Annotated in this window: 44 protein-coding genes and 2 tRNA genes (2 of these 46 running past the window's edge); 10 read left to right on the forward strand and 36 right to left on the reverse strand. The window is 72.4% G+C overall.

Annotated features, from left to right (window positions below; genetic code table 11):
- Positions 1-123: the 5' end (the start) of a phosphatase PAP2 family protein gene (locus ACTFAP_RS07890; protein WP_495684003.1), read on the reverse strand. Its footprint begins 1,386 nt before the window's first position; 123 of the gene's 1,509 nt are visible here — the first part of the coding sequence; its start codon is at positions 121-123; its stop codon lies beyond the left edge, outside the window.
- Between the two features lie 10 nt (positions 124-133).
- Positions 134-490, reverse strand: a complete 357-nt coding sequence (locus tag ACTFAP_RS07895) for a hypothetical protein (protein WP_500468594.1) — start codon at positions 488-490, stop codon at positions 134-136.
- A gap of 237 nt (positions 491-727) precedes the next feature.
- Between ACTFAP_RS07895 and ACTFAP_RS07900 the strand changes: the two genes are divergently transcribed.
- On the forward strand, positions 728-2,239 hold the full coding sequence (locus ACTFAP_RS07900; RefSeq protein WP_500468595.1) for a cryptochrome/photolyase family protein: 1,512 nt from the start codon (positions 728-730) through the stop codon (positions 2,237-2,239).
- 4 nt (positions 2,240-2,243) lie between these two features.
- On the opposite strand, the gene ACTFAP_RS07905 is transcribed toward ACTFAP_RS07900, so the two are convergent.
- From ACTFAP_RS07905 to ACTFAP_RS08010, 22 genes are all read right to left on the reverse strand, one after another.
- Complete coding sequence (locus tag ACTFAP_RS07905) at positions 2,244-2,873, reverse strand: alpha/beta family hydrolase (RefSeq protein ID WP_495684005.1); 630 nt, start codon at positions 2,871-2,873, stop codon at positions 2,244-2,246.
- A 137-nt stretch (positions 2,874-3,010) separates the two neighbouring features.
- The gene (locus ACTFAP_RS07910; RefSeq protein WP_495684006.1) at positions 3,011-5,092 is read right to left on the reverse strand and encodes a hypothetical protein; all 2,082 of its coding nucleotides are present in this window, start codon (positions 5,090-5,092) and stop codon (positions 3,011-3,013) included.
- A 49-nt stretch (positions 5,093-5,141) separates the two neighbouring features.
- Positions 5,142-6,647 (reverse strand): SDR family NAD(P)-dependent oxidoreductase, encoded by a 1,506-nt coding sequence (locus ACTFAP_RS07915; protein ID WP_400009715.1) that lies wholly within the window; start codon positions 6,645-6,647, stop codon positions 5,142-5,144.
- A gap of 211 nt (positions 6,648-6,858) precedes the next feature.
- On the reverse strand, positions 6,859-8,316 hold the full coding sequence (gene obgE, locus ACTFAP_RS07920; protein WP_500468596.1) for a GTPase ObgE: 1,458 nt from the start codon (positions 8,314-8,316) through the stop codon (positions 6,859-6,861).
- Between the two features lie 163 nt (positions 8,317-8,479).
- Positions 8,480-8,743, reverse strand: coding sequence for a 50S ribosomal protein L27 (rpmA, locus tag ACTFAP_RS07925; RefSeq protein ID WP_030725681.1), 264 nt, complete (start codon positions 8,741-8,743; stop codon positions 8,480-8,482).
- A gap of 14 nt (positions 8,744-8,757) precedes the next feature.
- Positions 8,758-9,081: a 50S ribosomal protein L21 gene (gene rplU, locus ACTFAP_RS07930; protein ID WP_030725678.1), complete on the reverse strand. Its 324-nt coding sequence runs from the start codon at positions 9,079-9,081 to the stop codon at positions 8,758-8,760.
- A gap of 285 nt (positions 9,082-9,366) precedes the next feature.
- The gene (locus ACTFAP_RS07935) at positions 9,367-14,223 is read right to left on the reverse strand and encodes an Rne/Rng family ribonuclease (protein ID WP_500468597.1); all 4,857 of its coding nucleotides are present in this window, start codon (positions 14,221-14,223) and stop codon (positions 9,367-9,369) included.
- A 207-nt stretch (positions 14,224-14,430) separates the two neighbouring features.
- Positions 14,431-15,234, reverse strand: a complete 804-nt coding sequence (locus ACTFAP_RS07940) for a TIGR03936 family radical SAM-associated protein (RefSeq protein ID WP_030725672.1) — start codon at positions 15,232-15,234, stop codon at positions 14,431-14,433.
- Between the two features lie 139 nt (positions 15,235-15,373).
- Positions 15,374-15,928: a GNAT family N-acetyltransferase gene (locus ACTFAP_RS07945; protein ID WP_500468598.1), complete on the reverse strand. Its 555-nt coding sequence runs from the start codon at positions 15,926-15,928 to the stop codon at positions 15,374-15,376.
- A gap of 3 nt (positions 15,929-15,931) precedes the next feature.
- Positions 15,932-17,860 (reverse strand): TIGR03960 family B12-binding radical SAM protein, encoded by a 1,929-nt coding sequence (locus ACTFAP_RS07950; protein ID WP_500468599.1) that lies wholly within the window; start codon positions 17,858-17,860, stop codon positions 15,932-15,934.
- A gap of 43 nt (positions 17,861-17,903) precedes the next feature.
- A complete protein-coding gene (locus ACTFAP_RS07955; RefSeq protein ID WP_500468600.1) occupies positions 17,904-19,340 on the reverse strand; it encodes a CYTH and CHAD domain-containing protein in 1,437 nt (478 codons plus the stop codon).
- Positions 19,341-19,374: 34 nt separating this feature from the next.
- Positions 19,375-20,505 (reverse strand): rod shape-determining protein RodA, encoded by a 1,131-nt coding sequence (rodA, locus tag ACTFAP_RS07960; protein ID WP_500469433.1) that lies wholly within the window; start codon positions 20,503-20,505, stop codon positions 19,375-19,377.
- Positions 20,506-20,566: 61 nt separating this feature from the next.
- A complete protein-coding gene (gene mrdA / locus ACTFAP_RS07965; protein ID WP_495684010.1) occupies positions 20,567-22,876 on the reverse strand; it encodes a penicillin-binding protein 2 in 2,310 nt (769 codons plus the stop codon).
- Positions 22,873-23,586 (reverse strand): rod shape-determining protein MreD, encoded by a 714-nt coding sequence (gene mreD / locus ACTFAP_RS07970; RefSeq protein ID WP_451752029.1) that lies wholly within the window; start codon positions 23,584-23,586, stop codon positions 22,873-22,875. Before mreD ends, mrdA begins: the two co-directional genes overlap by 4 nt.
- A 7-nt stretch (positions 23,587-23,593) precedes the next feature.
- Entirely contained in the window at positions 23,594-24,676 is a 1,083-nt protein-coding gene (gene mreC / locus ACTFAP_RS07975) for a rod shape-determining protein MreC (RefSeq protein ID WP_390116301.1), read from the reverse strand.
- 169 nt (positions 24,677-24,845) lie between these two features.
- On the reverse strand, positions 24,846-25,865 hold the full coding sequence (locus ACTFAP_RS07980; protein ID WP_030725649.1) for a rod shape-determining protein: 1,020 nt from the start codon (positions 25,863-25,865) through the stop codon (positions 24,846-24,848).
- A 350-nt stretch (positions 25,866-26,215) separates the two neighbouring features.
- Positions 26,216-26,629, reverse strand: coding sequence for a nucleoside-diphosphate kinase (gene ndk, locus ACTFAP_RS07985; RefSeq protein ID WP_390116299.1), 414 nt, complete (start codon positions 26,627-26,629; stop codon positions 26,216-26,218).
- Positions 26,630-26,712: 83 nt separating this feature from the next.
- A complete protein-coding gene (locus ACTFAP_RS07990) occupies positions 26,713-27,060 on the reverse strand; it encodes a DUF4233 domain-containing protein (protein ID WP_390116297.1) in 348 nt (115 codons plus the stop codon).
- Positions 27,060-28,586 carry a bifunctional tetrahydrofolate synthase/dihydrofolate synthase gene (gene folC / locus ACTFAP_RS07995; protein WP_495684915.1) on the reverse strand — a complete coding sequence of 509 codons (1,527 nt, stop codon included), beginning with the start codon at positions 28,584-28,586 and terminating at the stop codon, positions 27,060-27,062. Before folC ends, ACTFAP_RS07990 begins: the two co-directional genes overlap by 1 nt.
- Before the next feature lie 98 nt (positions 28,587-28,684).
- Positions 28,685-29,449, reverse strand: coding sequence for an ABC transporter ATP-binding protein (locus ACTFAP_RS08000; protein WP_500468601.1), 765 nt, complete (start codon positions 29,447-29,449; stop codon positions 28,685-28,687).
- Between the two features lie 60 nt (positions 29,450-29,509).
- Positions 29,510-32,317 carry an FtsX-like permease family protein gene (locus ACTFAP_RS08005; RefSeq protein ID WP_500468602.1) on the reverse strand — a complete coding sequence of 936 codons (2,808 nt, stop codon included), beginning with the start codon at positions 32,315-32,317 and terminating at the stop codon, positions 29,510-29,512.
- A gap of 30 nt (positions 32,318-32,347) precedes the next feature.
- Positions 32,348-32,548 (reverse strand): hypothetical protein, encoded by a 201-nt coding sequence (locus ACTFAP_RS08010; protein WP_500468603.1) that lies wholly within the window; start codon positions 32,546-32,548, stop codon positions 32,348-32,350.
- Between the two features lie 384 nt (positions 32,549-32,932).
- Here ACTFAP_RS08010 and ACTFAP_RS08015 point away from each other — a divergent pair, with 384 nt between their 5' ends.
- Genes ACTFAP_RS08015 through ACTFAP_RS08035 form a run of 5 tightly spaced genes read left to right on the forward strand, consistent with a single transcriptional unit; the run spans position 32,933 to position 36,945 of the window.
- Entirely contained in the window at positions 32,933-33,601 is a 669-nt protein-coding gene (locus ACTFAP_RS08015) for an AfsR/SARP family transcriptional regulator (protein WP_500469435.1), read from the forward strand.
- 38 nt (positions 33,602-33,639) lie between these two features.
- On the forward strand, positions 33,640-34,185 hold the full coding sequence (locus ACTFAP_RS08020) for a MauE/DoxX family redox-associated membrane protein (RefSeq protein WP_500468604.1): 546 nt from the start codon (positions 33,640-33,642) through the stop codon (positions 34,183-34,185).
- Positions 34,182-34,658: a thioredoxin domain-containing protein gene (locus ACTFAP_RS08025; protein WP_500468605.1), complete on the forward strand. Its 477-nt coding sequence runs from the start codon at positions 34,182-34,184 to the stop codon at positions 34,656-34,658. Before ACTFAP_RS08020 ends, ACTFAP_RS08025 begins: the two co-directional genes overlap by 4 nt.
- On the forward strand, positions 34,655-36,442 hold the full coding sequence (locus tag ACTFAP_RS08030) for an ABC transporter ATP-binding protein (protein ID WP_500468606.1): 1,788 nt from the start codon (positions 34,655-34,657) through the stop codon (positions 36,440-36,442). Before ACTFAP_RS08025 ends, ACTFAP_RS08030 begins: the two co-directional genes overlap by 4 nt.
- Before the next feature lie 38 nt (positions 36,443-36,480).
- The gene (locus tag ACTFAP_RS08035; RefSeq protein ID WP_500468607.1) at positions 36,481-36,945 is read left to right on the forward strand and encodes a S26 family signal peptidase; all 465 of its coding nucleotides are present in this window, start codon (positions 36,481-36,483) and stop codon (positions 36,943-36,945) included.
- Here ACTFAP_RS08035 and ACTFAP_RS08040 read toward each other — a convergent pair.
- Positions 36,905-39,538 carry a valine--tRNA ligase gene (locus ACTFAP_RS08040; RefSeq protein ID WP_400009726.1) on the reverse strand — a complete coding sequence of 878 codons (2,634 nt, stop codon included), beginning with the start codon at positions 39,536-39,538 and terminating at the stop codon, positions 36,905-36,907. The genes ACTFAP_RS08035 and ACTFAP_RS08040 overlap by 41 nt on opposite strands.
- 159 nt (positions 39,539-39,697) lie before the next feature.
- Between ACTFAP_RS08040 and ACTFAP_RS08045 the strand changes: the two genes are divergently transcribed.
- Positions 39,698-40,558, forward strand: a complete 861-nt coding sequence (locus ACTFAP_RS08045; protein ID WP_500468608.1) for a hypothetical protein — start codon at positions 39,698-39,700, stop codon at positions 40,556-40,558.
- A 98-nt stretch (positions 40,559-40,656) separates the two neighbouring features.
- Positions 40,657-41,724, forward strand: coding sequence for a hypothetical protein (locus ACTFAP_RS08050; protein WP_495684015.1), 1,068 nt, complete (start codon positions 40,657-40,659; stop codon positions 41,722-41,724).
- Between the two features lie 114 nt (positions 41,725-41,838).
- On the opposite strand, the gene clpX is transcribed toward ACTFAP_RS08050, so the two are convergent.
- The 5 genes from clpX to ACTFAP_RS08075 all read right to left on the reverse strand — a co-directional run bounded on the left by clpX (position 41,839) and on the right by ACTFAP_RS08075 (position 46,596).
- Complete coding sequence (gene clpX / locus ACTFAP_RS08055) at positions 41,839-43,143, reverse strand: ATP-dependent Clp protease ATP-binding subunit ClpX (protein ID WP_390116287.1); 1,305 nt, start codon at positions 43,141-43,143, stop codon at positions 41,839-41,841.
- A 224-nt stretch (positions 43,144-43,367) separates the two neighbouring features.
- Positions 43,368-44,027 carry an ATP-dependent Clp protease proteolytic subunit gene (locus ACTFAP_RS08060; RefSeq protein ID WP_453857602.1) on the reverse strand — a complete coding sequence of 220 codons (660 nt, stop codon included), beginning with the start codon at positions 44,025-44,027 and terminating at the stop codon, positions 43,368-43,370.
- 76 nt (positions 44,028-44,103) lie between these two features.
- Positions 44,104-44,706 carry an ATP-dependent Clp protease proteolytic subunit gene (locus tag ACTFAP_RS08065; protein ID WP_030725585.1) on the reverse strand — a complete coding sequence of 201 codons (603 nt, stop codon included), beginning with the start codon at positions 44,704-44,706 and terminating at the stop codon, positions 44,104-44,106.
- A gap of 252 nt (positions 44,707-44,958) precedes the next feature.
- Complete coding sequence (gene tig, locus ACTFAP_RS08070; RefSeq protein WP_500468609.1) at positions 44,959-46,374, reverse strand: trigger factor; 1,416 nt, start codon at positions 46,372-46,374, stop codon at positions 44,959-44,961.
- Between the two features lie 145 nt (positions 46,375-46,519).
- A tRNA-Pro gene (locus ACTFAP_RS08075) sits at positions 46,520-46,596 on the reverse strand.
- 146 nt (positions 46,597-46,742) lie between these two features.
- Here ACTFAP_RS08075 and ACTFAP_RS08080 point away from each other — a divergent pair.
- Positions 46,743-46,813, forward strand: a tRNA-Gly gene (locus ACTFAP_RS08080).
- A gap of 47 nt (positions 46,814-46,860) precedes the next feature.
- On the opposite strand, the gene ACTFAP_RS08085 is transcribed toward ACTFAP_RS08080, so the two are convergent.
- Positions 46,861-47,076: a hypothetical protein gene (locus tag ACTFAP_RS08085; protein ID WP_030725579.1), complete on the reverse strand. Its 216-nt coding sequence runs from the start codon at positions 47,074-47,076 to the stop codon at positions 46,861-46,863.
- A gap of 296 nt (positions 47,077-47,372) precedes the next feature.
- Between ACTFAP_RS08085 and ACTFAP_RS08090 the strand changes: the two genes are divergently transcribed.
- Positions 47,373-48,461 (forward strand): acyltransferase family protein, encoded by a 1,089-nt coding sequence (locus tag ACTFAP_RS08090; protein ID WP_495684018.1) that lies wholly within the window; start codon positions 47,373-47,375, stop codon positions 48,459-48,461.
- A gap of 113 nt (positions 48,462-48,574) precedes the next feature.
- Here ACTFAP_RS08090 and ACTFAP_RS08095 read toward each other — a convergent pair whose 3' ends face one another.
- The 5 genes in view from ACTFAP_RS08095 to ACTFAP_RS08115 are tightly spaced (at most 53 nt apart) and all read right to left on the reverse strand, a layout consistent with a single transcriptional unit that may run on beyond the window.
- Entirely contained in the window at positions 48,575-50,035 is a 1,461-nt protein-coding gene (locus ACTFAP_RS08095; protein WP_495684019.1) for a DUF6177 family protein, read from the reverse strand.
- Positions 50,032-55,302 carry a type VII secretion protein EccCa gene (eccCa, locus tag ACTFAP_RS08100; RefSeq protein WP_500468610.1) on the reverse strand — a complete coding sequence of 1,757 codons (5,271 nt, stop codon included), beginning with the start codon at positions 55,300-55,302 and terminating at the stop codon, positions 50,032-50,034. Before eccCa ends, ACTFAP_RS08095 begins: the two co-directional genes overlap by 4 nt.
- A 53-nt stretch (positions 55,303-55,355) precedes the next feature.
- Positions 55,356-56,711, reverse strand: coding sequence for a type VII secretion integral membrane protein EccD (gene eccD, locus ACTFAP_RS08105; RefSeq protein WP_500468611.1), 1,356 nt, complete (start codon positions 56,709-56,711; stop codon positions 55,356-55,358).
- Positions 56,708-56,965, reverse strand: coding sequence for a hypothetical protein (locus ACTFAP_RS08110; protein WP_199811748.1), 258 nt, complete (start codon positions 56,963-56,965; stop codon positions 56,708-56,710). The genes eccD and ACTFAP_RS08110 overlap by 4 nt, the downstream gene beginning before the upstream one ends.
- A 2-nt stretch (positions 56,966-56,967) precedes the next feature.
- Positions 56,968-57,671, reverse strand: the 3' portion of a protein-coding gene (locus ACTFAP_RS08115) for a hypothetical protein (RefSeq protein ID WP_500468612.1). It continues 340 nt past the right edge of the window; the window shows 704 of its 1,044 coding nt (coding positions 341-1,044); the start codon falls outside the window, past its right edge; the stop codon is at positions 56,968-56,970.

Genomic DNA, 57,671 nt, shown 5'->3' on the forward strand with positions numbered 1-57,671 from the left:
ATCCGCCGCCCGGCTGAGCCGCGGCAGCACGCTCTGCACACCCCGTGGCCGGGCTGCCGCCAGCCGGGCGAACAGCGCGCGGTCGAGATTTCGCGGAACGAAGGTACTGCCGAATGCGGTCATGCCGTCCCGCCTACCCGCGTCGCGGCGCCAGCAACGCACCGATCGACAACGCTCCCCAGGCCAGCGACACCGCCACCGCCCCACGCCGCCGCCACGCACCGTCCAGCGTCCGCCCCAGCACCACGGCGTCCCCGAGGTCCGCACCGATCCGTACCAGGGCCGCCGTCCTCAGCGCCGGCCCCTCGGGCGCGACGACCAGCGCCGCACCCGAGACGGCGTCCCGCAGCCCCACGGGCCGCAGGGCGGCGTCCACCCGCGCGTCCTGCCCCAGCCCGGACGGCCGCGCCAGCAGCCGCGGCCGCACCGCGACCGCCACTCCGTACACCGCGGTCACCGCCCCGATCACCCGCAACGCCGTGCTGTCCATACGCGCCCGCCCCTCCTGATCCGTCGGTCCCTGTCATCAGCGCACTGTCGTCAGCCCACTGTGCACCCGCCTACCCCACACAGGTACGCCGGACACGGCAACCGGAGCACACCGGCGGCGCAGCACGGGCAGCGGCGCACCACGGGCGGCACCGCCCCGGCCGCCCTACGCTGAGCGTGCTCCCGCACCCCCATCCCGCACCCACCCACCGGCCCCGCCCGAAAGCCGAGGACGGACATGGCGGCACGGACACACTGGCTCTTCGGGGATCAACTGGGCCCCCGCTTCATCGACCCGCGCCACGGCGGCCCGGACCGCGGCGCGCCGCTGCTGATGATCGAGGCCCGCTCGGTCCTGGGCCGGCGCCGCTTCCACCGCGCCAAGGCCCACCTCGTGCTCTCGGCGATGCGGCACCGCGCCGCCGAACTGGGTGACCGCGTGCGCTACGTACGGGCCGAAACCTACCGCGAGGGGCTGCGCGAAGCCCTCCGGAAGGGAGAGCGACTGACCGTCCACGCCCCCACCTCCCGGGCCGCCGCCGCGTTCGTCGCCGCGCTGGACGGGGTGGAGGTGCTGCCGGCGCGCGGCTTCCTGACGTCCCGGGAGGATTTCCGGTCCTGGGCGCAGGGACGCGAGGAGCACGGCCTGCGGCTGGAGGACTTCTACCGGCGGGTCCGCAGGTCCCACACCCTGCTGATGGACGGCGCCGACCCGGCCGGCGGACACTGGAACCTGGACCACGAGAACCGCGAGCCCCCGCCCCGCGACCGCTCCCGGCTGCCGGTGCCCCCGCCCTGGCGGGCCAGGGAGGACGCGATCGACGAGGAGGTACGGCGCGACCTGGACCGGTGGGAACGCGAGGGCTCGGTGTCCTTCGTGGGACGGGACGGTCCGCGCCGCTTCCCCGCCACCCGGCGGCAGGCCCTGGCGGCGCTGCGGCACTTCACCGAGCACCGGCTGCCCACCTTCGGCGCCCACGAGGACGCCATGCTGGCCGACGACGGGGTGCTCAGCCACAGCCTGCTGTCCAGTTCGCTCAACCTCGGTCTGCTGGACCCGGCCGAGTGCGTGGGCCGCGCGGAGCTCGCCTGGCGGTCCGGGAGCGCCCCGCTGAACAGCGTGGAGGGCTTCGTCCGGCAGATCGCGGGCTGGCGCGAGTTCGTGTGGCAGCTGTACTGGCACTTCGGCCCCGACTACCGGCACCGCAACGCGCTCGGCCACCGGGCCCCGCTGCCCGACTGGTTCCTCGAACTGGACGCGGACGCCCCCGACGCCCGCTGCCTGTCCACCGTGCTGGCCCAGGTACGCGACACCGGCTGGACGCACCACATCCCCCGGCTCATGGTGCTGGGCAGCCGCGCCCTCCAGGACGGCTGGGACCCGGCGGCGGTCACCGACTGGTTCCACCGCTGCTTCGTGGACGGCTACGACTGGGTGATGCTGCCGAACGTCGTGGGCATGTCGCAGTACGCGGACGGCGGCGCGATGACCAGCAAGCCGTACACCTCGGGCGGCGCCTACATCCACCGGATGAGCGATCTGTGCGACGGCTGCGCGTACCGGCCCTCCGACCGTACGGGGGAGCGCGCCTGCCCCTACACCACCGGCTACTGGGTCTTTCTCCACCGGCACCGCGAACGCTTCGCCCACCATCCGCGCATGGCCCGCGCGATCCACACCCTGGACCGGCTGACGGACCTGCCCGAGGTTCTCGACCTGGTGGCGCGGCGCGGTACGGAGCCGCCCTGAGGTGTCAGCCCAGCTTCAGCCCGTCCAGCCAGCGCAGCGTGCCCGAGGTAACGAGCCGCAGCGTCTCCTGCTGGCTCACCGGCGCCGACTTCGGGGTGCCGAAGGTGTGGTTGGCGTGCGGTACGGGGACCGTCCGCACCTTCGACGGAAACTCCCCGGGCGTGCCGAAGGGGTCCTTCTCGCCCTGCACGACCAGCAGGGGTGCCGTCACCGCCGCGAGTTCGTCCGCCCGCGAGCGTTCGGGCCGCCCGGGCGGGTGCAGGGGGAAGGCCAGCGCCAGCACCGCGTGCGCGCCCAGTTCGGCGGCGGTACGGCAAGCCACCCGGGCCCCCGCGCTGCGTCCGCCGGCGATGATCGGCAGTTCCATGCCCTCAAGCGCTGGCCACAGCGCCCGCCAGGCCGCGTCCAGCGTCTTGGGCGCCGGGGCGACCCGCTTGCCCGCCACCCGCCAGGGCTGCTCCACCAGCGCGACGGTCACGCCCCGGGCGGGCAGCTCCGCGGCCAGCGCCACCAGGTCCTGGGCCTCGATCCCGCCGCCCGCGCCGTGCCCGAGGGCCAGCACCGTACGGGCCTTCGCCGCCCGGTGCCAGGTGATACGGGCCTCCCCCGCCGGGGTGTGCACTGTCTCGATCATGCCGTTCAGTGTGCGGCAGAGCGGCGCGCGACCCCGACCGGCACGCGCCGCCGGAGGAGTCCCGGGACGCCGGAAGGGCCCGGATCGTCCCCCGATCCGGGCCCTTCCGCGCACGCCGTTCGCTCGTCCTACCGCTCCTACCGCGTCGTCCCCACCCGGGCACCGGGCAGCACGTCCGTGTAGTCCGGGGAGGCCGGCACCGGCTCCGCCGTCGTGCCCAGCGGGAACGCCCGCAGGCCCTTCCGGTACAGCGCCTCGACCGCTCCGTTGAACCGCTCCGTGGAGGACGGCTCGTCCGCGCCCAGCAGGTACTCCTTGAGCTGGGTGCGCCGCCGCGCCATCGGGTCGGCGCCGACCGGTCCGCGGACCCGGCCCAGGATCTCCGAGAGCTCGTCGCACTCGCTGCCCAGCAGGTACGCGGCGCCGGCCGTCGGGTTCTGGAGCCGGTACTCCTGCGGGTCCATGTCCTCGGCGTTGGTCACCACGTACGGCTTGCGGCTGGCCACGAAGTCCGAGATGACGCTGGACATGTCGCTGATCAGCAGATCCGCGTGGTTGAAGCAGTCGTACAGCGAGGGCAGCCGGTTCTTGACGATCAGGTGCTGTCCGCCCTGGTAGTCATCGCTCCAGAACAGCTCGCTCCACGCCTGCCGGATCACCTCGATCTCGGCCCGCAGGTCCCGCTCGGGGACCCGCGCGTCACGGGTGCGCTGCAGGCGGTCGCCCTCGGCCACCGCCCCGGACAGCTCCGCCATCCGCGCCTCGAGCCGTGCCAGCTCCCGCTCGGTCTCGGCGACCCGCGCCGGATCGCGCCGCGCGGCCCGCCGGACGTTGTCCTCGGTCAGCAGCCGCTCGATGAGCGCGTCGGCCGCCGCGGCCTCGCCGGAGCGCTTGCCGGTCAGCGGGTGCGGCTTGTAGATGACCCGCACATCGCCCTGTTCCAGCAGGCCGCCGATGATGGCCTCGCCCATCGGGATCACCGACGTGTGGCAGGCGTCGTCCGTCCAGCCCTCCCAGGTCGGGCCGTACAGCACGGTCAGGCCCTCGCCCGTCCCGCGCTCGCCGACCAGCCGCTCCCCCGCGGGCCGGACCTCCGACAGCTGCGGGCGTCCCACCTCCACGATCGAGGAGTCGCTGATCGCGTGGCGCACCCGCTGGTAGCGGTCGCGCCCGGCCTTGCCGGCCACCCATATCTCGTCGAACACCCGGCTGACCCGGTTGCTGCTGGCGAGCTTGTCGCTGTCGCCGTGCCCGATGAAGACGTGCTGGATCTCGGCCCGCTGGAGCATGTGCACGTTCTTGCCGGCGTTGCCCGGGTAGAACGCCACCCGTACGTCGGAGAGGTCGAGCTGCGCCAGGTCATCGGCCTTGCGCACGCACACCACCGGCAGCCGGGTCTGCTCCAGACCCCGCATGGCCGCCGTCTCGCGCAGGATGATCACGCCGCGACGGTCCATCTTCTCCATCGCGTCGACCCACATGTTGACCTGGTACATGAAGTCCTGGCCGCCGGCCGCGAAGGTGAAGTACAGCGCCACCTCGGGCCGGTACTCGGCCAGATTGCGGTTGACGACGTCCAGCACCTCGGCCGGGTCGGGCAGCCGCAGGTTGCGGAAGGCGTGCCACGCGGCGTGCACCAGCGATATCAGCACCGGCAGCGGCGCGAGCACGGCCAGCAGCATCCAGGCCTCGTCGGCGCCGGCCACGACGGCCGCCGCGCCGGCCGCGAGCAGCAGCTCGGGGCCGGGGATGCGGCTGAGGCCGCGCGGGCTCAGCAGCGAGCTGCTCGGCAGGTCCGGGATCCGCCGCGCCAGCGCGCCCATGTTCATGTTGAGCGCGGCCACCGGCAGGTTCCGCCGCCGTACCCGGAAGCTGACCAGCGGCTGCTGGCAGCTGTTCGCCAGGAACAGCACGGCGGCGCACACCGCCAGGATCCGCACGCCGGCGAGGTCCTGGGAGAGCGCCAGGGCGACCAGCAGCAGCAGCCGGTACAGCTCCCGTATCCGCTCGCCGAACCCGAACCGCCGCATCAGACGGTTGAAGTAGCGTCCGCGCTTGCGCAGGGCCCAGTCGGCCGCGTAGTTGAGCACCAGCGCGGTGAAGAAGACCGCCTCGTTGCCGTCGACAACGGTCGCGGAGAGCGCGGCGGCGCTCACCACGTAGACCACGAGCAGGATGCTTGGCCAACGGCCACCGCGCCCGATCAGTCCGGCCAGCATTCGGGTTATCACCTCGGAGTAGATGGTGTGATCAGGTGATTGCGTCCGCTCACGCGGTGCCGCCACCCTGCAAGGCGGCCGCCAGCGCCCGGTCGAAGGAGCCCGCCGCGGTCGCGTCGGCTGTCGGGTCCTGCTGCCGCACATCGATGACGTGCCCGGTCAGCCCCGACAGCAGCACGTCCAGCGAGGTACGGGCCACCGCCTCCGAGGACAGCAGCGTACCGGCGGGCTCCTGCCCGAACGCCTTGGTACGCATCGGGGTGGCCGTACGCTCCGGGTTCACGCAGTTCACCCGCACCCCGTCGCCCGCCCACTCGTCGGCCAGCGCCTGAGTGAGGTTCACCATGGCGGCCTTCGTCGACGAGTACAGGCTGTACTCGGCGCGACCGCGCGTGTAGCTGCTGGAGGTGTACAGCAGCAGCTGTCCGCCGGTCTGCGCGAGGTACTGGTGCGCGGCCCTGGCGATCCGTACCGGCGCCAGATAGTTGACGGTGAGCGCTTCCTCGATGACCGAGTCCTCGGTCTCGGCGAGCTTCCCGATCCGCAGCACGCCGGCCGTGTTCACGACGTAGTCGATGCGCCCGGTCTCGGCGTGCGCCTTCGCCAGCGCCGCCTCGATGTCCGCCGGGTTCTCCACGTGGGTGCCGGTCGTCGAGCGCCCCAGCGGGTAGGTCACGGCGCCGTAGCCGGCCGCCAGATCGGCGATGTCCTTGCCGATGCCGTACGAGCCGCCGAAGATCACCACGGTCTTGCCGGCCAGCCGCTCGCGGTACGCGGCCTCGTCCGCGACCTGCGGGACGGCGGTGGTGGCCAGCTGGAACAGCTTGTCGGCGATGAAGACGTCGACCGGCTGGGTGACCTTCATGTTGTATTCGTCACCGGGCACCACGTGGATCGGCACGTCCGGCAGGTACTTCAGCACCACCGAGCAGTCGTCGGTGGCCTGGAAATTCGGGTCGCCGGCGGCTATCTCGTAGGCGCGGCGGATGGTGGAGAGCTTGAACGCCTGCGGGGTCTGCCCGCGGCGCAGCCGGGAGCGGTCGGGGACCTCGGTGATGAACTCACCGTCCTCCCCGTGCGTCCGCGTCACGATGATGGTGTCGGCGGACGGAATGGCCACGTCCACCGCCCGGTAGCGCTCCAGGGCGGCCACGCAGTCGCTGATGACGCGCTGCGACAGCAGCGGGCGCACCGCGTCGTGGAAGAGGAGGTTGCGGTCGTCCGCGCTCTCGCCCTCGGCCAGCGAGGCGCCCACGGCGGCGATGGCGCGCTCGGTGGTCTCGTTGCGGGTGGAGCCGCCCTCGATGACCTGCGTCACCTTGGTCAGGCCCGCCTTGGCGACGATCTTCTCGATGTCCGCCACATACCCCGGGGTCATCAGCACGATGATGTCGTCGATGTCCGACGACTCCTCGAAGATGGCCAGGGTGTGCTCGATGACGGCCTTACCGGCGATCTTGATGAGCTGCTTGGGTATGGAAAGACCCACTCGCTGACCGGTGCCACCCGCAAGAACGACCGCGGTGGTACGAGGGCGAGCCCCGTTGGCATGCATAGACAAAACCGCTCCCGCCGGTTTGAAGAAGTGTCGCGTACGCGAGTAGAAGGTTAACCCCTGCGGAAGACTGACTTGTCATACGGATGAAGCGTTGTCGCCCGTTACCGGCTTGTGACGACAATCATGTACTCTGGCCGGCTTCGCTCGCTTCGCTGTTCCTCACGAAGCCGGCCGTCATCACGCCGCTCGTCCCGCAGTTTCGGCAATATCAGCCGAAGGGGCGGAATTCATCATATTCACGCTGAATGTCCCCGGCGTCCTTGTCCTCGCGTTCCGCCTCCCGGTCACGGCGCCGCTGCACCGCCGGCCGCTGCGGATCCTCCATGCGCCGGTCCTCACCGCGCCGCCCCAGCAGCTCGGCACCGCCTGCCATGGTGGGCTCCCAGTCGAACACCACCGCGTTCTCCTCGGGCCCGATCGCGACCCCGTCGCCCTGCCGCGCACCGGCCTTGAGCAGCGCCTGCTCCACCCCGAGCCGCTCCAGCCGGTCCGCGAGGTAGCCGACCGCCTCGTCGTTGCTGAAGTCCGTCTGGCGCACCCAGCGCTCGGGCTTCTCGCCCCGCACCCGGAACAGGCTGTCGCCCTCCCGCCGTACGGTGAACCCGGCCTCGTCGACCGCCTTGGGACGGATGACGATCCGCGTCGACTCCTCCTTGGGCTGCGCCGCCCGGGCCCCCGCCACCAGCTCGGCCAGCGCGAACGACAGCTCCCGCAGCCCCTTGCGGGACACCGCGGACACCTCGAACACCCTGAGTCCGCGCGCCTCCAGGTCAGGACGGACGATGTCCGCGAGATCCTGGCCGTCGGGGATATCGGTCTTATTGAGCACGACCACCCGCGGCCGGTCCGCGAGGCCGCCATAACTGGCCAGCTCCGCCTCAATGACATCGAGATCGGACAGCGGCTCCCGGTCCGACTCCAGCGTGGCGGTGTCCAGCACATGCACGAGCACCGAACAGCGCTCCACATGCCGCAGAAACTCCAGGCCGAGACCCTTGCCCTCGCTCGCGCCCGGGATAAGCCCCGGCACATCCGCGATCGTGTACACGGTCGACCCGGCGGTCACCACACCCAGATTCGGCACCAGTGTGGTGAACGGATAATCCGCGATCTTCGGCTTGGCCGCCGAAAGCACCGAGATCAGCGACGATTTACCGGCGCTGGGATATCCCACCAGCGCCACATCCGCCACCGACTTCAATTCCAGGACGATGTCCCGGGCCTCACCCGGCTCACCCAGCAGCGCGAACCCGGGCGCCTTGCGCCGCGCCGACGCCAGCGCCGCGTTGCCCAGACCGCCGCGCCCGCCGGCCCCCGCCACGAAGGTGGTGCCCTCGCCGACCAGGTCGGCCAGCACCTCACCGCTCTTGTCCATCACCACCGTGCCGTCCGGCACCCGCAGCACCAGCTCCTGGCCGTTGGCACCGGTACGGTTGCCGCCGCCGCCCGGCTTGCCGTTGGTGGCCTTGCGGTGCGGACTGTAGTGATAGTCCAGGAGTGTGGTGACCTCGTGGTCGACAACCAGCACCACATCTCCACCGTGGCCGCCGTCGCCGCCGTCCGGGCCTCCCAGCGGCTTGAACTTCTCCCGGTGCACGGAGGCGCAGCCGTGGCCCCCGTTACCCGCGGCGATGTGCAGTTCGACGCGGTCCACGAAGGTGGTCATGACGGATGCCTCCCGGCGATCAATACGTATGGATCAGGTGTCGGATGTCGGACAGTCGGATGCCGGACCCCGAAGGTGCCAACACGACGAGGGCGGATCCGCTTCCCGGCTGTACGCCGGTAAAGCTGATCCGCCCTCGGGAGTACTGAAATCGTCCCCGTGGTTACTCGGCGACCGCGGCCGGAACGATGTTCACGACCTTGCGGTCACGGTAGCGGCCGAACTCCACCGAACCGGCCTGCAGCGCGAACAGCGTGTCGTCCTTGCCACGGCCGACGCCCTTGCCGGGGTGGAAGTGGGTGCCCCGCTGGCGGACCAGGATCTCACCGGCGCTCACGACCTGACCGCCGAAGCGCTTCACGCCGAGAAACTGGGGGTTCGAGTCGCGGCCGTTCCGAGTGGACGACGCGCCCTTCTTGTGTGCCATGTCAGCTCAGTCCCTTACTTCGCAGCCGGGGCGGGGATGCCGGTGATCTTCAGCTGGGTGTGCAGCTGACGGTGACCGATCCGCTTCCGGTAGCCGGTCTTGTTCTTGTACTTCTGGATCCGGATCTTGTCGCCCTTGTGGTGGTCGACGACCTCGGCGGTCACCTTGACGCCGGCCAGCACCCACGGGTCGCTGGTGACGGTCTCACCATCGACAACGAGCAGCGTGGAGAGCTCGACGCTGTCGCCGACCTTGCTGCTGGAAAGACGGTCAACCTCGATGACATCGCCGACAGCAACCTTCTGCTGACGGCCGCCGGTGCGCACGATCGCGTACACGCGGAACTCTTCTCTCGCTCGTTTCGGAACCCCTGATGCCAGCCGGGCGGCGACGGTGAAGCGGCCTGCCCGGCCTCTCCCGGGGCGCTGGCGCGCACAGCACGGGAGGTTGGTTGCTCAGAAGCACGACGGGTCTGCTGACACGCCGAGGATCAACTTTATGTGGGACCCGATGACCGGGTCAAATCCCCGGGAACCGGCCCCGGGGACCCCGACGGCCCACCGCCCCGCACCCGCCGGAGCGGGTACGGGGCGGTGGGCCGTACGGGCGGGACACCCGCCGGATCAGTCCTCCGCGGAGGCCGACACCGACGGCGGCGCCTGCTGCTCCGCCGCCGCGGTCTTCTTCGCGGTGGAGGACTTCTTCGCCGTACCACTCTTCTTCGCCGCGGTCTTCTTCGCCGTGGCCGTCTTCTTCGCCGTCGTCTTCTTGGCCGCGGCGGTCTTCTTCGCCGTCGTCTTCTTCGCGGCGGCCTTCTTGGTGGTCTTCTTCGCCGGCGCCTTGCGCTCCGGCTCCTCGGACCCGCCCGCCGACGCGATGACCGTCACCGCCGCCTCCGTACCGCCCTCGGGCGACCCGGCCGGCGCGGACGCCCGGCGTACCGCCCGGCGCCGCTTGGGAGCGGGCTCCTCGGCCACGGCCGGCTCGGCAGCCGACTCGGCGGCCCGCTGCTCCTGGGCCGGCGCCTCGGCGACCGGCTCGGAGGCCACGACCACCAGGGCCGGCGCCTCGTCCGCCACCTTCGGCGAACCGGCCGGAGCCGACGCCTTGCGGGTACGGCGCCGCGGCGCGGGCTCCTCCGCCGCCTGCGCGGCCGGAGCCGGTGCGGCCTCCGCCTCGCGCGCGGGCTCGGGCTCGGGCTGCCGCGGGGCCTCCGCCGCCGGAACGACGGTCACCGCCTGCTCGGCGGCCTCCGCCACCGGCTTCGGAGCACCGGCGGGAGCGCTCGCCTTGCGGCTGGCCCGCCGACGGCCGCGCGGACCGCGCCGCGCCGCCTCCTCGGCCTCGGCCACACTCCCGTACAGCTCCTCGTCCGGGGTGAACGCGGCGGCCGGCTCGGTCACCGGAACGACCTCGGGCACCTTCTCCTCGCCGGCCTCCGGCAGCGGAGCGGGCACCGCCTCGGGCACCGGCGCGGCCTCGACCTCGACCTCGGGAGCCGCGGCAGCCGCCGCCTTCTCCTTGCGCCCGGCCTTGCCGCCCTTGCCCTTCTTGCCGCCGCCACCGGACACCGCGTGCGTGTGCGGCTGCTCCATGTGGACGATGACGCCGCGCCCGTTGCAGTGCACGCACTGCTCGGAGAACGACTCCAGCAGCCCCTGCCCGACCCGCTTGCGGGTCATCTGCACGAGCCCCAGCGAGGTGACCTCGGCCACCTGGTGCTTGGTACGGTCCCGGCCCAGGCACTCCAGCAGCCGCCGCAGCACCAGATCCCGGTTCGACTCCAGCACCATGTCGATGAAGTCGATCACGATGATGCCGCCGAGGTCCCGCAGCCGCAGCTGCCGCACGATCTCCTCGGCCGCCTCCAGGTTGTTCCTGGTGACGGTCTCCTCGAGGTTGCCGCCCTGACCGGTGAACCGGCCGGTGTTCACATCGATGACGATCATGGCCTCGGTGCGGTCGATCACCAGCGAACCACCGCTGGGCAGCCACACCTTGCGGTCCAGCGCCTTCATCAGCTGCTCGTCGATCCGGTAGGTGGCGAAGACGTCCACCTCCGAGGTCCACCGCTGCAGCCGCTCGGACAGGTCGGGCGCCACCTGCGAGACGTAGCCGTGGATGGTCTCCCACGCCTCGTCACCGCTGACGATCACCTTCGAGAAGTCCTCGTTGAAGATGTCCCGGACCACCCGCACGGTCATGTCGGGCTCGCCGTACAGCAGGCTCGGGGCGTTGCCCTTCTTCGCCCGCTTCTGGATCTCCTCCCACTGCGCCTGGAGCCGCTCGACGTCGCGGGTCAGCTCCTCCTCGCTGGCGCCCTCGGCGGCGGTGCGCACGATGACGCCCGCGTCCTCGGGGAGGATCTTCTTGAGGATCTGCTTCAGCCGCGCCCGCTCGGTGTCCGGCAGCTTGCGGCTGATCCCGGTCATCGACCCCTCGGGCACGTACACCAGGTACCGGCCGGGCAGGGAGATCTGGCTGGTCAGCCGGGCTCCCTTGTGCCCGATCGGGTCCTTGGTGACCTGGACGAGGACGGGCTGGCCCGACTTCAGGGCCGCCTCGATGCGGCGCGGGCCGTTGCCGAGCCCGAGGGACTCGAAGTTGACCTCACCGGCGTACAGCACGGCGTTGCGGCCCTTGCCGATGTCGACGAACGCCGCCTCCATCGAGGGCAGCACGTTCTGCACCTTGCCGAGGTAGACGTTGCCGACGTAGCTGGAGGACTGCTCCTTGTTCACGAAGTGCTCGACGAGGACGTTGTCCTCCAGCACCCCGATCTGGGTGCGGTCGCCCTGCTGGCGCACCACCATGACCCGCTCGACGGCCTCGCGGCGCGCCAGGAACTCGGCCTCGGTGATGATCGGCACCCGCCGCCGGCCCTGCTCACGGCCTTCGCGGCGGCGCTGCTTCTTGGCCTCCAGACGGGTGGAGCCCTTGATGGACTGCACGCCGTCGCCGCTCTCGGCGGGCTCGTGGTCCTTCTTCTTACGGGGCTCGCGGACCTTGATCACCGTGCGCTCGGGGTCGTCGGCGCCCGAACCGCCGGCCTCGCCGGACTCCTCGGTGCGGCGACGGCGACGGCGGCGGCGACGGGAGGACCCGGAGCCGGAACCGGACTCGTCGTCCTCCGCCTCGGCCTCACGCTCGGGCTCGGCCGGGGCCTCGGGCTCGGTCTCCCGCTCGGCCCGGGGGGTCTCGGCGGGCTCCGCCGGAGCCTCCTCGGCCTCGTCCTCGGTCTCGGCGGCACGCTCGGCGGTCTCGCCCCGCCGCCTGCGGCGCCCACCACGACGCCGGCGGCGCGAGGGCCGCTCGCTCTCCTCGGAGGTCTCGACCTCCTCGTTCTCCTCGCCGACGGCATCCAGCTCGTCCTCGGGTTCGGCGTCGGCCTCGGCCAGCGCCGCCGCCTCGGCGGCGGCCCGCTCGGGCGTCTGGAACATCGGCGGCTGGAAGACCGGCGGCTGGAACACGGCGGTCGCCGGCACCGGCACGGCCGGCGGCATCGGCTCCGACTCGCTCCCCGCTCGGTCCTCAGTCACAGATCCCTTGGCCTTTCCTTCGTCAGTGGGGGTGGAAGCGACCCGGGTGGCCCGCCGGCGCCGACGCGGCGCGGTGGCGTCCTCGTCGGGCCGGTTCACGTCAGCCTCTTCCGAAGCGCCACGCGTCGCACGGCGACGCGGGCGGGCGGCCTCGTCCTGGTCCGCCGCGTCCGCGACGGCGGGGGCGGTCGGCGCGGCGGCGGTACGCGTGGCCCGGCGACGCTGACGCGGCGCGGACGCCTCCTCGCCCGCAGCCTCACCGGACTCCACCGGAGCCTCCGGCGCGGCGGCCTCGAAGGTCGCCTCGGGAGCGGACGCGGCACGCGTCGCCCGCCGACGTCCACGCGGAGCAGTGTCCTCGTCAGCGGCGGAGACCGCGGAATCGGCCGGTACGTCGGCGGCGGCGGTACGCGTGGCCCGGCGACGCTGACGCGGCGCGGACGCCTCCTCGCCCGCACCCTCACCGGACTCCACCGGAGCCTCCGGCGCGGCGGCCTCGAAGGTCGCCTCGGGAGCGGACGCGGCACGGGTCGCGCGGCGACGCTGGCGCGGCGCGGGCGCCTCCTCGGCGGCGGCAGCGGTGTCGGCCGGTACGTCGGCGGGCGCGGTCGTACGCCGGCGCCCACGCGGCGCGGCGGCCTCGTCGGCGCTCTCACCGGAGTCCACCGGAGCGTCCTGCGCACCGGCGGGGGACGCGAAGGTCGCCTCGGGTGCGGACGCGGGGCGGGTGGCACGGCGGCGGCGGCGCGGCGCGGCGGCCGGCTCGCCCTGGCTGTCGGTCCCGGTCACGGGCTGTGCCTCCGGCGCCGGGGCGGGCGCGGGCTCGGCGGCGCTGTCCGCGGCATCGGTCCGCTGCGTCTCCTCGGCGGGGACCGCCGGCGCCGACGCGACGCGCGTCGCACGGCGACGCTGACGCGGGGCGGCGGCCTTCTCCTCGGCGGCACCGGCGTCCGCCGTGCTCTCACCGGAGCCGCCCGCACGGCGGCGGCCACGGGGGGCACTCGTCTCATCTGCGGCGCTGCCGGACGCGGGGCCCGTCCCGGTCGCGGCGGTGTCGCTGTCCGCCGGCCCGGGGGCCTGGCTCTCCTGGGCACCGGCCTCGGCCGCCGCCGGGGCGGACGCGACGCGCGTCGCACGACGCCGCTTGCGCGGCTCGGGGGCCTGCTCGGCTGCTGCCGCCGCCGGAGCCGTCTCCGCCGGAGCGGTCTCCGCCTGGGGTTCGGTCACGGACGCGGCGCGGCTCGTACGGCCCCGCCGGCGCGGCGCCGCCGGCTCGCTCTCGCCGTCGGTGGCGGGCGTGGCCTCGGTCACCTCACTGCCGGCGGCCTCGGTGGTCTCACGCGTGGTGCGGCGACGGGCACGCGGCGCGGCCGTCTCCTCGTCGCTCTTGGCGCCGGCACGGCGCCGCCCCCGCGCGGCCACCGGCTCTGCGGCGGCCTCGGGGCCTGCCTCGGGGGTCGCGGTGTTCTCGGCGGGGGCGTCCGGCGCGGTCGCCGGACGGGTGGCGCGCCGGCGCGCACGGGGCGCGGCGGGCTCGGTGTCGGCCACCGCACCGGCGCCGGCGGTGTCGCCGGTCTCAGCTGGCGGCGCCGTGTCCGTGGCGGCGGCCGGCCGCGTCGCGCGGCGCCGCTTGCGCGGTGCGGCGGGCTCCTCCGCAGCGGCGGAAGCGGAAGCAGAAGCGGGGGCCGGATCGGCCGCCGCACCGCTCACCGCGGTACCGGCGGAGCCCTCACTCCCGGAAGTGCGTTCGGGACGTTCACCCGATGTGGCCGCCACCTGGGGGGCCGTCGTCTCGTTGTCCGTACCGGCCGGCGGACCCGCCGGCCGGCTCGCGGCCCGGCGCCGCCGCCGCGGGGGCAGCGTGCCGCTCGGGGTGTTCGTGTCGTCGCGGTCGCGTTCTGTCGTCACGTCCGCTTCGGCGGACTCGTGTGATGCGTGCATGCGGGCGGTTCTCCCGTCACGCTCCCGGGCGCCTCGCCGATGGGCGGCGGGCAGCGCCGCTCAGGAGCTGTCGTGTCGCTCGCCGGTTCCGGCCCCGTTCCCTGCGGTCCGGCTACGGCGAAAGTCTGCTGGTCGGTGCGCCTGCCGGTAACAGCCGGGCCCGAGTGGCTCCCTGGCACCATGCGGTTGGGCGGCGCGGTGACGACGTCACTGTCCGGTGATCTCCGGCGCCGCCGCGGCCTGCTGCCCGGCGGCCGTGGAAAGGGCGGCCATGGCAGCGTCGCGGTCAGGCGCAAACGGGTCGGTCACCGTCCCGGACTCCTCATCGAGCGGCCCCTGCGCCAGCCTCGTCACCCCTGGGGGGACCGGCGGCGCCAGGTCGGCCACAATACGGAGACCGGACAGAACGTCATCGGGTCGTACGGCAGGTGTGAGATGCCGTACTACCAGGCGCAGTATCGCACAAGGTACGGACACGAGCGCATCGGACCCGCCGGAGGGCGAAGGGGAGGCGTACGCGTCCGTGGCTTCCAGTGCGGTCACCGCGGCTCTGGCGTCAAAAGTTCTGATGCCCTTCTTTGTTTCCCGTGACACCTCGACGGACGAAGTGGCGAGAAAAACTTTTACGGCCCGCTCCGCGTCCGCCGGTTCCACGCCCTCCAGGCGCAGCTCCCAGCACGAGGCCTCCAGCCGTTCGGCGAAGCCGGAAACCCGGGCGTCGACCGCATCGACGATGTCCAGGCCGGCCGGCAGCGACTCGTCGAGCCGCTCCTTCAGCCATGCCACCTCACGCGGCGCGGCCAGCGCGATCTCCAGATACTCGGCCTCGCTGGCCGTCCCGGTCGGCGCCGCGTTGGCGTAGCTGACCTTGGGGTGGGGGGTGAATCCCGCGGAGTACGCCATGGGCACTCCGGCCCGGCGCAGCGCGCGCTCGAAAGCGCGCTGGAAGTCGCGGTGGCTGGTGAACCGCAGGCGGCCACGCTTGGTGTAGCGCAGTCGTACACGCTGCACGGCGGGCGCCGGCGGCGGGCCTACGGGCTGTCGCTTGCCCAGTGTCGTCAGTCCCTCGTTCGGTCATTGCTGCCCGGCCGCCCTGGCGGGGCGGACCGTTGTCCGCCCTCCAGGTTACGCGCCACCCGCGTGCGCCCCGTTACCCCTCGTCCGGCGCACCGGTGGGGACCCAGTACCGCAGCTTCTCCGCGCGCCGGTCCTCGAAGACCCCGCCGGCTCCCTCGATCACCTTCCGCGAGCCGACATTGTCGAAATCGCAGGTCACCAGCGCCTCATCGATGCCCAGCGCCCGCGCCCTGGGCAGCGAGGCCCGCAGCATCGCCGTGCCGTGCCCGAGCCGCCGCGCCGAGGGGCGGACGTCGTACCCGATCAGCCCGCCCCACTCCAGCAGCCGGGGGGTCATGCGGTGCCGGATGGACAGCCGCCCCAGGAACGCGGTGCCGTCCACCCACCACAGCACGGTGGACGGCACGAATCCGCGCGGCCGGCGCGCGTCCTCGCGCGCGTCGGCCAGCGTCTCCTCGACATAGGCGGCGAACACGGCAGCTTCCTGCCAGCGCGGCGCCCACCGGGCGATGTCCCGCCCCAGCATCGAGTTGTCGTCCACCGCGCCGCGCCCCTCGGCGCGGAACTCCTCGACCGCGGCGAGAAAGGACTCCCGTACGGTCTCGGTCGGGCGCACCAGCGCGGGCACCGGCTACTTCCCGACCACACTCAGCGGCAGCAGCTTCTTGCCGGTCGGGCCGATCTGAATGCTCGTATCCATCTGGGGGCACACACCGCAATCGAAGCACGGAGTCCAGCGGCAGTCCTCGACCTCGGTCTCGTCGAGCGCGTCCTGCCAGTCCTCCCAGAGCCAGTCCTTGTCCAGGCCGGAGTCCAGGTGGTCCCAGGGCAGGACCTCCTCGTAGGAGCGTTCGCGCGTGGTGTACCAGGCGACATCCACCCCGTACTGGGGCAGCGCCCGCTCGGCGCACTCCATCCACTGGTCGTAGGAGAAGTACTCGCGCCAGCCGTCGAACCGGCCGCCCGCCTCGTACACGGCGCGGATGACGGCGCCGATCCGCCGGTCGCCGCGCGACAGCAGGCCCTCGACGATGCCGGGCTTGCCGTCGTGGTAGCGGAAGCCGATGGAGCGGCCGTACTTCTTGTCGCCGCGGATCTTCTCGCGCAGCTTCGCCAGCCGCGCGTCCGTCTCCTGCGCCGACAGCTGCGGCGCCCACTGGAACGGGGTGTGCGGCTTGGGGACGAAGCCGCCGATCGACACGGTGCAGCGGATGTCGTTGGAGCCGGTCACCTTGCGGCCCTCCGCGATGACGCGGGTGGCCATGTCGGCGATCTGCAGCACGTCCTCGTCGGTCTCGGTCGGCAGCCCGCACATGAAGTAGAGCTTGACCTGCCGCCAGCCGTTCCCGTAGGCGGTGGAGACGGTCCTGATCAGGTCCTCCTCGGAGACCATCTTGTTGATGACCTTCCGGATCCGCTCGCTGCCGCCCTCCGGCGCGAAGGTCAGACCCGAGCGGCGCCCGTTGCGCGTCAGCTCGTTCGCCAGATCGATGTTGAAGGCGTCCACCCGGGTGGAGGGCAGCGACAGACCGATCTTGTCCTCTTCGTAGCGGTCGGCGAGGCCGCCCGCGACGTCGGCGATCTCGCTGTGGTCGGCGGAGGACAGCGACAGCAGCCCGACCTCCTCGAAGCCGGTCGCCTTCAGGCCCTTGTCCACCATCTCGCCGATGCCGGTGATCGACCGCTCGCGCACCGGCCGGGTGATCATCCCGGCCTGGCAGAACCGGCAGCCGCGCGTGCAGCCCCGGAAGATCTCCACTGACATCCGCTCGTGCACGGTCTCCGCCAGCGGCACCAGCGGCTGCTTGGGGTAGGGCCACTCGTCCAGGTCCATGACGGTGTGCTTGGAGACCCGCCACGGCACCCCGGAGCGGTTGGGCACCACGCGGCCGATGCGGCCGTCCGGCAGGTACTCCACGTCGTAGAAGCCGGGGACGTACACGCCGCCGGTCTTCGCCAGCCGCAGGAGCAGTTCCTCGCGCCCGCCGGGGCGGCCCGCCGCCTTCCAGGCCCGCACGATGTCGCTGATCTCCAGCACGGCCTGCTCGCCGTCCCCGATCACCGCGCAGTCGATGAACTCCGCGATCGGCTCCGGGTTGAACGCGGCGTGCCCGCCCGCCACCACCACCGGGTGGTCCTCGGTACGGTCGGCCGCGCTCAGCGGGATGTCCGCCAGGTCCAGCGCGGTCAGCAGGTTCGTGTAGCCCAGCTCGGTGGAGAAGGACACCCCGAACACGTCGAAGGCGCCCACCGGCCGGTGCCCGTCCACCGTGAACTGCGGGACCCCGTGCTTGCGCATGAGCTCCTCCAGATCCGGCCACACGCTGTAGGTGCGCTCCGCGAGCACACCCTCGCGCTCGTTGAGCACCTCGTAGAGGATCATGACGCCCTGGTTGGGCAGCCCGACCTCGTACGCGTCCGGGTACATCAGCGCCCAGCGCACGTCGCAGGCGTCCCAGTCCTTGACGGTGGAGTTCAGCTCACCGCCCACGTACTGGATCGGCTTCTGGACATGCGGAAGCAGGGCCTCCAGGCGCGGGAACACCGACTCGACAGGCATGAACTCGTGTCTTTCGGAAGGGGGCTGAAACCGGCTGCCCAGGTTACAGCTCCCGCTCGTAGCCCTCCGCCAGCTCGTGCTCGCGCCCGTACAGCACCCCGTAGCTGAAGGACGGTTCCCCGGCCGCCTCGGCCGCCGCCGCGATCCGGAGCAGCGCGGCCCGCGCCAGCACGCTGTCCTGGTGTTTGCCCAGCACCCGCTGCACCCGGGCGAGCTTCTTGGCCCGTTTGTGCTTCCCCGCCGTCTCGGCCGCGTAGCGGGCCCGTTTGGCGGCCTTGCGCGCCGCGTGCCAGGCGGCGTCCCTGTCCGGGCCCGGCGGGGTGCGGCGGGCGGCCCGCAGCCGCCGTTCCATACGCCGGACGTCGTGCCGTACCGCCAGGGTCAGCACGGGCCCGGCGGGCCAGTACGCGTCGGGCAGCAGCGGCGGGTCGGTCAGCAGCGCGTCCAGGGAGGTCAGCAGGTCCAGGTGGCGTGCGCTGTCCAGGGCGCGCACCGAGGTGTCGGCGCGCGGACGGTCGGTGTACGCGGCCACCCGCTGTTCCAGCGGCCCCCGGCGCAGCTCGGGCTCCAGCTGTGACAGCCGCCGGCGAAGCCGCCCGGCCAGCACCTCACGGTCGCGGTCCGCGCCGAGTCCGGCCCCCAGCCGGCGCAGTTCCTCGGCGATCGGCCCGGTGCGTTCGCGGTCCAGCACCGCCCGCTGGGAGCGCAGCGCGCTGCGCAGCCGCCGGGTGGCCACCCGCATCCGGTGCACGGAGTCGGGGACGCCGCGCCGTACCGCCGGGTCCAGCTCCACGATCAGCCGCACCTGCCGCCGTACGTACGCCATGACCCGCTCCCCCGCGCTGCCCGCCGGCAGTGCGGGCCCCGTGCGCGGTGCAAGCGGCGGGGTGGCGGTGGCGGCGAGCGCGCGGGCCGCCTTGGACGGCGCCTGTGAGCGGGGCAGTCCGGCCGCCGTCAGCCGTTCCTCGATGAGGTCGAGCAGCCCGGCTCCGGCGGCGGGGCGCAGTTCCACCTCGTACTCCACCCAGTGCGCGGCGCGCGGTCCGCGCAGCGCGTCGACCCGGTCCCGCACCACCTCCGCCAGCGGCTGCCCGGCGGCGTCCAGCAGCAGCCGGGCCTCGCGCTCGGTGCGCAGTTCCACCAGGGGTACGAGGGGGGCGCCGCGGGTCCGTGAGCGGATCAGGGCGGTCAGGCCGTCGGGCGGGTGTTCGCTGTGCGGTGCCCTGATCTCCTCGCGGGTGTCGCCGTCCACCGGCAGCTTCAGGTGCCAGCCGGGGTCATCGCCCCCGGTGCGGCGGCGCAGGGTGATGCCGTCGGCCGAGAGCCGCCGGTCCTCGGTGTCGTAGTAGCGCGCCTCCAGCACCACCGGCGCCGCGTCGGGCCCGCGCACGGAGGCCACCGGTCCGATGCCGGTCAGTTCCGGCAGCGGCCCGGTGGCCTCGTACTTCCGCTCGGTCTCCGTCGCGCTGGTGACAGCCATGGTGCCCTCCGCTTCCACGGTAGGGGCGTACCGCTCAGGCCGACAGCGGGCGTTTCATCCGGATCGACTGGAGCAGCCCTATCGCGATCCAGCCCACGAACATGGAGGTGCCGCCGTACGACAGGAACGGCAGCGGGATGCCGGCGACCGGCATGATGCCCAGGGCCATGCCGATGTTCTCGAAGGACTGGAAAGCGAACCAGGCGACGATGCCTGCCGCGATCAGCGTGCTGTACAGGTCGGTGGCTTCCCTGGCGATGCGCAGCGCCCGCCACAGCACGACCCCGATCAGCAGGATTATCCCGCCGGCCCCCACGAAGCCGAGTTCCTCGCCGGCGACGGTGAAGATGAAGTCGGTCTGCTGCTCGGGCACGAACTGCCCGGTGGTCTGGGTGCCCTCGAACAGGCCCTTGCCGTACAGTCCGCCGCCGCCGATGGCGATCCTGGCCTGGTTGGTGTTGTAGCCGACGCCGGCCGGATCGAGCGCCGGGTTGGCGAAGGCCGCGAAGCGGTTGATCTGGTACTCGTCCAGTATGTCGAGCATCCACACCAGGACGGCGCCGACCACGGCCGCCGCCAGCAGGCCGGAGGTCCACCACAGGGAGGCGCCGGAGGCCAGCAGCATGCCCAGGACGATCACGCACAGCACCATCGCGGTGCCCATGTCGTCGATGAGCACGATGGTCACCGGGACCATGGCGATGCCCAGCGCCTGGAGGACGGCGCGGCGCCGCGGGTGTTCGCTGTCGCCCGCGTCGACCTGGGCGGCGAGCACCATGGCCATCGCCAGGACGACGGCGACCTTGGCGAACTCGCCGGGCTGGATCGTGTAGCTGCCGATCGACAGCCAGTTGCGCTGGCCGTTGATCTCGGTGCCCAGCGGGGTGAACACCAGCAGCATCACCACGAGGGTGAATCCGAAGTAGACGGGGACCGCGCTGCGCAGCCGGTGGTGTCCCAGCCACATGACGGCCACCGCCAGGGCTATGCCCACGGCGAGGTTGATGGACTGCCGGATGAGGAAGTACTGCGGATCGCCGTTGTTGATCTCGGTGCGGTTGCGGGTGGCGGACCACACCAGGACGCAGCCGATGACCGACAGCGCGCCGGCCGCCAGCAGCATGATCCAGTCGACGCGCCGGGCGAGCGAGTCCCGGGCGGTCATCCGCCGCCAGGCGCTCTTGCGGGGTGCGAACCGCCCGATGCTCAGGGAGTAGTCGCCCACGTCAGTCGTTCGACCTCTCGTCCCGCCCGGCCACATTGCCCGCGTTCCACTGTTCGCCGGCCGGGTCGTCGCCCGGTGGCTGCTGTCCGCCGTCCTGGTCGCCGCCCGGTTCGAGGCCGTCGGGCAGTTGCCGGTCGCCCGGGTCCTCCTCCTGGCCGTCCTCGCCCGGTTCGCCGCCCTCTTCGCCCTCTTCCGCGTCCTCGCCCCGGGGCTCGTCGCGCTGGGCGACGATGGTGCCGTTCTCGTCGATCTCCGGCAGCGCCGCCTGCGGGGTGGGCAGCAGCGCCAGGTCCGCGTTGACGGAACCGTCCTCGCCGACGCCGTAGATCGCCTCGTAGATGTTGCGCACGGCCGGTCCTGAGGCCCCCGAGCCGGTACCGGCCTGGGAGATCGTCATCACGATCGTGTAGTCCGGGGAGAAGGTGGCCAGCCAGGAGGTGGTCTGCTTGTCGCCGGACGCCTCCGCGGTACCCGTCTTGGCGTGCAGCGGGATCTCGCTCTGCGGCCAGCCCATGAAGCGCCAGCTGGCGCTTCCGGTGGTGATCACGGACTCGGTGGCGGACTGGAGGTCCGCGACGGTCTGGGCCTCGGCGGGCAGTTCGCCGTTGACCACGGGGTCGATCTCCTCCAGGACGGTGCCGTCCGCGCCGATGATGGCCTTGCCGACGGACGGCTCGTACAGGGTGCCGCCGTTGGCGATGGCCGCGTACACGGAGGCCATCTGGATGGGGGTGACCAGCACGTCGCCCTGCCCGATGGAGAAGTTGAGCATGTCACCGGCGCGCATCTTCATGCCCTCGGTGCAGTTCTCGCGGGCGATCCGGGCGGCGTAGTCCTCGCGGTCGGTCTCGGCGACCTCGCACCAGTTGTCCTTGTTCGCCTCCCAGTACTCCTGCTTCCACTGCCGGTCCGGGACGCGGCCGCTGGCCTCGTCGGGCAGGTCGATGCCGGTGCGGGCGCCGAGGCCGAAGCCGTGGGCGGTGGTGAACAGGGTGTCGTTGGGGTCGTCCTTGGGGTTGATGCCGCCGTCCCGCTCCCACTCGCGGTGCGCGATGCCGTAGAAGACGGTGTTGCAGGACACCTCGATCGCGCGGTGCAGGCTGATCATGCCGTAGCCCTGCGACTCGAAGTTCTTGAACGTCTGGTTGCCGATGCTGTACGAGGAGCCGCACTCGTAGCGGCCGTCGAAGTCGTAGCCGGCGTTGACGGCGGCGGTCGAGGTGACCACCTTGAACGTCGATCCGGGCGGGCTCTGGCCCTGGATGGCCCGGTTGAGCAGCGGGTAGTTGGAGTCGTCGCCGGTCAGCGCCTGGTAGTTCTCGGTGGTGATGCCGCCCACCCACACGTTGGGGTCGTAGTCGGGGGCGGAGGCCATGGCGACGACGCGGCCGGTGGCGTTCTCCAGGACGACCACGGCGCCGGAGTCCGCCTCGTAGGGGCGGCCGGTGATCTCGTCGGTCTGGGCGCGGGCCTCCTCCATCGCGCCGATGAGCTCCTGCTCGGCGACCGCCTGCACCCGTGAGTCGATGCTGGTGACCACGTTGGAGCCGGCCGCGGCGGCCTCGCCCTCGGCCTCGCCGATGACGCGGCCGAACTTGTCCACCTCGTAGCGGGTGACGCCGGGCTGGCCCCGCAGATAGCTGTCGTAGGTGCGTTCGAGCCCGGCGCGGCCGATCTGGTCCGAGCGCAGCAGCGGCGCGTCGGTGTCCTTCGCGTCCTCCACCTCGTCGTCGGTGACCGGGGAGAGGTAGCCGAGCACCTGCGCGGAGTGCGAGCCGTACGGGGCGGGGTAGCGGCGTACGGCGGTGGGCTCGGCGCTGACGCCGGGGAAGTCCTCGGAGCGCTCGCGGATCTGGAGCGCCTGCTGCGGGGTGGCCTCGTCGGTGATGGGGATCGGCTGGTACGGGGAGCCGTTCCAGCACGGCTGCGGGGTCTGCGCGTCGCACAGCCGGATGCGCTGGGCGATCTCCTCGTACTCCATGCCGAGGAGTTCGGCCAGCCGGGTGAGGACGGCTTCGCCGTCGTCCTTCATCCGGGTGAGCTTGGAGCGGTCGGCGGAGACGACGAGACGGGTCTCGTTGTCGGCGATGGGCACACCGCGGGCGTCGAGGATGGCGCCGCGCACGGCGGGCTGGACGACCTGCTGCACGTGGTTGCCGGCCGCGGCGGCGGCGAACTCGTCGCCCTGCCGGATCTGGAGGTACCACAGCCGGCCGCCGAGGGTCAGCAGCAGCGAGAAAACCAGTATCTGGATGATGATCAGCCGGATGGTGACGCGCGAGGTCCGTCCGGTCTCCGGGATGTTACTCACAGTCGCTTGACCCCCTTGATACGCCCCGCCCGGTTACGGGCCGAGCGACTGAGCAACGTGCTGCGCTGGCCACCGATGCGGGCGGCCTTGCCGTAGCGGGTACGCCGGCCGCCCCCGCGGGTGCTGAGCCCGGTGCCGCCCCCGAACCAGCTGGACAGGTTGTCGCCGCCGGACGAGGGGCCGCCGGAGCCGTCGCCCTTGAGCGGGTCGTTCTCCAGCCGCCGGGCCATCGCCATCACCAGCGGCACGGTGAACGGCGCGAGCAGCAGATCGTAGAGCGTGGCCGTCAGCAGCAGCCCGGTGAGCCCGACATGGCGGGCGGCGGTGTCGCCGACCAGCGCGCCGACACCCGCGTACAGCAGCGTGGAGGACAGCGCACCGCCCGCCACCACCAGCATCGGCACGGTCGCCGAACGGTGCTGCCCGGTCTCGGGCTTGGTGAGCCCGGCCGCGTAGCCGATGACACACAGCACCAGCGCGTAGCGGCCCACCGCGTGGTCGGCCGGCGGGGCCAGATCGGCGAGCAGCCCGGCGCCGAAGCCCACCAGGGCACCGCCGACGTGGCCGTACACCAGCGCGAGGCCGAGCACGGTGAGCAGCAGCAGATCGGGGACGGCTCCGGGCAGTTGCAGCCGGGCGAGGATCGTGACCTGGAGGACCAGCGCCACGACGACGAGGATCACCGCGAGGATCGTGCGGGAGACGCGCATGGTCAGCTCAATTCCTGGTGGCGGGGTCGTCGTCCTGGTCGGCGTCCTGCTCACGGCGGGCGTTGCTGTCGCCTGGGCCCGGGGACTCGCCCGGGGTGGTGCGGTTCTGCACGCCGCCGTCCTCGGTACCGTCCTCGGTGCCGTCCTCGCCCTCGTCGCCGGCGCCGGACCCGTCGCCCTGATCCGTCTTCTTGTCGCTCTCGTCGTCCGCGGACTTCTTCTCGTCCTCGGGCCGGGGCGGCAGCACCGTGTCGCGCGGGTTCTCGCGCGGCGGTTCGACGACGACGCCGACCAGGTCGAGCCGGGTGAAGGCCACGTACGGGCGGACCTGGACGGTACGGGTCAGGTCGCCCGCCGTGCGGTCCACGTTGATGACCTCGCCGACCGGGACGCCCGGCACGAACGGCTTGTCCTCGGCCGAGCCGAAGGTCACCAGCCGGTCGCCCTTCTTCACCTGCGCGGCCTGGTTGAGCAGCTGCACGTCGAGCGCGTTGTCGCCGCGCCCGGTGGCGAAGCCGAGCTCGTCGCCGCCCTCCAGACGGGTACCGACCGTGAAACCGGGGTCGTTGGCGAGCAGCACGGTGGAGGTGCTGGGGCCCACGGTGGTGACCCGGCCCACCAGGCCGTCACCGTTGAGGACCGTCATGTCGCGGGCGATGCCGTCCCTGCTGCCCGCGTCGATCGTCACCGTCCAGGAGAAGCCCTGGGTGGCGCCGATGGCGATGACCTGCGCGCCGACAATGCCGTACTGGCCGGCCCCGGCGGTCTGGAGCAGATCATCGAGCTGCTGTATGCGGGAGTCGCGGTGCGCGTCGCTGCCCAGTTGCTGGCGCAGTTCGGCGTTCTCCCGCTCCAGTTCACTGATGCGGTCGTGCCGGCCGCCGGATTCCCGGACCGCGGCGATCGCGTTCCCGACCGGGTCGACCGCCGAGGCGACGCCGTTCTCCACGGGTCCGAAGAAGGCCGCGGTGGCCTCTCTGGGCCCGTTGAGCGGGGAGTTGTCCCCACCCCTGATATCCATCGTGATCAGCGCGAAGGCGATGGATACCAGCAGGACGAGAAGCAGTCGGCTCTCTCGTGTGTCCCTCACGTGCGGCGGCCGTGCCTTTCTGGAACAGGTAGTCGATCAGATCCTCCGCCGCCGGCGGTCCGCCGCGTGGACTCGTGCGGTCCACGCGGCGGATCAAGGGCTGCGGATCACCCCCGTCTGGGGGCACCTCCCGGCCGGGGAAGGTGGTCCGGCCGGGCTGTGGCCGCGATCAGCGGCGGGGCTGGGCGTCCAGCACCTGCTGGAGCGCCTCGAACTCCTCGACGCACTTGCCGGATCCCAGCGCCACCGAGTCCAGCGGGTCCTCGGCGATGTGGATCGGCATGCCGGTCTCCCGGCGCAGCCGCTCGTCCAGGCCGCGCAGCAGGGCACCGCCGCCGGTCAGGACGATGCCGCGGTCCATGACGTCGCCGGACAGCTCGGGGGGGCACTTGTCCAGCGTCGTCTTGACGGCGTCGACGATGGAGTTGACCGGCTCCTCTATGGCCTTGCGGACCTCGGCCGAGGAGATCACCACGGTCTTGGGCAGCCCGCTGACGAGGTCGCGGCCCCGGATCTCGGTGTGCTCGTCCTCGTCCATCTCGTAGGCCGAGCCGATGGTGATCTTGATGCTCTCGGCGGTGCGCTCGCCCAGCAGGAGGCTGTACTCCTTCTTGATGTGCTGGATGATCGCGTTGTCCAGCTCGTCGCCGGCCACCCGGATGGACTGCGCGGTCACGATGCCGCCCAGCGAGATGACCGCGACCTCGGTCGTACCGCCGCCGATGTCCACCACCATGTTGCCGGTGGCCTCGTGGACCGGGAGCCCGGAGCCGATCGCGGCCGCCATCGGCTCCTCGATGATGTGCACCTGGCGGGCACCGGCCTGGGTGGACGCCTCGATGACCGCGCGCCGCTCGACTCCCGTGATGCCCGAGGGCACACAGACGACGACCCGGGGGCGGGCGAGATAACGCCGCTTGTGGATCTTGAGAATGAAGTAGCGGAGCATTCGCTCCGTGATCTCGAAATCGGCGATGACCCCGTCTTTCAGGGGGCGGACCGCGACGATGTTGCCGGGGGTCCGGCCGATCATCTTCTTCGCCTCGGCGCCGACCGCGAGAATGCCACCGGTGTTGGTGTTGATGGCGACGACCGATGGCTCATTGAGTACGATCCCGCGACCCCTGACGTACACCAGCGTATTGGCCGTCCCGAGGTCGACTGCCATGTCACGTCCGATGAACGACATATTGTTCGCCATAGGGATACATCTGGCCTTCCAGCTGGAGCGATGTGGGCGGGAGGTCGGCACGGGGGTGCGATGAACGAGGCACGCCTGGGGGTACTCCCTCGCCCGGACGGAGTCCGGGGGGAGAGTGTGGCGGCTGATGCCATCGTATCCACGGCCGGTCGAACACGGAGCGCCGGAGCGCCGCTTTCGCCATTGTCGCGGGAACCGTGCCCGCCCTCCATCATGGTGACGTCGTGTTCGGGTGACGGGTTCCCTCGTTCGACTGTACATACCACAAAGGCGGAATGCGTTCAGGCTGATGCCGCTGGTCGGACCCCGTGTCGGACTGACGGGGATTCAGCGGTGATTCAGGAGCGCCCGGGGAAGAAGATTTTCAGCTCGCGTTCGGCGGATTCTTCCGAGTCCGACGCGTGGATGAGGTTCTCCCGGACGATCGTCCCGAAGTCACCGCGAATGGAGCCGGGGGTGGCGGTGATCGGGTCGGTGGGCCCGGACAGCGTCCGCAGCCCCTCGATGACCCGCTCGCCCTCGACGGTCAGCGCCACCGACGGGCCGGACGTCATGAACTCCAGCAGCGGCTCGTAGAACGGCCGGCCCTTGTGCTCCGCGTAATGCGTCTCCAGCGTGGCCCGGTCCAGGGTGCGCAGTTCCAGCGCGGTGATGGTCCAGCCCGCCTTCTTCTCGATGCGGCCGATGATCTCGCCGATCAGGCCCCTCCTGACCGCATCCGGCTTCAGAAGGACAAGGGTGCGCTGGGACATGGGGTGGCTCCTGGGGAAACGAATCCGGGGAAGTACCGGCACCTTACCCGGGATATCGCCGCCCTCCCGCACCCGGCCCGGGGCTACGGGGCCGCAGCGGCGGCCGCCGCACCATGGGCGGCCTTGATCTCGTCCACCTTCCGGCCGAAATGGACCGATGCCCACCACAGACCGGCGAAGATCACGCCGAGCACGAACATCGCCGGCACCACGACACCGCTGGCGATCAGCGCTATCTGCAGGGCCCAGCCGAACTGCACCCCACCGGGCCGGGTGACCAGGCCGCACAGCAGCAGGCACAGCACCATGGCCGTCCCGCTCACCGCCCAGATGGTGGTCGCGGAGGTGTCGGTCAGCCGGACCGCGACCAGCGCCGCGAGCCCGATGACCAGCACTTCGGAGATCAGCGTGGAGGAACACAGCGTACGCATCAGCGGTCCCCCGCTTCCCGGCCCGCGCCGCCGGTCCGCCCCGGGCCCCGCAACAGCATTCTGGCCTCCCCGACCGTGATGACGGAGCCGGTGATCAGCACCCCGGCGCCCGCGTACTCGTCCTCCTCCTCGGCCAGCGAGATGGCCGCCTCCAGGGCGTCGTCCAGGCGCGGCTCGACCTGCACCCGGTCCTCGCCGAAGACCTCGACCGCGACGGCCGCCAGCGCGTCCACGTCCATCGCGCGGTGACTGGCGTTCCGGGTGACCACGACCTCCGTGAAGATCGGCTCGAAGGCCTCCAGCAGCCCGGTGACGTCCTTGTCGGCGCTGGGGCCCACCACGCCGATGAGCCGGCTGAAGCCGAACGCCTCCGTCACGGCCGCGGCCGCCGCCTGCGCGCCGCCAGGGTTGTGCGCGGCGTCCAGCAGCACCGTCGGGCTGGAGCGGACCACCTCAAGACGCCCCGGCGAGGTGACGGCGGCGAACGCGGCGCGCACCACGTCGATGTCCAGCGTCGCGGACGCCTGGGTGGCGCCGATGCCGAAGAACGCCTCCACCGCCGCCAGCGCCACCACCGCGTTGTGCGCCATGTGCTCACCGTGCAGCGGGAGGAAGATGTCCGGGTACTCACCGCCCAGACCGCGCAGCGTCAGCAGCTGGCCGCCCACCGCGATCTCGCGGGAGACCACGCCGAACTCCATGCCCTCGCGGGCCACGGTGGCGTCCACCTCGACGGCCCGGCGCAGGATCACCGAGGCGGCCTCGATCTGCTGCTGGGCCAGCACCACGGTGGCGTCCTGCTTGACGATCCCGGACTTCTCCACCGCGATCCGCTCCGGCGTGGGGCCGAGCCGGTCGGTGTGGTCCAGGCTGATCGGGGTGATGACGGAGACCCCGGCGTCCAGCACGTTGGTCGCGTCCCAGGTGCCGCCCATGCCGACCTCGACGACCGCCACATCCACCGGGGCGTCGGCGAAGGCCGCGTACGCCATGGCGGTCAGCACCTCGAAGAACGACAGCCGGTACTCCTGGCGGGCGTCCACCAGCTCCACGTACGGCTTGATGTCCTCGTAGGCGGCGATGAACCGCTCGGCGGACATCGGGGCGCCGTCCAGGCTGATGCGCTCGGTGATGGACTGCACGTGCGGGCTGCTGTACCGGCCGGTGCGCAGCTCGAAGCCGCCCAGCAGCGCCTCGATCATCCGGGCCGTGCTGGTCTTCCCGTTGGTGCCGGTGATGTGGATCGAGGGGTACGCGTGCTGGGGCTCGCCCAGCACGTCCATGAGTGCCTTGATCCGTTCGACGGAGGGGTCGAGCTTCGTCTCGCCCCAGCGCTTGGACAGCTCCGTCTCGACCTCGCGCAGCGCCCGGTCCACCTCCGGGTCGGCCGGCCGCTCCGGCACGCCGTCCCCGGCGGGCGGGCCCGCCTGGGTGCGCAGCGTGCGGCTGCCGGCCTCGATCACGGCGAGATCGGGGTCCCGCTGTGTCTCGGCACCGATCAGCTCCTCGAAGGCGGCGGCGTCCAGATCCTCGGGGGTGCCGGCATCGCCGGAGTCGCCGGAGTCGGGGGGCTCGGGGCGGGAGTGCTCAGTCACGATGCCAGTCTACGAACCCCCACCGACACTCACCGCCCCTTATCCGGATCGGTATCCAGGTGAGAGCCACCGGCGGGCCCCTCCGGCTCCCCGAGCACGTCGGCGGCGAGACGGCCGTCGCGCAGGGTCACGACGCGTTCGCACCGCTCGGCCACCGCCTCCTCGTGGGTGGCGATCAGCAGGGTGCAGCCGTGCTCGGCGGCCAGCCGCTGGATCAGATCCATGACGCGGGCGCTGGTGGCTGAGTCGAGATTGCCGGTGGGCTCGTCGGCGAGCAGCAGCCGGGGGCCGGCGATCAGCGCGCGGGCGATGGCCACCCGCTGCTGCTGGCCGCCGGACAGCTGGGACGGCAGCGCCTTCTCCCGCCCGTCCAGCCCGACCGCCGCCAGCAGGCCGGTGGCGCGCTCGACACGGTCGAAAGGGGTCTCGGACGCGCGGCGGGGCAGCAGCGGGGCGAGCACGTTGTCCAGCGCGGTGAGCGCGGGCAGCAGGTGGAAGCGCTGGAAGACGAAGCCGATACGTCCCCGGTAGCGGGCCAGCTCGCGGCGGCCCAGTGCGGTGATCTCCTGCTCCCCCACCCGGATCACGCCGGAGTCGGCGCGTTCCACCGCGCCGATGAGGTGCAGCAGGGTGGATTTGCCCGAGCCGGAGGGGCCGGTCAGCGCCACCGACTGCCCCGCCGGTACGTCGAGGTGCACCCCGTCCACGGCGGTGATCCGGCCCGCGCCGGCCCCGAACGTACGGTGCAGATCCTTGACGGTCACCGGAACCCCGCCGGGGCTGCTGCTGTTCATGCCGCTCATCGGTCCTGACCATCTCTCGTTTCTCGTGCGGACGGGTGTGCTCACTGACCGTCACTGACGGCTGAGCAGGGCGGCCAGCGGCAGGCCCCGTACCAGCCGGACCGGGAAAAGCGAGGCGGCCATCGCGAGCCCCACCCCGCCGGCCGCGGCCCCCAGCGCGGTGGCCAGTACGCCGGTGGGCAGTGCGCCCACCACCCACGCCACCAGGCCGGCCCCGGCGGCGGCCCCCAGGATCGCGCCGGCCGCGCCCAGCAGCGCGCCCTCGGCCAGCACCAGCCGGGTCAGCGCGCGGTCGCTCCAGCCGGTGGCGCGCAGCACGGCGAGTTCGGCGTCGCGTTCGCGCATGCCGACGTACAGGACGTCGGCGAGCGCGAAGGCGCCCAGCAGCACGGTGAGCGCGACGGCGGCGATGTCCACGGCGCGGATCTCCAGCGTCACGGCCGCCCCGAGCAGGGTGCCGGCGGCGGCGCCCTGGAAGTGCCACAGCACGGCGGTGACAAAGGTGAGGGCGGCGATGCCGACGGCGAGGGAGAGCACGGCGAGGGCAGCGCGTACCGGCACCCGGGTCACGTTCGCGAGAGCCAGCGCGGCCACCGAACGGCGGGCCCGCGCCCGCCGCCCGGCCAGCACCGGCGGGCGCAGCACCCCGGCGGGCCCAATCCGGGCGGCGCGCAGGGCCGGTCCGAGCGCGGCGAGCAGGGCGAGGGCGACGACGAGCGGCACGGTCAGCAGGACGAGGGCGGGCCGTACCGTCAGCCCGGTGAGCCCGGCCAGCGAAGGGGCCAGGACGGCCGCGAGCACGGCGGCGGTGGCCGCGACGGCGGCGACCTCGCCGAGTACGAGGGCGGCGAGCCGGCGCCCGGACCAGCCCAGGCAGGCCAGCATGCCGAGTTCGGCACGCCGGGTGCGGACGGAGGCGGCGACCAGGTTGCCGGTGAACAGCGCGCACACCAGGAGCACCAGGCCGGACAGCAGCACGCTCTTGCGGTCCGCCTCCTGGACGAGGGTCACAGCGGCGCCCTTGCGGGTCCAGTGCTCCTCGATCAGCAGGTCGGGGCGGCCGAACTGTCCGGCGGCGACCTCCACCTGGCGCGGCGCGGGCGAGGAGCCGACGGTGATGTCCACGGTGAGCCCGGTGCCGGTGGCGATGCGTTCGGCGACCTGCCGCACCCGCTCCTGGGAGGCGTCGTCCAGTCCGGTCACCCCCGCGACCCGCACCCGCACGGCGGACAGCGGTGCGGCAGCCTGCGGGGAGGCGGGATGCAGCAGGTGATCGAGGGAGGCGAGGTTGGTGAGCAGCTGGGGCGGGGTGGCGAGATACCCGGTCGGGTTGCTGTTGGGCAGCCAGGGCCGGTCCCCCAGCAGCTCCCGCGACCGCTCGTCCGCCCCGGAGGCGGCGGCGGGGCGGTAGGACTCCAGGGGCACGTCGGAGAGTTCGGAGAACTCCTGGATGGTGCCGGGGTCGAAGGTGCCGACGGCGTTTCCGCCGACGCTCGCCAGGAGCTCGGTGGTGCCATACAACTGACGGAATCCGGTGTCCCGGGTGAGCCACGGCGGCACGCCCTCCCCAAGGAACACTTCCGTCGTCCAGCTGTTCCGGGTGTTCTGGTCGGTGGTGTCGGGCCGCAGGACATCGGTACCGGGCCGGTACACGGGCGGGTCAGCCTGTTGGAGTCTGTTGAACCACACTCCGAAGTCATCCCGTTCCACCACGCCGGCGTAGGCGGTCGCGTAGTCCCTGATCTCCGAGCCGAGCGGCTCGACCGGCACCTGCGGCAGTTGTTGTTCCATGTCGGCGGATGTTCTGCCGGGCAGGTCGGCGGCGTCCATGGCGAGGCGGCCGACATCGACGCGTACGGACTCCTCGGTCTGCGGCTGTGATGACACCAGCATCGGTATGTCGACCCGATCCATCCCGGGGTGCCCGTCCGTCACCTGCGGCGGGTCGGCGGTGAGATAGTCACCCTTCACCATGGCCGAGTCGAGTCCGACCAGAGCTGCCTCGGACGCCGGATCGATGACAGCCGCCAGCAGCGTCGTGGGCCAGGGGATCCGGATGACGGCCCGTTCGCCGACCTTCGGGTGGTCGACCTCGCCCGTACCGGTGGTGGAGAAGGATCCGTCCTCCCGCCACTCGACCACGATCAGCCGGTCCCGGCCTTCGGACGTCAGTGGATCGGCACGGTGAGCGTAGTGGTCGAGTCGGCACAGAGGCAGCACATCCCCATGGGGCAGGATTTCCGCGGCCGGACGACTGTCCTGGCAGCCGCCTGTGTCGATGCGCAGCACTTCGCCGTCGAGCAGATAGCCGTCCTCCAGCATCACTCCATCCGAGAACGGAACCTTACGGGGCTCCAGGACGCGATTCTTGGTGACGTACACGAAGTCCGGCCCGGGATCCAGCGCCTGGGTCAGCCCACGATCGGCGGTCCAGGTGCGGTCCAGTCTGAGCAACTGCTGGTCCAGAGCGGGATCCAGCGACTCCGTGATGTCCACGTCGATCCACAGATCCGTCCTGTGGTAGCCCAGCATGGCGATCGGGGCCGCCACCTCCACTCCGTCAAGGGCGGCTATGCGCTCCCACTCCTCCAGGGTGATCCCGCCGAACTGGGCGGACAGAAAGTTCGGCCGGACCTCGCCCGCCTGCGCTTCCAGTTCGCTGGTGGCGTCCACCGGGCGGACCAGGATGTCGTACGCGGCCCGGAAGTTGGCGTCCGCCGTGGCCTGCACCCGCAGCCGGGAGGTGTCGACGGAGCCGGTGAGCAGGACGAACCCCATGCTCGCCACCAGCACGCCGGCGAGTAGCGTCACCGCCCGTGCGGAACGGCGGCGCAGTTGTTGGGTGATCAGGGCGAGCACGGGATCCTCAGGGGTGGGATGACCAGGCGGTCACGGAGTCTTGTAGCAGCAGCCGGACGGTATCCACGGGCAGGTGGTGCACTCCCGCTTGCGGTTGTTCCAGATGTTGGTCCCCGGGTACCCGGGGCACGCGGTGCCCACCTGGCAGTCGTACTGCGTCGCGGCCTCGGTCGTGGCCGATGGCAGTACGCGCCGCAGGGCGGCGTCGGCGAGCTGGTTCAGCAACTTCATCGTTCTCACCCTTCCTGTGTCCCGGACGGCGGCCCGGCGGGCCGCCGTTCCTCGTGGCGGACACCGTAGAGACCCCGCGCACACAGTCGGTACACCGGACACCGCTCCGTCCCTCGAAACGCTTCGACAGCACGGGCCCGTCGACCGGCCGGAAACGGCGAGCCGCATCCTGCCCAGCACACCGGTTCCCAGGTGAAGCGCTTCACCTCTATGGTCGGACCTTGCGTCACCGGCAACATTCGTTCCGTAGTTCCCCAGGGGTGGGAGAAGTCTTCGATGATGCCCGAACCGCGACTCGTTTTCCGGCTGTTGGGTCCTGTGGAGATCTGTACCGGGGAGGGGAAGCCACCGCCGCGGGTCGGGAAGCCGCAGGCCGTGCTCGCCATGCTGCTGCTGCGGCCCAACCAGGCGGTGTCCTTCGACACCCTGAGCGAGGCGCTGTGGGAGGGCGAACCGCCGCTGTCCGCGCTGTCGAACCTGCGCACCTACGTCCACCGGCTGCGCCGGGCCCTGCCCGGCGACGGCGCCGACATCCTGCTCAGCCATCCGGGCGGCGGCTACGAGTTACGCCTGTCCCCGCACGACAGCGACCATCTGGTCTTCGGCCGGCTCGTGCACCGGGGCCGCAATCTGCTCGCCGCCGCTGACCCGCACGGCGCCGCCGTCGCCCTGCGCCGTGCGCTGGAGCTGTGGCGCTCCGAGCACGCCGCCACCGGCCTTGACCGGCGCGGGCCGCTCGCCGCCGAACTCGCCCACCTCGACATCAAGCGGCTGCGCGCCCTGGAGGATCTGGCTGGCATCTGGCTCGAACTAGGCGAACCGCGCCGCGCGCTGGACACAGCCTGGCAGGCCGTGACCGCCGACCCGCTGCGCACCCGCGGCTGGCAGTACGTGCTGCGCGCCCACCACCGGCTCGGCGAGCACGGCCGACTCACCGAGTCGTACGCGATGGCCCGCGCCGCCTTCCGCGACGGGCTCGGCCGCGACCCCGACGCCGAACTCGCCGAGCTGTGCGAGCGCTTGATGTATCGGCCATATGCGGGGACCTCCTAACGTTCGGGGCCGTCCAGCCACCGAGGCGAGGGGCGCCGATGACGTATGTCCTGCTGAGCTGCCAGGTGTTGCTGGCCGTGGTCTTCCTGGTGTCCGCGACCGGCAAGCTGCGCCCGGCCGGGGTCCGCGCCCTGCGTCGTACCCTGCGCGAACTCGGCCTGCCCGCCCGCCTGATCCCGCTCACCGCCACCGCTGTCATCACCGCCGAGGCCGCCGCCGGTCTGCTGGTGCTGCCGACCCCCACCGCCCCCTACGGCCTGGTGCTCGCCGCGCTGCTGCTGGCGGCGCTCACCGCCGGTGTGGCCCGGGTCGTCATCGGGCGGCGGGCGGTCAGCTGCGCCTGCTTCGGGCCCAGCGTCCGGCCGCTGCGCGGCGTCCATCTGGTGCGCAACGGGGTGCTGCTGCTCGCCGCCGGGTGCGGCCTGGCGCTGCTGCCCGCCGCCGGGCCCGCGCACGCCGAGGTGCTGGCCGTGTCGATCGCGGCCGGTTCGGTGGCGGCGCTGGTCCTCATCGGCCTGGACGACATCACGGAGTTGTTCCTCCCCTCCCCCACCTCTCCGCCCACGCTCAGGAGCCCGAAATGATCGCGCTGGTGCTGTCCGTTCTCGCACTGTGTGTCACCGCGCTCAATCTGCTGCTGTCCTACGGCATCATCCGCCGGTTGCGCGCGGACCAGGACCGCAACGCGGGCGACCCGCGCGCCGGTGTCCGCATCGCGCTGCCCTCCGGGTCCCCCACCCTGGTCGGCTTCTTCTCCCCCGGCTGCGGCGCGTGCGAGGACCTGCTGCCGGCCTTCACCGACGCCGCCAAAGCACACCCGGGCGGAACGGAGAAGGTCACCGCCGTGGTCGTCGAGGTGGACCCGGAATCCGACAGCCGGACCTATCTGGACACGCTCTCCCCGGTCGCGCGGGTGCTGCGGGTCCCGCTCAACTCCCCCTGGATCAGCGCCTTCCAGGTGGACGGCTTCCCGCGGGTCCACGCCCTCACCGAGGACGGCGCGCTGCGCTGGTCCGCGCTGGTCCCCGCCGACCTCGAACGGCGGCTCGCGGGGTGAGGGAGTCCGCCCGTACCGCGTTCTCGCTTGCGCTGCGCGCCCGCCCCGCCGTACTCGCCGCCACCCTCGTGCTCACCATCGTCGAGGCCCTGGTCCCGGTGGCCGCCGCCTGGTGCACCGCGCGCCTCGTGGACGGGCTGACCGGCGGCGAACCGGCGCTGGCCGGGTACGCGTCCGGGCTCGCCGCCTGCGGGGTCCTGGCCGCGCTGCTGCCGTACGTCCAGCGGCTCGCCCAGGGCGAACTCGCCCGCGCCGTCGCTCGGCAGGCGCAGAACCGCCTCTTCCGCGCTGTCACCGCCCAGCCGGGCCTGGCCTGGTACGAGAACCCCGACCGGCTCACCCAGCTGCGGCAGGCGCAGGACTGCGGGCAGCACACCCCGACCGATCTGCTGGAGTGCGCGATGGCGCTGGTGCGTTCGGCGCTCACCCTCCTCGGCTTCGCCGCCGTGCTGATCGGCATTCACCCCACGCTGGCCGCCCTGGTCGCGGTGGGCACGGTGCCCAAGCTGCTCGCCGAGATCCGGGTGGCGCGGATCAGAGCCGGTGCCGTGCACGGGCTCACCGCGCACCAGCGGCGCGAGGTGTTCTACATGCTGCTGCTGGCGGACGTGCCGGGAGCCAAGGAGGTACGGCTGTTCGGCATCGGCGAGTTGCTGCGCCGCCGGATGACGGCGCAGCGGCGCCTCGCCGACCGGGAGCGGCTGCGGCTCGATGTGCGGGAACTGCTGCTGAACGGGCTGCCGACCCTGATCACCGCCGGGGTGGCGGCGGCCGGCCTGCTGTGGGCGGTGGGGCAGGTCAGGGACGGGGCGCTGAGCGTCGGTGAACTGACCCTGGTGGTCGCGGCGATCGCCTCCGTGCAGAGCACGCTGGGCACCCTGGTCGGCGCCGTCGCGAGCGGGCACCAGCACCTGCTCGTCTTCCGCGCCTACACGGACCTCGTGGCCGCGCCGCCCGTGCTCACGACGCGCGAACCGGCCCGGCCGATCGGCCCGTTGCGCGGGGCGGTGGAACTGCGCGACGTGTGGTTCCGGTACGGGCCGGACCACCCGTGGATTCTCCGGGGCGTGAACCTGCGCATCGCGGCCGGCGAGTCCCTGGGCCTGGTCGGGGTGAACGGCGCGGGCAAGAGCACGCTGATCAAGCTGCTGTGCCGGTTCTACGACCCGGAGCGCGGCAGTGTCCGCTGGGACGGCACCGATCTGCGCGACATACGGCCGGAGGCGCTGCGCGAGCGGCTGAGCGTCGTCTACCAGGACCACATGAACTACGAGATGACGGCGGCCGAGAACATCGGCCTCGGCGACCCGGCGCACGCCGATGACCAGCGGCGCGTGACGGAAGCGGCGCGCCGGGCGGGTATCCATGATGTGCTGGCGGCGCTGCCGGCCGGCTACCGGACCATGCTCAGCCGCGGCTACTTCGGCGACAGCGGCGAGGACGACGGCGTGGTGCTGTCGGGCGGGCAGTTCCAGCGCCTGGCCCTGGCCCGTTCCCTGATGCGCGAGGACCGGGACCTGTTCGTCCTGGACGAGCCGACGTCCGGTCTCGACCCCCTCGCCCAGGCGGAGGTCGGCCGGCTGATCCACCACCACGGCGCGGGGCGCACCCGGGTGCTCGTCTCGCACCGGCTGAGCGAGATCCGCGACGCCGACCGGATCGCGGTGCTCGCGGACGGCCGGATCGCCGAACTCGGCACGCACGCGCAGCTGCTGGCGGCGGGCGGCCACTACGCGACGGCGTTCCGCAGCCAGGCGGCGGGCTTCCAGCTGGACGGCGCGTGACCGGGCGCCGGGGCAGACGGGGACAGTGGGCGTGCTCCGTGGCCGCGATCGTCGCCGGCGGCGCGCTGCTGCGGTGGGCACGCCGGGGGTTCCTGTACAGCACCGTCGAGGGGCGCAGCATGGAGCCCACCCTGTACGCCGGGGACCGGCTGCTGGTGCGGCGGGTGGCGGCGGGGCGATTGCGGGTGGGGGACCTGGTGGTGTGCCCGGTGCGGTTGCCCGGCGGTGCCGTGTTCCTTCCGCCGCCCGGGGAGAGTGTCCCCCGGCTGTGGGTGAAGCGGCTGGCCGCGCTGCCCGGGGACCCGATGCCCCCGGGCATGGTGGCCGCAGGATACGGCGGTACGGTGCCGCCGGGTGTCGCCGTCCTGCTCGGCGACAACCCGGCGGCCAGTACCGACTCGCGGGCCGTGGGGCCCTTCCCGCTGGACCGGGTGCTGGGACGGGTGGCGTGGCGGGCCGGGGTCAGCCGGGGAGGTTCGCCAGCTGCGCGGTCAGGCGGGTGATGTCGGCCTCGGCCGCCGCCTTGCGCGTCTTGATCTTCTCGACCACCTCGGCCGGGGCCTTGGCCAGGAAGCCCTCGTTGCCCAGCTTGGCCGTCGCCTGCTTCAGCTCCTTCTCGGCCACGCCCAGGTCCTTCGTCAGCCGCTTGCGCTCGGCCTCGAAGTCGATGGCGCCCGACAGGTCCAGGGCCACGACCGCGCCCGCCACCGGCAGCGAGGCGGTGGCCGCGAAGCCGTCACCGGCCGGGTTGAGGCGCAGCAGCGCCCGCACGGCCTCCTCATGCGCGGTCAGGCCCGTGCCGGACAGGTCCAGGGTGGCCGGCACCCGCTGCCCCGGCTGGAGCCCCTGGTCCGCGCGGAACCGGCGGACCTCGGTGACCAGCTTGCGGACGGTGGCGAGTTCGTCCTCGGCCGCCGCGTCGCGGAAGCCGCTGTCCTGCGGCCAGGAGGCGATGACCAGCGACTCGCCGCCGGTGAGGGTGGTCCACAGCTCCTCGGTGACGAACGGGATCACCGGGTGGAGCAGCCGGAGCGTGGCGTCCAGGACCTCGCCGAGCACCCGCCGGGATGCCTCGGCCGGACGGCCGCCGGCCGCGAAGACCGTCTTGGACAGTTCGACGTACCAGTCGAAGACCTCGTCCCACGCGAAGTGGAACAGCAGATCGCTGGCCTTGGCGAACTCGTAGCTCTCGTAGGCGGCGTCGGCCTCGGCGATGACGGTGTTCAGCCGGGACAGAATCCAGCGGTCGGTGGCCGACAGTTCGGCGGTCTCCGGCAGCGGGCCCTCCACGGTGGCGCCGTTGATGAGCGCGAACCGGGTGGCGTTCCAGATCTTGTTGGCGAAGTTGCGGGAGGCCTGGACCCAGTCCTCGCCGATCGGCACGTCCGCGCCGGGGTTGGCGCCGCGGGCCAGGGTGAAGCGGACGGCGTCGGCGCCGTACTTGTCCATCCAGTCCAGCGGGTCCACCGAGTTGGGGTTGGACTTGGACATCTTCTTGCCGAACTCGTCGCGCACCAGTCCGGTCAGCGCGATGGTGTGGAACGGCTCCTTGCCGTCCATCGCGTACAGACCGAACATCATCATCCGGGCGACCCAGAAGAAGATGATGTCGTGGCCGGTCAGCAGGACATCGGTGGAGTAGAACTTCTCCAGGTCCGGCGTCTGCTCGGGCCAGCCCAGGGTGGAGAACGGCCACAGGCCGGAGGAGAACCAGGTGTCCAGGACATCGCTGTCCTGGGTCCAGCCCTCGCCGCTCGGCGGCTGCTCGTCGGGCCCGACACACACCGTCTCGCCGTCGGGGCCGTACCAGACGGGGATGCGGTGACCCCACCACAGCTGGCGCGAGATGCACCAGTCGTGCATGTTGTCGACCCAGTCGAAGTAGCGCTTCGACAGCTCCGGCGGGTGGATGGCGACCCGGCCGTCGCGCACCGCGTCACCGGCGGCCTTGGCCAGCGGCTCGACCTTGACCCACCACTGCATGGACAGCCGCGGCTCGACCGTGGTCTTGCAGCGCGAGCAGTGGCCCACGGAGTGCAGGTAGGGGCGCTTCTCCGCGACGATCCGGCCCTGTTCGCGCAGCGCCGCGACGATCGTGGAGCGCGCCTCGAAGCGGTCCAGACCCTCGAACGGGCCGCGCACGGTGATCACACCGCGCTCGTCCATGACGGTGAACGAGGGCAGGCCGTGGCGCTGGCCGATGGCGAAGTCGTTGGGGTCGTGGGCCGGGGTGACCTTGACCGCGCCGGTGCCGAACTCCGGGTCGACGTGGGCGTCGGCGACGACCGGGATGGTGCGGTCGGTCAGCGGCAGCTTGATCCGCCGACCGATGAGATGGGCGTACCGCTCGTCGTCCGGGTGGACGGCCACGGCGGTGTCGCCCAGCATCGTCTCGGCGCGGGTGGTGGCCACCACGAGGGAGTCCTCGCCGTCGCCGTAGCGGATGGAGACCAGCTCGCCGGCGTCCTCCTGGTAGTCGACCTCGATGTCGGAGATCGCCGTCATGCAGCGCGGGCACCAGTTGATGATGCGCTCGGCGCGGTAGATCAGCCCGTCGTCGAACAGCCGCTTGAAGATGGTGAGGACGGCGCGGGAGAGCCCGTCGTCCATGGTGAAGCGTTCACGGGACCAGTCGACGCCGTCGCCGAGCCGCCGCATCTGGCCCAGGATGCGCCCGCCGTACTCCTGCTTCCACTTCCAGACCCGCTCGACGAACTCCTCGCGCCCCACGTCGTGCCGGGACTTGCCCTCCTCGGCGAGCTGCTGCTCGACCTTGTTCTGGGTGGCGATGCCGGCGTGGTCCATGCCGGGCAGCCACAGCGCCTCGTACCCCTGCATCCGCTTGCGGCGGGTGAGGGCGTCCATGAGGGTGTGCTGGAAGGCGTGGCCCAGGTGGAGCGTGCCGGTGACGTTCGGCGGCGGGATGACGATGGTGTACGGGGGCTTGTCGCTGGAGGCGTCGGCCTCGAAGTAACCGCGCTCTACCCAGCGCTCGTACAGCGGCCCCTCTACCTCGGCCGGCGCGTACTGCGTCGGGAGTTCGGTGGCGGCGCTGTGGTGCCCGGGGGTGGCGGGCGGCTGAGTGTTCTCGGTCACGGAGCCCAGTCTACGGGCGGGGTGGGCCGCTCCTCGAATCGGTTGCGGGGCGGTGGGCCGGGGCGCCCGCGAGGGTGCGGACCGCCTTCCCATCTGCGGCACAATGCCGGGTACATGAGGCATCCGGTCAGATGAGATGCCGGCCACACGGGGATCACCATGACGCAGCCACCGCCCGGACCGTACGGATCGCAGCAGCCGCCCCAGCACGGGTACGGCACGCCGCAGCCACCCTCCGCACCGTACGGGGGTGCGCCGTACGGGGCCCCGCAGTACGGGGGCGCGCCGTACGGGCAGGTTCCGCCGCCGCCCGCCGGCCCCGCCTCCGGCGGCGGCAAGGGCAAGATGATCGGTATCACCGCCGGTGTGCTCACCCTCGCCGCCGCGCTCGGCGTCGGGCTGGTGCTGGTCCTGAACGGCGACGACGGCCCCTCGCTCAAGGACGACGGCACGACGTACACGCTGGCCACCCCGGAGGAGATCGGCGGCTACGCGCTGACGTACGGCGACGAGACCGACGAGTTCTTCACCTCGGAGGAGGCGCGCCGGGTCGGCTTCACCGAGGAGGGCGCGGCCATGGCCACCTACGCCCAGGACGAGTCGTCCGAGGACTCCAACCTCCTCTTCTTCCAGGGCTCCTGGGGCACGGTGACGGACCCGGCGAACACCCCCGGCGAGATGTTCGCGATGATCGCCGAGGACCTGAACGAGGACGCGGACGAGGACGACCGGGTGGAACTCGTCGGCTCCCCCTCCTCCATGAGCCCCAGCGGCCTGCACAACGCGGCGCTCTCCTGCCAGGAGATGAAGCCGGTCCAGCCGGAACCGGGCGAGCCCGAGGTCTCCTTCGTCTGCATCTGGAGCGACTACAGCACGATCGGTGTGGTGTACGGCATTCCCGGCACCGCCGAGGGCACCGCCCCGCTGAATCTGGAACGGACCGCCGAACTCGCCTCCGAGCTGCGCGCTTTCGCGCTGGTCGAGGTTCCGGCCGGGGACGGCGCGCCCAGCGAGGACTGACCGCCGCCGGGAGAGCGCACGGGGGCGGATGTACACGGGGGCATTTCGTCGGACAGGATGAGCGGTAACGCTTGTCGCAGTGATAAGGGGAAAAACCCATGAGTCAGTACCAGCCGGGCCCGTACGGGCAGCAGCCCCCGCAGGGCCAGCCCGGCCAGCCCGGCCCGTACGGGGCACCGCCGCCGCCGGGTCCGCCCGGTGGCGCGCCCAACCCGTACGCGCAGGGCGGCGCTCCGGGAGCACCCAGCGGGCCGGGCTACGGCTACCCGCAGCAGCAGCCGGGACAGCCGGGCCCGCCCCCGCCGCCTGGCGCGTACCCCGGACAGCCGGGCCAGCCGGGTCAGCCGCAGGGCGCCCCCTACGGCCAGCCCCAGGCACCGGGCCCGTACGGCCAGCAGCCCCCGCAGGGCCCGCCCGGCCAGTACCCGGGCCAGCCGCCCTACGGCCAGGTGCCGCCCCCGCCCTCCGGCGGCGGCAACGGCAAGAAGGCCGGGATCATCGTGGGCGCCCTGGCCGTGGTGGCCGCGCTCGCGGTCGGCGGTGTGGTGCTGCTCGGCGGTGACGACGAGAAGAGCGAGACGCTCGTCGGCTACTCGCTGAGCTTCCCCCAGATGACCGGTGAGTTCGTTCAGATCGAGTCCCAGGAAAGCTCTGGCATGACGGAGGAGGAGCTGGCTCAGTTCGGGCTCGGCCCCGATGCTCAGGGCGCCAGCTCCAACTACCTCGCCGGGGCCGACCCCACCGAACTGGACGCGATGACCGACCCGTCGGAGATCGAGGACACCGTCCTGACCTCCATGGTCGGTGTGGGTCTGTGGGGCGAGATCGAGAACCCCGAGGCCACCGTCGACGCACTGCTCGCCTACGCCGCCGAGGAGGCGACCGCCAGCGAGGACGGCGAGCTCGTGGGCAGCCCGGAAACGGTCAAGCCCAGCGGGCTGAACGGCGCGACGATGAAGTGCCAGTACGCGGAGGTCGAGGACGCCTTCATCGGCGAGGCCGTGCAGGTCCCGGTCTGTGTCTGGGCGGACAACAGCACCATGGGCTTCGCCGCGTTCCAGAAGCAGCAGGGTGTGGAGACCGCGATGGAGATGTCCATCGACGAGGCCGCCAACGCCACCGCGCAGCTGCGTTCCGACTCGCTCGTCGCCCCCAGCGGCAGCTGACGGTTCACGCACAGCTCACGCGTCGACGGCGGGGCCCGGACACCACATACTCGGTGTCCGGGCCCCGCCGTCGTACGTGCCGCTGTCGTATCCCTCCGCGCCGGGTACGGACGCTCAGGCCGTCTTCTCCTGCGGCGGAACGCCGCTGCTGCCCCGCTGCTTCGCCAGGCGCGAGCGCGGCACCAGCGTCGGGTTCACGTTGGAGCGGACCACGTCCTCGGTGATCACCACGCGGCCCACATCCTGGCGGGACGGGACCTCGTACATCACCGACATCAGGACCTCTTCCATGATGGCGCGCAGCCCGCGCGCCCCGGTGCCGCGCAGGATCGCCTGGTCGGCGATCGCCTCCAGCGCGGGGAGGTCGAACTCCAGCTCGACGCCGTCCAGTTCGAACAGCCGCTGGTACTGCTTGACCAGCGCGTTGCGCGGCTCCACCAGGATCCGCAGCAGCGCCTCGCGGTCGAGGTTGTGCACCGAGGTGATGATCGGCAGCCGGCCGATGAATTCCGGGATCATCCCGTACTTCACCAGATCCTCGGGCAGCGCGTCCGACAGCAGCTCCGCCGTGTCCCGCTCCCGCTTGGAACGGATGTCGGCGCCGAAGCCGATGCCGCGGCCGCCCGAACGGGCCCGGATGATCTCGTCGAGACCCGCGAACGCGCCGCCCACGATGAAGAGCACATTCGAGGTGTCGATCTGGAGGAACTCCTGGTGCGGGTGCTTGCGCCCGCCCTGCGGCGGCACCGCCGCGGTCGTCCCCTCCAGGATTTTCAGCAGCGCCTGCTGCACGCCCTCACCGGACACATCGCGGGTGATCGACGGATTCTCGCTCTTGCGGGCGACCTTGTCGATCTCGTCGATGTAGATGATGCCCTGTTCGGCCTTCTTGATGTCGTAGTCGGCCGCCTGGATCAGCTTCAGCAGGATGTTCTCGACGTCCTCGCCGACATATCCCGCCTCGGTGAGCGCCGTGGCGTCGGTGATGGCGAACGGCACATTCAGCATCCGGGCCAGCGTCTGCGCCAGCAGGGTCTTGCCGGAGCCGGTCGGGCCCAGCAGCAGGATGTTGGACTTGCCGAGCTCGATCTCCTCGTCGCGCGCCGCGCCCGCCTCGGTCTCGCTGGCCCGCACCCGCTTGTAATGGTTGTAGACGGCCACCGACAGGGCGCGCTTCGCGTCGTCCTGGCCGACCACATAGCTTTCCAGGAAGTCGTAGATCTCGCGCGGCTTCGGCAGCTCACTCAGCTCCGAACCGGGCGATTCCGCCAGCTCTTCCTCGATGATCTCGTTGCACAGGTCGATGCATTCATCGCAGATATAGACCCCCGGACCCGCGATGAGCTTCTTCACCTGTTTCTGGCTCTTGCCGCAGAACGAGCACTTGAGCAGATCGCCGCCATCACCGATGCGTGCCACGAGGTGCTTCCCCTTCGCCTGCGCACCGCCGGGGAGACGGTGCCTGGTGCTTGCTTAGACGACGGTACCTTGTCGCCCCGACGGAATGGCCCCCCTTGGCGGGAATCCCCCGGCTCGGGGGCCTTCCCGTCCAAAAGGGGCGGCCAGTTACAGCCTTGTACTGCCTCTTGCCTGCCTGGCTACTGCTGGATGTTGCTGGGTACTGCTGCCCGATCCCGGCCGGCTCAGACCGCGACGGTGGAACGGGTGGTGACGATCTGGTCGATGAGACCGTAGTCCACCGCCTCCTTGGCGGTGAGGATCTTGTCCCGCTCGATGTCGTCACGGATCTGCTCGATCGGCCGGGTGGAGTGCTTGGCCAGCATCTCCTCCAGCTGGTCACGCATCCGCTGCACCTCACGGGCGGCGATCTCCAGGTCGGAGACCTGACCGCGACCGGTCTCGGAGTACGGCTGGTGGATCAGCACCCGGGCGTTGGGCAGCGCCAGCCGCTTGCCCGGGGTGCCCGCCGCCAGCAGCACGGCCGCGGCCGAGGCGGCCTGGCCCATGCACACGGTCTGGATCTCCGGCTTGACGAAGTCCATCGTGTCGTAGATGGCGGTCAGCGCGGTGAAGGAGCCACCGGGGCTGTTGATGTAGATCTGGATGTCCCGGTCGGGGTCCATCGACTCCAGGCACAGCAGCTGCGCCATGACGTCGTTGGCCGACGCGTCGTCGATCTGCACGCCGAGGAAGATGACCCGCTCCTCGAAGAGCTTCGCGTACGGGTCGTACTCGCGCACGCCCTGCGAGGTGCGCTCCACGAAGCGCGGAACGATGTAACGGGACTCGGCCGGGAGCCGGTCGTAGAGGCCGGAGCCGGGGAACCGCTGGGATGAAGTCATGTGGTGTCTACCGCCTTGGGAAGGGCCTGCTGAGCCGGCCTGCCTGAACGTTCGAGGGAGGGCGTAAGAGACCGGCTCAGGCGCCCGTACCGCCGCCGCCTTCGATGTCGGCCGCGCTGGTGATGACCCGGTCCAGCAGGCCGTAGTCGCGGGCCTCCTCGGCGTTGAACCAGCGGTCGCGGTCCGCGTCGCGGTCCCACTGCTCCTCGGACTGGCCCGAGTGCAGGGCCGAGAGCTTCGCCATCTTGCGCTTGGTGCGCAGCAGCTGCTCGGCGTGGATCTTGATGTCCGAGGCGGAGCCGGCCAGGCCCGCGGACGGCTGGTGGATCAGGATCTCCGCGTTCGGCAGCGCGAAGCGCTTGCCGGGGGCACCGGCGGTCAGCAGGAACTGACCCATCGAGGCGGCCATGCCCATGGCGATGGTCACCACGTCGTTCTTCACGTACTGCATGGTGTCGTAGATCGCCATGCCCGCCGTGATCGAGCCGCCGGGGCTGTTGATGTAAAGGAAGATGTCCTTGTCGGGATCCGCGGCGAGCAGCAGCAGCTGCGCGGTGATCTTGTTGGCGATGTCGTCATCGACCGGCTGGCCGAGGAAGATGATGCGCTCGTTGAGCAGCCGGTTGTAGACCTGGTCGCCGAGACCGCCGTTGGAGGGTTCAGCGGCGGCGGAAGGCATCGGGAGCGTCACGTATCCACCTGCTCGTTGTCGGACGGCGGCACTGTCGCCAGGCCGTCGCATGGCTTAAGCGTTGTACTTCTTACGGACCCTAACGCGCGGCGCCGCCGGACCCGTCCCGGCCAGGGAACTGTTCGCTGTGAGCGCAGGGTGCCCGCGGAGTGGGGCGGCCGGGGTGCGCGACGGGGCCGGACATTGTCATATCCGGCCCCGTCCTTGACGCTTCCGCGCTGACCCGCGCGGGAGGGTGAATCAGGCGTTCTCGGCCTTCTCGGCCTTGTCCGCGCCCTGGTCCGCCCCGGTGGTCTCCTCGGCGGCCTCGACGGTCTCGGCGGACGCCTCGGCGCCCTCCTCGTCCTCGTCGTCGAGGTGGACCGGCTCACCATTGGTGTCGGTCACCTTCACCGACTCCACGACGGTCGCCAGCGCCTTGCCGCGGCTGACCTCGCCGACCAGCATCGGCACCTGGCCGCCCTCGACGACCGCCTGCGCGAACTGGTCGGGGGACATGCCGGAGGACTGCGCCCGGCGCACCAGGTGCTCGGTGAGCTCCTCCTGGCTGACGGTGAGGTTCTCCGACTTGGCGATCTGGTCCAGGACGAACTGGGTGCGGATGCCCTTCTCGGCCTGCTCCTTCAGCTCGTCCTCGAACTCCTCGACGGTCTTGTCCTGGATCTTCAGGTAGGCCTCGAGGTCCATGCCGAGCTGGCCCAGCTGGTGGTGCTCCAGGTTGTGCTTGCGGGTCTCGACCTCGTCCTTGAGCAGCTTCTCGGGCATCGGGACCTCGACCAGCTCCAGCAGCGCGTCGAGGACCTTCTCCTGCGCCTCGGTGGCCTGCTGGTACTTCTTCTGGTCGGCGAGCCGGCGGCGGCTGTCCGCCTGGAGCTCCTCGAAGGTGTCGAACTCGCTGGCGAGCTGCGCGAACTCGTCGTCCGCCTCGGGCAGCTCACGGGCCGAGACGCTGATCACCTTGACGGTGACCTCGGACTCCTGGCCGGCGGCCGAGCCGCCCTTGAGGGTGCTGTTGAAGGTGGCGGTGCCGCCGGCCTCCAGGCCGGTGACGGCCTCGTCGATGCCGTCGAGCAGCTGGCCCGAGCCCACGGTGTAGTCCAGGCCCTCGGCGACGCCGTCCTCCAGCACCTCGCCGTCGACCTTGGCCTCCAGGTCGAGCTTGAGGACATCGCCCTCGGCGGCGGCGCGCTCGACGACGGAGGTCGAGGCGAAGCGCTCACGCAGCTGCTCGACGGCCTCGGCCACGTCCTCGTCGGTGACCTCGGCGGCCTCGACGGTGACCTCGATGCCCGTGTAGTCGGGGATCGTGATCTCGGGCCGGATGTCCACCTCGGCGGTGAACGTGAGCAGCTCGTTGTCCTTCAGCTCGGTGATGTCCACCTCGGGCTGACCCAGCGGGTTCAGTTCACCCTCGGAGACGGCCTCGCTGTAGAACTTCGGCAGCGCGTCGTTGACGGCCTCCTCCAGCACGGCGCCACGGCCGAAACGCTGGTCGATGATGCGGGCCGGGATCTTGCCCTTACGGAATCCGGGCACCGTGACCTGCTGGTTGATCTTCCGGTACGCCGCGTCGAGGCTGGGCTTGAGCTCCTCGAAGGGCACCTCGACAGTGAGCCGAACCCGGGTGGGGTTCAGGGTCTCCACGGCGCTCTTCACGGTCGGTCTCCTTGGGGCTGACTTCTGGGAGGTATGCGGTGCTGCTGTGATGCTGCGTGGCCGAGCTTATGGGTGCCGGTCTGGCCGCTGGTACCCGGTACCCGGTTGCGGGCACGCCACAGGCGCACGATCTCTTCATAGTACGTGGTCGGGGTGGCCGGATTCGAACCGACGGCCTTCCGCTCCCAAAGCGGACGCGCTACCAAGCTGCGCCACACCCCGTGGTCGCTCATGACGCGACACGTAGCGTACAGGTCCGCTCGCCCCCCGGCTCCCCCGCCTCCGGGCGGCGCGGCGCTGGTACGATGCTGTCCGCACGGTGATCGTCGCCGCGGTCGGAACGACCGGGTGGCCCGTATCCCCGGCGCGCGGGCGTAGCTCAATGGTAGAGCCCTGGTCTTCCAAACCAGCTACGCGGGTTCGATTCCCGTCGCCCGCTCCGTGAGGCCCGGCCCGGCTCCTTCGGGGGCCGGGCCGCCGCGTTGCTCAGGGACCGCTCGAATTGATGGAATCGTCCACGGAGCTGACGGAGTTGGAGATCGACTCCAGGAAGTCCCGTATCGGGTCGGCGGCTCCGGTGGAGGCGAGTGAGAAGCCGAAGAGGATGGCCACGATGGCCGGTCCCCACTTGAGGTTGCCGCTGCGGGCGAGAAAGAACAGCACGACACCCAGCAGCAGCGTCAGGGAGAACGAGATAACCACGACTGATCACATCACCTTCGGACGGTACGCCTGCGCTCCAGCGGGAGCTTGACCACGGCTGTCCTACCCCCGCTGGGCACCTATCGTGCCATCAACCGGGTGGCACATGGGGGTTGATGAGCGACAGGTTCGGGGCGTTGACTTGTTCGCTCCGTTCACCCTGGGTGTCCGTACGTGTCGCGGCCGGTCCGGAACCGCACCCCCCTACCGGACAACCCGGACCCGGAGGCGCTATCGTGCGGTCAATGTTGCGCGTCCGTAATCCACGAGCCCCCCTGCCCGCTGCCCGGGCGCGGATGGCTGATCCCCCACCGGAGGCCACGGACGGCCCACCGAAGGGCAAGCCCCGCGATCCCTATTTCGACAACGCCAAGTATCTGGCGATCGTGCTGGTGGCGATGGGGCACGTCTGGGCCCCGCTGATGCCCGACTCCCGGGCCGCCACCGCGCTGTACATGTTCGTGTACGCCTTTCACATGCCGGCCTTCATCATGCTGGCCGGATACTTCTCGCGCAGCTTCACCGGCAAACCTGCCCAGATAGGGCGATTGATCTCCGGTGTGCTGCTGCCGTACCTGATCTTCGTCGTCGGGTACACCCTGTTCGACCGCTGGGTGAACAACACGGACAAGCCGCTGCTGGAGCCGTTCAGCCTGCTCGACCCGTACTACCTCACCTGGTTCCTGATCGCGCTCTTCTGCTGGCGGCTCTCCGCGCCGCTGTGGCGGGTGCTGCGCTGGCCGCTGCCGGTCTCGCTGGCGATCGCGGCGATCGCCTCGGTCTCCCCCGATCTGGGCAACGACTTCAACATCATGCGGGTGTTGCAGTTCCTGCCGTTCTTCGTGCTCGGGATGCTGCTGCGGCGTGAGCACTTCACGCTGCTGGTGCGGCGCGAGTCCAGGATCGCGGCGGCGGTGATCGCGCCGGTCACGCTGGTCTTCGCGTACTGGGTGGCGCCGCGGATGGACTACCACTGGTTCTACCGCAGCCACAGCGCCCAGGGTCTCGGATTCACCTGGGATTATGGCGTGATCATGTCGCTGGCGCTGTTCGGCTGCGGCCTGGTGCTGACCGCCTGCTTCCTGGCGTTCGTGCCCCGGCGCCACCTGTGGTTCACGGCGCTGGGCGCCGGCTCCATCTACGGCTACCTGCTGCACGGCTTCCTGGCCAAGGGCTCCCGCTGGTGGGGCTGGTACGACCTGGACTGGGTGCAGACCCCGGCCGGGTACGTGGCCATCACCCTGATCGGCGCCGCCGTGGTCACGCTGCTGTGCACCACGCCGGTGCAGAAGATGTTCCGGTGGGTGGTCGAGCCGCCCATGGACTGGGCGTTCAAGAAGGACGATCCGGCGGCCAAGCCGGAACGGGTGCCGGCGGCCAAGTAGCGGTCCGCGCGGAAGACGAGGGCGGAGGGGGACGGCCGGGCGGCCGTCCCCCTCCGCCTTTGCCCTTCCCGGGCCGGGCCGCGCAGGGCGGGGCGGGGCCGGGTCGGGCCTGCTCAGCCGGTCATCCCGTCACTCCAGTCGGTCATCGGACGGGAGAGCCGGCCGATGAGCGCGCGGAAGTCCTGCCAGTGCTCCACTCCCCCGCCGAACGGATACCACTGGCCGTCCCGGCCCGCCGGGCCCAGCGGGAGCGCGGTGACCGGCAGCGGCTCGCCGCCGCGCGGCGCGGTGGGCTCAGCCGCGCCCAGCGCGAAGCCGAGCGGGGCCGGCAGCCCCGGGAACAGCGGCGCGCAGGCGGGCGCGGCGTCGGTCGCCCGCCAGGTGACCCGCAGCGTCCGCAGCCCGTGCCGCGCAGCCAGTTCCTCCGCGATCCCGCGCAGCGCGTCCAGCGGTACGGCGTCGGCCGACGCGAAACCGAAGGTCAGCGTGGCCTCCTCCTCCACCCCCGCCGTGGTGCGGGCGATCCGCAGCGCGGCCGAGGCGGCGGCGTCGCCGCCGGTGACCAGCAGATAGCTCGGCTCCGGGGCCCGCTCGCGCGCCAGCGCCGTCAGCTCCTCCTGTGACCAGGGCCGCCCGGCGGGCTCGGCCGGGCCCCAGCCGGCCGGCGGACCCCCGGTGACCGCCCGCCACACCGCCTCCAGCGCGCCGCCCAGCACCAGGTCCTCGCGGGCGGCGTGCCGGGTGTGGACGTGGAAGGTGAGCCGGCGCTCCGCGCTGCCGGCCAGCGCGTTGTGCCGGGAGATCAGCTCCGGGCCGTGCGGGTCGTCCAGGTACGGCAGCCGCGAGTCGTGCCAGGCGGCGGCGAGCACCGGATGCCCGTCGGGGCCGGTCCGCTCGGCGTATCCGCCGTCGCGCCAGGTGAGGGCGGCGCCGGTGAACCCGTCGTAGAACGTCTCGCCGTACCGCACCACCCAGCGCAGCGGCTGGGTCGGCAGCAGTTCGTACAGCGGCAGGGTCAGCCGGGTGTGTTCGGGGGTGACGAGATACAGCGTGCGTCCGGTCTCGTGCACGGCGCGCAGGGCGTCCTGGATCCAGGGGGATACGCCGACGACGGGACGGTCCTGGAGGAGGACGGCGGAGGTGGCCGTGAGCGCGTCGATGGCGGGGTGCGCGGCGGCCGGGACGGGGGCCGTGCCGGTGTCCGCTGGCCCGCCGGGGTCGTGGCGGGTGGGGTCGGGCCAGGCGGTGCCGCCCAGGCGTTCGGCGAGCCGGGCGGTGAAGCGGCCGGCCAGCGCCGCGCCCCGGGCGCCGGGCAGCGTGGTGCGGACCTCCGTCCACCACACCGGGCCGGTGGGGGCGCCGGGGCCCAGCAGGCGCCGGGCCTCGCCGGGGACGGCGATCTCGGTGGGGGCCCCGATCGCGAGCAGCGGGTGCCCGGCGGCGTCGCGGACCCGCAGCAGCCCGCCGCCCTCGGTGGCGTCCAGGGCCCGGCCGGGCCCGGCGGCGGACAGGGCGTACCGCAGGGCGTCGTCGTCGGGGCGGCGCTCGGTGAGGGCTGTCGCGTCGGTGGTCATGGGCGGTCCCGCCGTTCTGGTGTCGTGCCGGTCGCGTCGGTGGTGGTGCGGTGGCCGGTGTGCAGGGCCGTCTGCACCAGCCGGTACGGCTCGCCGCGCCGTACGAGGGTGCCGCGCCCGGGCGGCTGGGCGCGCGGGTACAGGCCGGGGAAGAGCTGGCCCTCCATGCGGTCGCCGGTCATCAGCAGGGCGGTGGCGCCGTTCTCCTTGAGTGCCTGCACGAACGGCTCGTACATGGCGCGCGAGGCGCCGGCCACCCGGCGGGTGAGGACGACGTGCAGCCCGATGTCGGGTGCGGAGGGGATCAGCGGCAGCAGCGGGGCCAAGGGGCGCTGGCCGGCGGTGGCGAGGATGTCGTAGTCGTCGACGAGCAGGACGACGCGTGGCCCGGTGAAGCCCTCGGGGGCGGGCGCGTCCGGGTCGATGATCTCCTTGGGCAGCCGGTCCGCGAGCTTGCCGGCGATGCCGGTGGCCAGGCGCTGGGCGAGGTCGGGGGTGTGGGCGTAGCCGCCGCGGTACGCCTCGGGGATGGCGGTGCGCAGCCCGCGGCGCGGGTCCATGACGGCGAAGACCAGGTCCTGGGGGGTGTGGCGGGCGAGCAGGCCCTGGGCGATGAGGGTGAGGAGGTTGGTCTTGCCGCATTCGCTGTCGCCGAGGACGAGGAGGTGCTGGTCGCGGGCGGCGAGGTCGAGCAGGGCGGGGTCCAGGGCGGTCTCCTCCAGGCCGTAGGGGACGCGGAGCGGTTCGGTGGCCGGGGTGGGCAGCCGGTCGGCGGTGAGGCGGGCGGGCAGGACCCGGATCCGCCGGACCGCTTCGCCGGGGCGTGCGGCGCGGACGCGGTCGACGGCGGCGGCGAGCGCTTCGGGGAGCCCGTCGGCGGTGGCCAGGCCGTCGAGGCGGGGCAGGGCCGTGTGGGCGAAGAGCTTGTCGGTGGTGAGGGCGCGGCCGGGCTCGTCGTCGCCGACAGTCTCCATGAGTTTGCGGTCGATGGCGCTGTCGTGCGGGTCGGTGTGCCGCAGTTCGACGCGGGTGCCGAAGGTGGACTGGAGGTTCATGCGCACGTCGTTCCAGCGGCTCATGGCGGCCACCACGTGGATGCCGTAGCCGCCGCCGCGCCGCAGCAGGTCGGCGACCTTGTCGTCCACGTCGGTGAACTCCTCGCGCAGGGCGCCGAATCCGTCGATGACGAGGACGATCTCGGTGGAGCCGAGCTGCGGGAAGCGGCCCGCGGCGCGGGCGGTGCGCAGCGCTTCGAGGGAGTCGATGCCGTGGGCGCGGAAGAGGTCCTCGCGTTCGGCGAGCATGCCGCGCAGTTCCTCGACGGTGCGGGCGACGCGTTCGGGGTCGGTGCGCGGGGCGATGCCGCCGGTGTGCGGGAGTCCGTCCATGACGCGCAGTCCGCCGCCGACCAGGTCCATGCCGTACAGCGCCACGTCGTACGGGGTGTGGGTGACGGCGAGGGAGAGCATGAGCGTGCGCAGCAGGGTGGTCTTGCCGGACTGGGGTCCGCCGACGACGGCGGCGTGGCCGCCGGCCCGGGTGAGGTCCAGGATCCACTGGCCCTGCCACTGGGTGGCGGGGTCGTCCAGCACGCCGATGGGGACGCGCAGTTGGCCGGCGGGGGCGGCGACCCGGTCGAGGGGGACGGCTTCGGGGAGCGGGGGCAGCCAGATCTGGCGGACGGGTTCGGCGGCGTCGCTGATGCCGTCGACGAGGGTGGACAGGAGGGTGGGGCCGCCGCTGCCCGGGGTGCGCGGGGCGGGTGCGGTGGTGGCGAGGTCGGTGCCGGGGGCGGGCTCCGGGGCGGTGTTGAGGGCGGGGAACGGGGCGACGAGGGGCCGGTCGCCGGTGGTGGCGGTCTCCTCGCGGGGCGGGGTGGGGCCGTGGTGGCGCCCGGAGACGTAGGCGGCCTTGAACCGCTGGTAGACGCTGGTGTCGACCTTGAGGTAGCCGAAGCCGGGGACGGGCGGCAGTTCGAAGGCGTCCTTGCTGTCGAGCACGGTGCGGGATTCGTCGGCGGAGAAGGTGCGCAGGCCCAGGCGGTAGGAGAGGTAGGTCTCCAGGCCGCGCAGCTTGCCGCTCTCGATGCGCTGGCTGGCGAGCAGCAGGTGGACGCCGATGGAGCGGCCGATGCGCCCGATGGACAGGAAGAGGTCGATGAAGTCGGGCTTGGCGGTGAGGAGTTCGCCGAACTCGTCGATGACGACGAACAGGTGGGGCAGGGGTTCGAGGTCGGGGCGGGTGGCGCGGGCGGCGGCGTACTCGGCGATGCCGGGCAGGTGGCCGGCGTCCTTGAGGACCTGCTGGCGGCGTTTGACCTCGCCGGCGAGGCTGGCGTGGACGCGTTCGACCAGTCCTGCCTTGTTCTCCAGGTTGGTGATGATCCCGGCGACGTGCGGGAGGGCGCCGAACGGGGCGAAGGTGGCGCCGCCCTTGTAGTCCACCAGCACCATCGCGAGGTCCTGCGGCGGGTGGGTGGCGACCAGGCCCAGGACCAGGGTGCGCAGCAGTTCGCTCTTGCCGGAGCCGGTGGCGCCGACGCACAGGCCGTGGGGGCCCATGCCGAGTTCGGCGGATTCCTTGAGGTCCAGGAGCACCGGTTCGCCGGAGTCGTCGGTGCCGATGGGTACGCGCAGGAAGTCGCGGATGCCGCGCGGGGACCAGTCGGCGGTCAGGCCGTTCCGGGTGGTCAGGCCGAGGAGTTCGGGGAAGCCCTGCTGGCCGCCGTCGGTGTCGGCGGCGGCGCCGGGTTCGAGGGAGAGCCGCAGCGGGGCCAGCAGCCGGGCGAGGCCCTCGCTCCAGGCGAGCGGGCAGGTGTCCGGGGTGCCGGTGAGGACGGTGGGATCGGTGGTGTCGCGCAGGTCCTCGACGGTGACGGTGTCGCCGTCCACCGTGATGCGCACGCCGACCTGGCCGGGCTCGTCGAGCCGCCGGGTGACGAGGTGCAGGACGGTGAGCCCGAGTTCGGCCAGGGGCACCGTACGGTCCGGGAGCGGGAGTTCGGAGGCCGGGCCGTCCGCGGTGTCGAGGACGACGAGGAGTCGGGCGGCGCGCTGCGCGGCGTCGCGGGCGGCGTGGCCGCGCCGGCTCTCGGAGGCGCGGGTGGCGCGGGCGCGCAGCAGCGGTCCGAGGATCGCGGCGAGCGCGGAGGGGTCGGTGGCCACCCGGCGGGCGGGGGCGACCGCGTCCCACTGCTCGGGGTCGGCGGTGTGCGGCAGCCACTTGGCCCACTCCCACTCGGGCAGCCGGTGGGACGGGGCGGCGACGGCGATGCCGAGGTCGTCGGGGGCGTGGGCGACGGCAGCCTGGGCGAGCAGGGCGCGGATGACGCGCAGGGTGTCGGCGCGCGGGCCGATGACGCTGACGTGTCCGGCCCGGTCCAGTGGTGCGGTGAGCGGCATCCCGGCGGTACGGGCGAAGCGGCGGCGCAGTTCGGCCGCCTCGTTGACCATGAAGGGGTCCGGCGGGGAGACGGCGGTGGACTGGTCGCGGTCCATGCGGAGCAGGCGGCGCGGGACGGCGCCGGAGCCGATCCGCACCGTGAGGAAGTCGGCGTCGGTGCGGCGGCGTTCCCACAGCCGGGCGGAGTCGGCGACCAGGTCGTACAGCGCGTCGGGCGGCGGGTGCAGCAGCCGGGCGGTGTCGCGGTCGGCGGTGTCCTCGCGGTCGAGTTCCTCGCGCTGGGCCTCCAGGTATTCGAGGTAGCGGCGGCGCTGGGTGCGGCGCGTGCGGCGGGCCCGGCCGCGCTGCGAGAGGAACAGGGCGGCGCCGCCGAGCAGGGAGATGGTGAGGACGGCGACGCCGATGACGGCGAACTGGCTGCCGCGCAGCAGGGTCATCATCAGCACGGAGCCGGCGATGCCGGCCATGGGGAGCACGGCGGTGGCGGCCGAACCGGTCTCGCCGTCGGGGAGGTTGGGCGGTGCCTCGATCCCGCGCGGGGCGGGCTCGGCGAGCGGGCGGGTGGTACGGGCCGGGCGGTGCACGAGGTGCGGGCTGTTGAGCGGGGCGGCGGGCGAGACGGGCTCGTGGGTCCCGGCGGGGCCCGGGGGCGGTACGGGCGCGCGTGGCGGTGCGGGGGCCGCTGCCACGGCCGGCGCGTCGGGGTGCGTCAGGTCGGTGCGGCGCAGCTCGACGGTGAGCGAGGGGTCAGCCGTCTGCGCGAGTCCCACCATCCCGGCCACGACGGCGCCGTGGTGGCGCAGTTCGAGCGTTCCCCCGAAGGAGTCGGCGGCGATGCCACCGGAGCGCAGCTGGACGGTGCCGTCGTGGGTGCCCTCCACGGCGGACGACCAGGCTGCGGAAGCGGTGCCGGAGCGCAGTTCGACGGTCCCGTCATGGCCGCCGTCCCCTGCTGTGGGCCAGGACGCCGAGGCGGCCGGGGGGCCGGCGGCGGGTGAAGCCGGCGCGCCGGTGGGCGTCCCCGCCACCGGCACGGCCCCCGTACGGGGCGGGCCGTCCCCCGGCCGGTGCGGGATCGCCGGCCCGGGGACGTTCCGGTCCTGCGGTCGGGGGGCCGCGGCGGGGCGGGCCGTCCCGGGGGGCGACGCGACTCCGGCGGCGGGGCGTGCGGACGGCGCCGCACCCATCGGGCCGGACCCGGTGTCGGAGGAGACCGGCTCCGGGCGGCGCGGATCGTCGGCGCCGGGACGCGCCGGGGCAGCGGGCTCGCCCGCCTGCCCGGCCGTGACGGGAGACCCGGCCGGTGCGGCAGGGGGTACCGCAAGGCCCGGGCCCGGGGAGGCGGTCACGGACGACGTGGTGCCGGAAGCCGAGGGGCGTGCCGATGGCCCGGGCCCACCAGCCGGCACGGCCGGTACCGGGCCCCCGGCCTCCCCCGAGGCGGCAGCGGCGGGGCGCGTCGCCGGTGGTCCTGCCCCGGGCGGCACCGCCGTACCGGCGCGGTCCGGTTCCCGGGCGGGCGCGGCCTGGGAGCCCGGCGTCGTGGGCGCGGCGTCGGAGGGGCCCCGTCCGGGACGGCGCGGGTCATCCGTCCCGGACCGGGTGGCCGGCGGGGCGGTGCCGTCGAGGGGTCTGGCCACGGTCAGCCGTGGGTCGGGGCGGGGTGCCGGCGGAGGCGGTTCGTGCCGTCCGTGCCCGGGCTCGTCGCCGCTTCCGTCGTCCGGACCGGCCGTGGGTGCGGAAGGCCAGGCGGGTTCGGCGCGTTCGGCCGGTGCCGCCGCGCCGTCCGCGTCCGCCGCCGGGGCGGACCGTTCGGCCTCCTGTATCTGCCGCAGGATCTCCTGTTGCCAGTCCTCGCCCGTCACCGGGGGGCCTCCGTGCTTGAGTTCGCGTGCGCCGGACGTGGGTCCAACGGTGGTCAGAAGGTGTTGAGCAGCTGCCCGTAGACGCCGAAGGCGCCCACCACCAGGGGGAGCGTGGCCAGGACCGCCAGGGATTCCAGGGCGGCGACGGCACGCCGGGTGCGCACCCGTACGTGTTCGGCGGGGCGTACGGACAGCGCCAGGAGCGGGATCAGCGCCGCGAGGAGCAACGCCACGATCGCCGCCGGGCCGGTGGTGTCCCACTCCCAGGCCAGCCGCAGCGCCAGGACGCCGGCCGCCGTCTGGAGGGCGATGGCCGAGACGGCGAGCGGCGTCTCGCGCGAGCGGGAGAGCAGGACGGCCATCAGCGCGCAGGTCAGCGCCACGCTCCACGGTCCCCACACCCGCAGCGCGGAGAACCCGGCCGCCACCGCCGAGGCCGCCATCACCACCGTGGTCAGGGCGAGTCCGCGGTGCGCGGCGGTGATCGCCGCCGTCACCTCGCGGCGGGCGGTGGGCCGGCCGGCCGCGTGCTGGTCGTCCAGCCGGGTCAGTCCGGCGGTCATCAGGGCGAGGCGGGGCAGCAGTCCGAGCGCGCAGACGGTGACGGCGATCATGACCGCGCCGAGCCGCGCCTGGCCGGTGCTGTCGGTGGTGCCGATCAGCGCACCGTTGGCGAGCCAGATCCCGGCCGTGGCGGCGACCGCCGCCGCGCCGATCCAGCCGCCCCTGCCGAGTGGGGTGACCAGGCCGAGCAGCAGCAGCGCCACGGCGGCGACGGCGGCGGACAGGGCGAGCACCTGACCCTCCTGCCACAGTCCTGCGGCGCCCATCCGCCCGGCGAGCAGCACGCCGAGCGCCGCGCCGGTGCCGATCAGCGCCCCGCCGGTGGTCTCGGCGCGGGCCGGCGCGGCGACGGCGCCGAGCGCCATCGCCAGCAGGGCGGCGCCGGCCAGGTAGGGCGCGGCGGGTTCGACGCCGTACGTCCGCTGGGTGAGCAGAGCGGCGGTGAGCACCAGTACGGCGAGGGCGGCGGTGGAGGTCCACACACGGCTGCGGTCGCCCCATCGCCATGCGCGGGGCGGCAGGTCGTCGGCGACCTCGTCGGTGACGTCGTGCACGACCGGTGCGACGGGGGCCTCGGTCTCCTTGATGAGCCGCAGGACGGTGCCGTCCTGCACGGCGGCGAAGGCCAGGCTGCTCTCCGGCGCGAGGACCCGCCCGCTGGGGGTGGTGAGCCGCCGGGCCAGCGGGTACGGGCCGGGCCGGTCACCCAGCAGCCGCAGGATCTCGGGCAGCAGGACGCCGACGGGTTCGTCGGCGGACAGCACCACGTCGACGCGGCGGTACTCGCCGACGAGGGTGACGCGGCGGGTGTTGGCCGGGCCACGGGTCTGCAACTCCACGCTCATGGGGCGGGTTCCTCCACGGCGGCGCCGCGGTGGGAGCGGCCGAAGCCGCCGTCCGCGATCACGTCCGAGATGTAGGCCCAGCCGACGCATCCGGCGCACAGCAGGGCGGCGATGACGATGCTGCCCAGCAGCACCTTGGTGTTCTCCTCGGCTTCGCGCCGCAGCCGGCCGGGCCCGAACAGCAGGGCGTCCCGCAGCCGGCGGCGGCGTACGGTGACGGATTCCAGCAGTTGGCTGTCGTAGTCCTTGGCCATGGTCAGCCCTCTCCCGCGCCGTAGAGGTCGTCCAGCCGGCCGAGGTTGTCGTCGAGGTCGGTGCCGGGGCCGGGCACGGTGGTGCCGGGGCCGGGCACGGTGGTGCCGGGGCCGGGCGGGGCGGTGGGGGCGGGTGGCTGGTCGCGCTGCCGGTCGGCCTCGGCGACGCCGTACCGGATGCCTGCGGCGAGAGCGGTCACCATCACGACGGTCAGCAGCACGGACCCGGCCGCCGCCAGCCCGGCGCCGCGCGGCGGCCCGTCCCGTTCGGGGTGCGGGGGCGGTGCGGGCAGCCGCCTGTAGGTGAGGTAGGCGGCGAGATTCCGTACGAGGGCGGCGACGGTGAGCGGGAAGGAGATGAACCCCCACCAGCCCTGTCCCAGGGTGCGCAGCGTGTGGCGGCGGTAGTGCGCCAGCCCGCAGTCGCGGCACAGTGGGGCCGGGCTGCGCGTGGTGGCGTGGAACAGCAGGAATCCCTTGACCGCGTGCAGCCGGCGGTCCGCGACGGGGCCCGCCTCGCAGGAGGCGCAGACACCGGCGCGCCGGGCCTGCCATTCCACCCAGCGCGGGTCGGCGGCCGGTGGGCTCTGGGGCTCGCGATCCGGGTCGCCACGCCCGTACCAGCTCTCGGCGGTCGGCGCCCAGGGCAGCAACAGCAGCGCGGAGCTGACCAGGGTGGGGATGATCCCGTGTTGCGGGACGGCCT

This window comes from Streptomyces sp. PH9007 (genome assembly GCF_059813725.1).

Excerpts from the sequence above, each read along its gene's own strand:
- ACTFAP_RS07990 (WP_390116297.1), bottom strand. The coding sequence starts at position 27,060 with ATGCGTACGCTGTGTTCCTCCACGCTGATCTCCGAAGTGCTGGTCATC.
- ACTFAP_RS07950 (WP_500468599.1), bottom strand. The coding sequence starts at position 17,860 with ATGCCTGTCGAGTCGGTGTTCCCGCGCCTGGAGGCCCTGCTTCCGCAT.
- ACTFAP_RS07980 (WP_030725649.1), bottom strand. The coding sequence starts at position 25,865 with ATGTCGTTCATCGGACGTGACATGGCAGTCGACCTCGGGACGGCCAAT.
- ACTFAP_RS07905 (WP_495684005.1), bottom strand. The coding sequence starts at position 2,873 with ATGATCGAGACAGTGCACACCCCGGCGGGGGAGGCCCGTATCACCTGG.
- ACTFAP_RS08095 (WP_495684019.1), bottom strand. The coding sequence starts at position 50,035 with ATGACCACCGACGCGACAGCCCTCACCGAGCGCCGCCCCGACGACGAC.
- rodA (WP_500469433.1), bottom strand. The coding sequence starts at position 20,505 with ATGACCGCCCGGGACTCGCTCGCCCGGCGCGTCGACTGGATCATGCTG.
- ACTFAP_RS07900 (WP_500468595.1), top strand. The coding sequence starts at position 728 with ATGGCGGCACGGACACACTGGCTCTTCGGGGATCAACTGGGCCCCCGC.
- ACTFAP_RS07910 (WP_495684006.1), bottom strand. The coding sequence starts at position 5,092 with ATGCTGGCCGGACTGATCGGGCGCGGTGGCCGTTGGCCAAGCATCCTG.
- ACTFAP_RS07915 (WP_400009715.1), bottom strand. The coding sequence starts at position 6,647 with ATGCATGCCAACGGGGCTCGCCCTCGTACCACCGCGGTCGTTCTTGCG.
- ACTFAP_RS08000 (WP_500468601.1), bottom strand. The coding sequence starts at position 29,449 with ATGAACAGCAGCAGCCCCGGCGGGGTTCCGGTGACCGTCAAGGATCTG.
- ACTFAP_RS08065 (WP_030725585.1), bottom strand. The coding sequence starts at position 44,706 with ATGCCTTCCGCCGCCGCTGAACCCTCCAACGGCGGTCTCGGCGACCAG.
- ACTFAP_RS08050 (WP_495684015.1), top strand. The coding sequence starts at position 40,657 with ATGAGTCAGTACCAGCCGGGCCCGTACGGGCAGCAGCCCCCGCAGGGC.
- ACTFAP_RS08045 (WP_500468608.1), top strand. The coding sequence starts at position 39,698 with ATGACGCAGCCACCGCCCGGACCGTACGGATCGCAGCAGCCGCCCCAG.
- ACTFAP_RS08010 (WP_500468603.1), bottom strand. The coding sequence starts at position 32,548 with ATGAAGTTGCTGAACCAGCTCGCCGACGCCGCCCTGCGGCGCGTACTG.
- ACTFAP_RS07935 (WP_500468597.1), bottom strand. The coding sequence starts at position 14,223 with ATGCACGCATCACACGAGTCCGCCGAAGCGGACGTGACGACAGAACGC.
- ACTFAP_RS08060 (WP_453857602.1), bottom strand. The coding sequence starts at position 44,027 with ATGACTTCATCCCAGCGGTTCCCCGGCTCCGGCCTCTACGACCGGCTC.
- ACTFAP_RS08025 (WP_500468605.1), top strand. The coding sequence starts at position 34,182 with ATGATCGCGCTGGTGCTGTCCGTTCTCGCACTGTGTGTCACCGCGCTC.
- ACTFAP_RS08015 (WP_500469435.1), top strand. The coding sequence starts at position 32,933 with ATGCTGCTGCTGCGGCCCAACCAGGCGGTGTCCTTCGACACCCTGAGC.
- eccD (WP_500468611.1), bottom strand. The coding sequence starts at position 56,711 with ATGAGCGTGGAGTTGCAGACCCGTGGCCCGGCCAACACCCGCCGCGTC.
- ndk (WP_390116299.1), bottom strand. The coding sequence starts at position 26,629 with ATGTCCCAGCGCACCCTTGTCCTTCTGAAGCCGGATGCGGTCAGGAGG.
- mreD (WP_451752029.1), bottom strand. The coding sequence starts at position 23,586 with ATGCGCGTCTCCCGCACGATCCTCGCGGTGATCCTCGTCGTCGTGGCG.
- ACTFAP_RS08020 (WP_500468604.1), top strand. The coding sequence starts at position 33,640 with ATGACGTATGTCCTGCTGAGCTGCCAGGTGTTGCTGGCCGTGGTCTTC.
- ACTFAP_RS08110 (WP_199811748.1), bottom strand. The coding sequence starts at position 56,965 with ATGGCCAAGGACTACGACAGCCAACTGCTGGAATCCGTCACCGTACGC.
- ACTFAP_RS07955 (WP_500468600.1), bottom strand. The coding sequence starts at position 19,340 with ATGGCTGTCACCAGCGCGACGGAGACCGAGCGGAAGTACGAGGCCACC.
- rpmA (WP_030725681.1), bottom strand. The coding sequence starts at position 8,743 with ATGGCACACAAGAAGGGCGCGTCGTCCACTCGGAACGGCCGCGACTCG.
- ACTFAP_RS08090 (WP_495684018.1), top strand. The coding sequence starts at position 47,373 with ATGGCTGATCCCCCACCGGAGGCCACGGACGGCCCACCGAAGGGCAAG.
- ACTFAP_RS07895 (WP_500468594.1), bottom strand. The coding sequence starts at position 490 with ATGGACAGCACGGCGTTGCGGGTGATCGGGGCGGTGACCGCGGTGTAC.
- obgE (WP_500468596.1), bottom strand. The coding sequence starts at position 8,316 with ATGACCACCTTCGTGGACCGCGTCGAACTGCACATCGCCGCGGGTAAC.